Source organism: Anaerolineae bacterium (assembly GCA_035529315.1).
GTDB lineage: Bacteria > Desulfobacterota > Desulfobacteria > Desulfobacterales > ETH-SRB1 > Desulfaltia.
In genome coordinates, this window is sequence record DATKWZ010000039.1 from 1 (window position 1) to 52,113 (window position 52,113).

67 protein-coding genes and 2 riboswitches are annotated in these 52,113 nt (G+C 41.3%); of the genes, 63 read left to right on the forward strand and 4 right to left on the reverse strand.

Features of this window, described 5'->3' with window-relative positions; translation table 11 throughout:
• From tuf to rplQ, 31 genes are all read left to right on the forward strand, one after another.
• A partial coding sequence (gene tuf / locus VMW78_07430; GenBank protein ID HUV50831.1) for an elongation factor Tu occupies positions 1 to 141 on the forward strand: 141 nt, incomplete at its 5' end.
• Between the two features lie 10 nt (positions 142 to 151).
• Positions 152 to 460 carry a 30S ribosomal protein S10 gene (gene rpsJ, locus VMW78_07435; protein ID HUV50832.1) on the forward strand — a complete coding sequence of 103 codons (309 nt, stop codon included), beginning with the start codon at positions 152 to 154 and terminating at the stop codon, positions 458 to 460.
• A 20-nt stretch (positions 461 to 480) separates the two neighbouring features.
• A complete protein-coding gene (gene rplC / locus VMW78_07440; protein ID HUV50833.1) occupies positions 481 to 1,113 on the forward strand; it encodes a 50S ribosomal protein L3 in 633 nt (210 codons plus the stop codon).
• A gap of 56 nt (positions 1,114 to 1,169) precedes the next feature.
• Complete coding sequence (rplD, locus tag VMW78_07445) at positions 1,170 to 1,793, forward strand: 50S ribosomal protein L4 (protein HUV50834.1); 624 nt, start codon at positions 1,170 to 1,172, stop codon at positions 1,791 to 1,793.
• Positions 1,790 to 2,077 (forward strand): 50S ribosomal protein L23, encoded by a 288-nt coding sequence (locus VMW78_07450; GenBank protein HUV50835.1) that lies wholly within the window; start codon positions 1,790 to 1,792, stop codon positions 2,075 to 2,077. Before rplD ends, VMW78_07450 begins: the two co-directional genes overlap by 4 nt.
• A gap of 24 nt (positions 2,078 to 2,101) precedes the next feature.
• Positions 2,102 to 2,929, forward strand: coding sequence for a 50S ribosomal protein L2 (gene rplB, locus VMW78_07455; protein HUV50836.1), 828 nt, complete (start codon positions 2,102 to 2,104; stop codon positions 2,927 to 2,929).
• A 26-nt stretch (positions 2,930 to 2,955) separates the two neighbouring features.
• Positions 2,956 to 3,237, forward strand: a complete 282-nt coding sequence (rpsS, locus tag VMW78_07460; protein ID HUV50837.1) for a 30S ribosomal protein S19 — start codon at positions 2,956 to 2,958, stop codon at positions 3,235 to 3,237.
• A gap of 46 nt (positions 3,238 to 3,283) precedes the next feature.
• A complete protein-coding gene (gene rplV / locus VMW78_07465) occupies positions 3,284 to 3,631 on the forward strand; it encodes a 50S ribosomal protein L22 (GenBank protein ID HUV50838.1) in 348 nt (115 codons plus the stop codon).
• Positions 3,632 to 3,647: 16 nt separating this feature from the next.
• Positions 3,648 to 4,310: a 30S ribosomal protein S3 gene (rpsC, locus tag VMW78_07470; GenBank protein HUV50839.1), complete on the forward strand. Its 663-nt coding sequence runs from the start codon at positions 3,648 to 3,650 to the stop codon at positions 4,308 to 4,310.
• Positions 4,311 to 4,464: 154 nt separating this feature from the next.
• Entirely contained in the window at positions 4,465 to 4,878 is a 414-nt protein-coding gene (gene rplP / locus VMW78_07475) for a 50S ribosomal protein L16 (protein ID HUV50840.1), read from the forward strand.
• Positions 4,878 to 5,060, forward strand: coding sequence for a 50S ribosomal protein L29 (rpmC, locus tag VMW78_07480; GenBank protein ID HUV50841.1), 183 nt, complete (start codon positions 4,878 to 4,880; stop codon positions 5,058 to 5,060). Before rplP ends, rpmC begins: the two co-directional genes overlap by 1 nt.
• A gap of 26 nt (positions 5,061 to 5,086) precedes the next feature.
• Positions 5,087 to 5,344, forward strand: coding sequence for a 30S ribosomal protein S17 (gene rpsQ, locus VMW78_07485; GenBank protein ID HUV50842.1), 258 nt, complete (start codon positions 5,087 to 5,089; stop codon positions 5,342 to 5,344).
• Positions 5,345 to 5,362: 18 nt separating this feature from the next.
• Positions 5,363 to 5,731, forward strand: coding sequence for a 50S ribosomal protein L14 (gene rplN, locus VMW78_07490; protein HUV50843.1), 369 nt, complete (start codon positions 5,363 to 5,365; stop codon positions 5,729 to 5,731).
• A gap of 95 nt (positions 5,732 to 5,826) precedes the next feature.
• A complete protein-coding gene (rplX, locus tag VMW78_07495) occupies positions 5,827 to 6,156 on the forward strand; it encodes a 50S ribosomal protein L24 (GenBank protein ID HUV50844.1) in 330 nt (109 codons plus the stop codon).
• 19 nt (positions 6,157 to 6,175) lie between these two features.
• Positions 6,176 to 6,715 carry a 50S ribosomal protein L5 gene (rplE, locus tag VMW78_07500; GenBank protein ID HUV50845.1) on the forward strand — a complete coding sequence of 180 codons (540 nt, stop codon included), beginning with the start codon at positions 6,176 to 6,178 and terminating at the stop codon, positions 6,713 to 6,715.
• A 21-nt stretch (positions 6,716 to 6,736) separates the two neighbouring features.
• On the forward strand, positions 6,737 to 6,922 hold the full coding sequence (locus VMW78_07505) for a type Z 30S ribosomal protein S14 (protein HUV50846.1): 186 nt from the start codon (positions 6,737 to 6,739) through the stop codon (positions 6,920 to 6,922).
• A gap of 173 nt (positions 6,923 to 7,095) precedes the next feature.
• Positions 7,096 to 7,494 (forward strand): 30S ribosomal protein S8, encoded by a 399-nt coding sequence (rpsH, locus tag VMW78_07510; protein ID HUV50847.1) that lies wholly within the window; start codon positions 7,096 to 7,098, stop codon positions 7,492 to 7,494.
• 15 nt (positions 7,495 to 7,509) lie between these two features.
• Entirely contained in the window at positions 7,510 to 8,049 is a 540-nt protein-coding gene (gene rplF, locus VMW78_07515; protein ID HUV50848.1) for a 50S ribosomal protein L6, read from the forward strand.
• Positions 8,050 to 8,214: 165 nt separating this feature from the next.
• Entirely contained in the window at positions 8,215 to 8,592 is a 378-nt protein-coding gene (gene rplR / locus VMW78_07520; protein ID HUV50849.1) for a 50S ribosomal protein L18, read from the forward strand.
• 33 nt (positions 8,593 to 8,625) lie between these two features.
• Positions 8,626 to 9,120 carry a 30S ribosomal protein S5 gene (rpsE, locus tag VMW78_07525; protein ID HUV50850.1) on the forward strand — a complete coding sequence of 165 codons (495 nt, stop codon included), beginning with the start codon at positions 8,626 to 8,628 and terminating at the stop codon, positions 9,118 to 9,120.
• Positions 9,121 to 9,136: 16 nt separating this feature from the next.
• Positions 9,137 to 9,334, forward strand: coding sequence for a 50S ribosomal protein L30 (gene rpmD, locus VMW78_07530; GenBank protein HUV50851.1), 198 nt, complete (start codon positions 9,137 to 9,139; stop codon positions 9,332 to 9,334).
• Entirely contained in the window at positions 9,321 to 9,764 is a 444-nt protein-coding gene (gene rplO / locus VMW78_07535; protein HUV50852.1) for a 50S ribosomal protein L15, read from the forward strand. Before rpmD ends, rplO begins: the two co-directional genes overlap by 14 nt.
• Positions 9,764 to 11,080 (forward strand): preprotein translocase subunit SecY, encoded by a 1,317-nt coding sequence (secY, locus tag VMW78_07540; GenBank protein HUV50853.1) that lies wholly within the window; start codon positions 9,764 to 9,766, stop codon positions 11,078 to 11,080. Before rplO ends, secY begins: the two co-directional genes overlap by 1 nt.
• A 9-nt stretch (positions 11,081 to 11,089) precedes the next feature.
• Positions 11,090 to 11,878, forward strand: coding sequence for a type I methionyl aminopeptidase (gene map, locus VMW78_07545; GenBank protein ID HUV50854.1), 789 nt, complete (start codon positions 11,090 to 11,092; stop codon positions 11,876 to 11,878).
• Entirely contained in the window at positions 11,850 to 12,068 is a 219-nt protein-coding gene (gene infA / locus VMW78_07550) for a translation initiation factor IF-1 (GenBank protein HUV50855.1), read from the forward strand. Before map ends, infA begins: the two co-directional genes overlap by 29 nt.
• 88 nt (positions 12,069 to 12,156) lie before the next feature.
• On the forward strand, positions 12,157 to 12,270 hold the full coding sequence (gene rpmJ / locus VMW78_07555; protein ID HUV50856.1) for a 50S ribosomal protein L36: 114 nt from the start codon (positions 12,157 to 12,159) through the stop codon (positions 12,268 to 12,270).
• Between the two features lie 13 nt (positions 12,271 to 12,283).
• A complete protein-coding gene (rpsM, locus tag VMW78_07560; GenBank protein HUV50857.1) occupies positions 12,284 to 12,667 on the forward strand; it encodes a 30S ribosomal protein S13 in 384 nt (127 codons plus the stop codon).
• 49 nt (positions 12,668 to 12,716) lie between these two features.
• On the forward strand, positions 12,717 to 13,103 hold the full coding sequence (gene rpsK, locus VMW78_07565; protein ID HUV50858.1) for a 30S ribosomal protein S11: 387 nt from the start codon (positions 12,717 to 12,719) through the stop codon (positions 13,101 to 13,103).
• A 12-nt stretch (positions 13,104 to 13,115) separates the two neighbouring features.
• Positions 13,116 to 13,745 (forward strand): 30S ribosomal protein S4, encoded by a 630-nt coding sequence (rpsD, locus tag VMW78_07570; protein ID HUV50859.1) that lies wholly within the window; start codon positions 13,116 to 13,118, stop codon positions 13,743 to 13,745.
• A 66-nt stretch (positions 13,746 to 13,811) separates the two neighbouring features.
• A complete protein-coding gene (locus tag VMW78_07575) occupies positions 13,812 to 14,816 on the forward strand; it encodes a DNA-directed RNA polymerase subunit alpha (GenBank protein ID HUV50860.1) in 1,005 nt (334 codons plus the stop codon).
• Positions 14,817 to 14,826: 10 nt separating this feature from the next.
• Positions 14,827 to 15,360, forward strand: a complete 534-nt coding sequence (gene rplQ, locus VMW78_07580; GenBank protein HUV50861.1) for a 50S ribosomal protein L17 — start codon at positions 14,827 to 14,829, stop codon at positions 15,358 to 15,360.
• 52 nt (positions 15,361 to 15,412) lie between these two features.
• On the opposite strand, the gene VMW78_07585 is transcribed toward rplQ, so the two are convergent.
• Positions 15,413 to 16,423, reverse strand: a complete 1,011-nt coding sequence (locus VMW78_07585; protein ID HUV50862.1) for a ribonuclease Z — start codon at positions 16,421 to 16,423, stop codon at positions 15,413 to 15,415.
• Between the two features lie 3 nt (positions 16,424 to 16,426).
• The gene (locus tag VMW78_07590; protein HUV50863.1) at positions 16,427 to 16,849 is read right to left on the reverse strand and encodes a hypothetical protein; all 423 of its coding nucleotides are present in this window, start codon (positions 16,847 to 16,849) and stop codon (positions 16,427 to 16,429) included.
• 343 nt (positions 16,850 to 17,192) lie between these two features.
• Positions 17,193 to 17,402, forward strand: a riboswitch (cobalamin riboswitch).
• Positions 17,403 to 17,633: 231 nt separating this feature from the next.
• Between VMW78_07590 and cobO the strand changes: the two genes are divergently transcribed.
• The 26 genes from cobO to VMW78_07720 all read left to right on the forward strand — a co-directional run bounded on the left by cobO (position 17,634) and on the right by VMW78_07720 (position 45,338).
• A complete protein-coding gene (cobO, locus tag VMW78_07595) occupies positions 17,634 to 18,149 on the forward strand; it encodes a cob(I)yrinic acid a,c-diamide adenosyltransferase (GenBank protein HUV50864.1) in 516 nt (171 codons plus the stop codon).
• A gap of 57 nt (positions 18,150 to 18,206) precedes the next feature.
• The gene (locus tag VMW78_07600; protein HUV50865.1) at positions 18,207 to 19,181 is read left to right on the forward strand and encodes a sirohydrochlorin cobaltochelatase; all 975 of its coding nucleotides are present in this window, start codon (positions 18,207 to 18,209) and stop codon (positions 19,179 to 19,181) included.
• Between the two features lie 37 nt (positions 19,182 to 19,218).
• Positions 19,219 to 20,307 carry an iron ABC transporter permease gene (locus VMW78_07605; GenBank protein ID HUV50866.1) on the forward strand — a complete coding sequence of 363 codons (1,089 nt, stop codon included), beginning with the start codon at positions 19,219 to 19,221 and terminating at the stop codon, positions 20,305 to 20,307.
• 2 nt (positions 20,308 to 20,309) lie between these two features.
• Complete coding sequence (locus VMW78_07610; GenBank protein HUV50867.1) at positions 20,310 to 21,083, forward strand: ABC transporter ATP-binding protein; 774 nt, start codon at positions 20,310 to 20,312, stop codon at positions 21,081 to 21,083.
• A gap of 3 nt (positions 21,084 to 21,086) precedes the next feature.
• A complete protein-coding gene (locus VMW78_07615; GenBank protein ID HUV50868.1) occupies positions 21,087 to 22,097 on the forward strand; it encodes an ABC transporter substrate-binding protein in 1,011 nt (336 codons plus the stop codon).
• Positions 22,098 to 22,249: 152 nt separating this feature from the next.
• The gene (locus tag VMW78_07620) at positions 22,250 to 22,867 is read left to right on the forward strand and encodes a precorrin-8X methylmutase (GenBank protein HUV50869.1); all 618 of its coding nucleotides are present in this window, start codon (positions 22,250 to 22,252) and stop codon (positions 22,865 to 22,867) included.
• A gap of 10 nt (positions 22,868 to 22,877) precedes the next feature.
• The gene (gene cobI, locus VMW78_07625; GenBank protein ID HUV50870.1) at positions 22,878 to 23,615 is read left to right on the forward strand and encodes a precorrin-2 C(20)-methyltransferase; all 738 of its coding nucleotides are present in this window, start codon (positions 22,878 to 22,880) and stop codon (positions 23,613 to 23,615) included.
• Between the two features lie 130 nt (positions 23,616 to 23,745).
• Entirely contained in the window at positions 23,746 to 24,651 is a 906-nt protein-coding gene (locus VMW78_07630; protein HUV50871.1) for a nucleoside recognition protein, read from the forward strand.
• Positions 24,652 to 24,821: 170 nt separating this feature from the next.
• Entirely contained in the window at positions 24,822 to 25,931 is a 1,110-nt protein-coding gene (cbiD, locus tag VMW78_07635) for a cobalt-precorrin-5B (C(1))-methyltransferase CbiD (protein ID HUV50872.1), read from the forward strand.
• Positions 25,928 to 27,145, forward strand: coding sequence for a precorrin-6y C5,15-methyltransferase (decarboxylating) subunit CbiE (gene cbiE / locus VMW78_07640; protein ID HUV50873.1), 1,218 nt, complete (start codon positions 25,928 to 25,930; stop codon positions 27,143 to 27,145). The genes cbiD and cbiE overlap by 4 nt, the downstream gene beginning before the upstream one ends.
• 157 nt (positions 27,146 to 27,302) lie before the next feature.
• Positions 27,303 to 29,159: a precorrin-4 C(11)-methyltransferase gene (gene cobM / locus VMW78_07645; GenBank protein HUV50874.1), complete on the forward strand. Its 1,857-nt coding sequence runs from the start codon at positions 27,303 to 27,305 to the stop codon at positions 29,157 to 29,159.
• On the forward strand, positions 29,051 to 29,923 hold the full coding sequence (gene cobJ, locus VMW78_07650; GenBank protein ID HUV50875.1) for a precorrin-3B C(17)-methyltransferase: 873 nt from the start codon (positions 29,051 to 29,053) through the stop codon (positions 29,921 to 29,923). Before cobM ends, cobJ begins: the two co-directional genes overlap by 109 nt.
• Positions 29,920 to 30,870, forward strand: a complete 951-nt coding sequence (locus VMW78_07655; protein ID HUV50876.1) for an asparagine synthase-related protein — start codon at positions 29,920 to 29,922, stop codon at positions 30,868 to 30,870. The genes cobJ and VMW78_07655 overlap by 4 nt, the downstream gene beginning before the upstream one ends.
• A complete protein-coding gene (locus VMW78_07660; GenBank protein ID HUV50877.1) occupies positions 30,849 to 31,535 on the forward strand; it encodes a diphthine--ammonia ligase in 687 nt (228 codons plus the stop codon). Before VMW78_07655 ends, VMW78_07660 begins: the two co-directional genes overlap by 22 nt.
• Before the next feature lie 143 nt (positions 31,536 to 31,678).
• On the forward strand, positions 31,679 to 32,623 hold the full coding sequence (locus tag VMW78_07665; GenBank protein ID HUV50878.1) for a cobalamin biosynthesis protein: 945 nt from the start codon (positions 31,679 to 31,681) through the stop codon (positions 32,621 to 32,623).
• Entirely contained in the window at positions 32,551 to 33,699 is a 1,149-nt protein-coding gene (cobD, locus tag VMW78_07670) for a threonine-phosphate decarboxylase CobD (GenBank protein ID HUV50879.1), read from the forward strand. Before VMW78_07665 ends, cobD begins: the two co-directional genes overlap by 73 nt.
• Positions 33,700 to 33,722: 23 nt before the next feature.
• Positions 33,723 to 34,478, forward strand: a complete 756-nt coding sequence (gene thyX / locus VMW78_07675; protein ID HUV50880.1) for an FAD-dependent thymidylate synthase — start codon at positions 33,723 to 33,725, stop codon at positions 34,476 to 34,478.
• A gap of 170 nt (positions 34,479 to 34,648) precedes the next feature.
• Positions 34,649 to 34,836, forward strand: a riboswitch (cobalamin riboswitch).
• Positions 34,837 to 34,952: 116 nt separating this feature from the next.
• The gene (locus VMW78_07680) at positions 34,953 to 37,070 is read left to right on the forward strand and encodes a TonB-dependent receptor (protein ID HUV50881.1); all 2,118 of its coding nucleotides are present in this window, start codon (positions 34,953 to 34,955) and stop codon (positions 37,068 to 37,070) included.
• A 20-nt stretch (positions 37,071 to 37,090) separates the two neighbouring features.
• Positions 37,091 to 37,840 (forward strand): DUF2162 family putative transporter, encoded by a 750-nt coding sequence (locus tag VMW78_07685; protein HUV50882.1) that lies wholly within the window; start codon positions 37,091 to 37,093, stop codon positions 37,838 to 37,840.
• Complete coding sequence (locus VMW78_07690; GenBank protein HUV50883.1) at positions 37,837 to 38,487, forward strand: MotA/TolQ/ExbB proton channel family protein; 651 nt, start codon at positions 37,837 to 37,839, stop codon at positions 38,485 to 38,487. The genes VMW78_07685 and VMW78_07690 overlap by 4 nt, the downstream gene beginning before the upstream one ends.
• A complete protein-coding gene (locus tag VMW78_07695; GenBank protein ID HUV50884.1) occupies positions 38,468 to 38,812 on the forward strand; it encodes a DUF2149 domain-containing protein in 345 nt (114 codons plus the stop codon). The genes VMW78_07690 and VMW78_07695 overlap by 20 nt, the downstream gene beginning before the upstream one ends.
• On the forward strand, positions 38,796 to 42,737 hold the full coding sequence (locus VMW78_07700; GenBank protein ID HUV50885.1) for a cobaltochelatase subunit CobN: 3,942 nt from the start codon (positions 38,796 to 38,798) through the stop codon (positions 42,735 to 42,737). The genes VMW78_07695 and VMW78_07700 overlap by 17 nt, the downstream gene beginning before the upstream one ends.
• A gap of 1 nt (position 42,738) precedes the next feature.
• The gene (locus VMW78_07705) at positions 42,739 to 43,542 is read left to right on the forward strand and encodes a sirohydrochlorin cobaltochelatase (GenBank protein HUV50886.1); all 804 of its coding nucleotides are present in this window, start codon (positions 42,739 to 42,741) and stop codon (positions 43,540 to 43,542) included.
• Positions 43,543 to 43,603: 61 nt separating this feature from the next.
• On the forward strand, positions 43,604 to 44,236 hold the full coding sequence (locus VMW78_07710; protein HUV50887.1) for a MotA/TolQ/ExbB proton channel family protein: 633 nt from the start codon (positions 43,604 to 43,606) through the stop codon (positions 44,234 to 44,236).
• Entirely contained in the window at positions 44,233 to 44,643 is a 411-nt protein-coding gene (locus VMW78_07715; protein ID HUV50888.1) for a biopolymer transporter ExbD, read from the forward strand. Before VMW78_07710 ends, VMW78_07715 begins: the two co-directional genes overlap by 4 nt.
• Positions 44,640 to 45,338, forward strand: a complete 699-nt coding sequence (locus VMW78_07720; protein ID HUV50889.1) for an energy transducer TonB — start codon at positions 44,640 to 44,642, stop codon at positions 45,336 to 45,338. Before VMW78_07715 ends, VMW78_07720 begins: the two co-directional genes overlap by 4 nt.
• Here the strand turns inward: VMW78_07720 and VMW78_07725 are convergent.
• Together VMW78_07725 and VMW78_07730 are read right to left on the reverse strand one after the other, a co-directional pair.
• Complete coding sequence (locus tag VMW78_07725) at positions 45,326 to 46,684, reverse strand: glycerate kinase (protein HUV50890.1); 1,359 nt, start codon at positions 46,682 to 46,684, stop codon at positions 45,326 to 45,328. The two genes, VMW78_07720 and VMW78_07725, sit on opposite strands and share 13 nt — an antisense overlap.
• Before the next feature lie 246 nt (positions 46,685 to 46,930).
• Positions 46,931 to 48,163 (reverse strand): M48 family metallopeptidase, encoded by a 1,233-nt coding sequence (locus VMW78_07730; GenBank protein ID HUV50891.1) that lies wholly within the window; start codon positions 48,161 to 48,163, stop codon positions 46,931 to 46,933.
• Positions 48,164 to 48,404: 241 nt separating this feature from the next.
• On the opposite strand from VMW78_07730, the gene VMW78_07735 reads away from it, so the two are divergent.
• From VMW78_07735 to VMW78_07760, 6 genes are all read left to right on the forward strand, one after another.
• Entirely contained in the window at positions 48,405 to 48,686 is a 282-nt protein-coding gene (locus VMW78_07735) for a type II toxin-antitoxin system Phd/YefM family antitoxin (GenBank protein HUV50892.1), read from the forward strand.
• Entirely contained in the window at positions 48,683 to 49,015 is a 333-nt protein-coding gene (locus VMW78_07740; GenBank protein HUV50893.1) for a type II toxin-antitoxin system RelE/ParE family toxin, read from the forward strand. Before VMW78_07735 ends, VMW78_07740 begins: the two co-directional genes overlap by 4 nt.
• A 583-nt stretch (positions 49,016 to 49,598) precedes the next feature.
• Entirely contained in the window at positions 49,599 to 50,510 is a 912-nt protein-coding gene (locus VMW78_07745; GenBank protein ID HUV50894.1) for a P-loop NTPase, read from the forward strand.
• A 51-nt stretch (positions 50,511 to 50,561) separates the two neighbouring features.
• Positions 50,562 to 50,888 carry a hypothetical protein gene (locus VMW78_07750; GenBank protein HUV50895.1) on the forward strand — a complete coding sequence of 109 codons (327 nt, stop codon included), beginning with the start codon at positions 50,562 to 50,564 and terminating at the stop codon, positions 50,886 to 50,888.
• Between the two features lie 471 nt (positions 50,889 to 51,359).
• Positions 51,360 to 51,674 (forward strand): BON domain-containing protein, encoded by a 315-nt coding sequence (locus tag VMW78_07755; protein HUV50896.1) that lies wholly within the window; start codon positions 51,360 to 51,362, stop codon positions 51,672 to 51,674.
• Positions 51,675 to 51,926: 252 nt separating this feature from the next.
• A complete protein-coding gene (locus tag VMW78_07760; protein HUV50897.1) occupies positions 51,927 to 52,103 on the forward strand; it encodes a hypothetical protein in 177 nt (58 codons plus the stop codon).
• Positions 52,104 to 52,113: the final 10 nt, after the last annotated feature.

Below are 52,113 nucleotides of genomic sequence, written 5' to 3' on the forward strand. Positions count from 1 at the left end.
GAGATGGTTATGCCTGGAGACAATGTAACCATTACGGCTGATTTGATAACGCCGATAGCTATGGAGAAGGAGTTGAGGTTTGCGATAAGGGAAGGCGGTCGGACTGTCGGCGCCGGAGTGGTAAGTGAAATAATTGAATAAAGAGAAATAGATGATGAGCTCAAAAATAAGAATTAGACTCAAGGCATATGACAATAAACTTCTGGATCAGTCGACATTAGATATTGTTGATACTGCTAATAAAACAGGAGCAAAGGTAGTTGGACCTATCCCGCTACCGACAAGCATCAACAAATATTGTGTGTTGCGTTCTCCCCATATAGACAAGAAATCTCGAGAACAGTTTGAAATTAGAACACATAAACGGCTTTTAGATATTCTTGAGCCAACCCAGCAGACAGTGGATGCTTTAATGAAACTGGATCTTTCTCCCGGAGTTGATGTGGAGATAAAATTATAGCAGAGGTGACAGCGGGAACCATGTGTAAAGGATTAATAGGCAAAAAATTAGGAATGACAGGCCTTTTTTCTCTTGAAGGCAAATACTTCCCGGTAACGGTATTGCGGGTTGGCCCGTGTGTTGTAACCCAGGTTAAGACGGTTGCTACTGACGGATACAATGCTATTCAATTGGGTTTTGGCGAAAAAAAGAAATCTCGCACAAACAAGCCTATCAAAGGGCATCTCAAAAAAAGTGGAGATGGTTGTTTTAAGGTGCTTCGTGAATTTTCTGTGGATAATCCAGGAGATTACAAACCTGGCCAGACATTGGGGCCGGATATGTTTAAGGTGGGCGAACGGATTGATGTTACCGCCAATTCCAAAGGAAGAGGTTTCTCGGGCGTTATAAAGAGGCATGGATTCCATGGTGGAGGTGAAACCCATGGAAGTCACAGTCACAGGGTTACCGGTTCTATTGGAAATAGTGCATGGCCTTCAAGGGTTATTAAGGGGAGAAAAATGCCTGGTCACTACGGAAATGAACAAAATACAATCAAGAACTTGGAGATAGCTGACATAAGGCCTGATCAGAATCTTATATTTGTAAAGGGAGCTGTGCCGGGTTTTAGATCTGGATTAGTTTCAATAAAGAAACTGAAATTTGTAAAATAAAGGGCGTTTTGCAAAGGTCTCGCAGCAGAAAGGCTGCAGGAGGAAACAAGAGAGATATGGCTGTTGTTGATGTTCAAAATATAAATGGTGAAAAGGTTTCGCAGATGGATCTTGCAGACAGCATATTTAACGTGCCCTTGAAAGCAAGTATTTTGCATGAAGTTGTGACAATGCAGCTGGCACGCAGGCGTGCAGGATCAGCATCTGTAAAACGTCGTAGCGACGTTAAGGGCAGTGGAAGGAAGCTTTTTCGTCAGAAAGGCACAGGAAAGGCGCGTAGCGGAGATATCACATCTCCCTTGCTTAGAGGTGGAGGCGTTATTTTCGGTCCAGACCCTAAATCATATTATTACAGTGTTCCCAAAAAGGTTAGAAAGCTTGCTCTTAAAATGGCTTTAAGCAGTAAATTCCAGGTGAATGTCATGGTAGTACTTGACAGGTTTGAGCTTGAGAAGATTAAAACAAGGGAATTCATAGAGGTTTTAAACAGATTAAATGTGAAAAAGGCATTGATTGTAACTGATAAAAAGAATGAGAATCTGGAACTTTCCTCAAGGAACGTGCCTGGTGTGAAGGTATTAAGAGTCGAGGGGTTGAACGTATATGACATTCTCAAATACAAGAATTTAATCCTGGATGAGGCCTCTATAAAGGTTATTGAAAGGAGGCTGCTTGAATGATCCAGTATGATATTGTTAAACGTCCTTTAGATACGGAAAAAACCAATATTCAAAAAGAGAGTTTTCACCAGTTCTCATTTGAGGTGGGTCGAAGTGCGAACAGGATTGAGATCAGAAGGGCAATTGAAAAAATATTCAATGTCAAGGTAAGCGATGTCCGGACAATGCAGGTTAAAGGGAAAGTCAAAAAAAAAGGTCGGATTGTTGGGAAACGCAGGGACTGGAAGAAGGCGATTGTGACATTGATGCCTGGTGAACGTATTGATTTTTTTGAAGGGGCTTAGACAACTTGATAAGTGAGGCTTATAATGGCGGTTAAGAAAGTAAAACCAACATCTCCTGGACGACGAGCGCAGGTATATTCAACATTTGACGAGATTACCACTACGACACCTGAAAAAAGTCTGCTTAAGCCGCTCAAGCATTCAGGCGGGCGTAATGCAAATGGACGTATTACATGCAGACACCGCGGAGGCGGGCACATCAGGCATTACAGAATTATTGACTTTAAACGCGATAAGATGGAAATACCTGCAAGGGTGGCAACAATAGAATATGATCCTAACCGCAGCGCAAGGATTGCTCTTCTGCATTATGCAGATGGTGAAAAACGGTATATTCTGGCGCCGCTCGATCTTTCAGTCGGCGATACTGTTATGTCTGGACCAAAGGCTGATATTAAACCAGGCAATACTCTCCAATTGATAAATATTCCGCTCGGCACTCATGTTCATAACATTGAACTGCGTTTGGGGAAAGGCGGCCAGATCGTAAGAAGTGCCGGAACATTTGCGCAGTTAATGGCAAAGGAAGATAAATATGCCCTGATAAAACTTCCATCAGGCGAAGTTCGGATGGTTCTTTTGAAATGCAAAGCAACTATAGGGCGACTGGGCAATGTTGTTCATGAAAATATCTCTCTTGGCAAAGCAGGCCGCAATCGTTGGCTTGGAAGACGACCAAAGGTGCGGGGAGTTGCTATGAATCCTGTTGATCATCCAATGGGAGGCGGTGAGGGGAGATCATCAGGAGGACGGCATCCATGTAGCCCATGGGGCATGCCTGCAAAGGGTTATAAGACTCGTAATAAAAAGAAAAGTAATCGATATATTGTAAAAAAACGTTCAAGTAAATAAAACAGGTTGAAACGCCAGGAGAAATTATGCCACGCTCTTTAAAAAAAGGTCCGTATGTTGACCCCAAATTATTAAACAAGGTAATGGTAGCTCAGGAGACTCGAAGCACCAGAGTTATTAAAACATGGTCAAGGCGTTCGACGATTATTCCGGAGATGGTTAGTATTACTCTGGCAGTTCATAATGGAAGAAAATTTATTCCTGTTTTTATATCAGAGAACATGGTAGGGCATAAACTGGGAGAGTTTTCTCCAACACGGCTTTTTTATGGTCATGCCGGAGATAAGAGATCAAAATTAAAAAAATAAATTGTCTGATTTTTATTAATAGATTTAGGTTCGTGGAGAGAGGGTAATGGCTGTAAGAGAGGTAAAAGCTGTATTAAAATATGTACGCATTTCTTCACAGAAGGTTCGGAAGTTGATTGAAGCCGTCAAGGGAAAGCCGGTTAAGGCTGGTCTGGATATTCTTCAATTTATGCCGCAAAAGGCGGCGAATATAATTGGAAAAATTATCCGAAGCGCCGTAGCAAACGCCGATCAAAATCCGGATATTGATGTAGATTCGCTCGTTATTCGCAATATAATTGCAGATCAGGGTTCCACTTTGAAACGTTTTCAAGCAAGAGCACGTGGCAGAGGCACAAGAATATTGAAAAGGACCGCACATATTACTGTTATTTTAGCTGAAGAGTTAGCGTAAAAGAGGAGGTAAAAGCTTGGGCCAGAAAGTAAACCCGATAGGACTGAGGTTGGGGATCGTTAAAACCTGGGAATCAAAGTGGTATGCTGGAAAGAATTACTCCAATTATATTCTGGAAGATTATAATATCAGAAAGTTTATTAAAAAGAAGCTTTATCATGCAGGGATAAGCAGGATTGAAATCGAAAGGTCATCCGAGCGTGCAAAACTCCGAATCTATACCTCCCGACCAGGCGTTGTTATTGGAAAAAAAGGATCTGAAATAGCCCTGCTTAAGAAAAGTATTGAAAATATGCTTGGCCAAAATAGAATACCGAAGGAAATCCTTATAGATATTCAGGAGGTAAGAAAACCGGAGATCGATGCCCAGCTTCTTGCCGAGAATGTCGCTCTCCAGATTGAGAGAAGGGTTGCATTTAGACGTGCCATGAAGCGCGCGGTTTCATCGGCTATGAGGTTTGGCGCCAAAGGTGTGAAAATTATCTGTTCCGGGCGTCTGGGCGGGGCCGAGATGGCCAGAACCGAATGGTACAGAGAAGGCCGTGTGCCGTTACATACCTTAAGAGCAGATATTGATTACGGTTTTATTGAGGCTAATACATCATATGGACTTATTGGCGTAAAGGTCTTTATTTTTAAAGGCGAAATTTTGAAGAAGGACCTGATTAAAAGTCAATAGATGGATTTATCATATTCCAGGTGTTAAGTATTAGGCATTAGGTTAAATCAATTATTTGACTTCTCAGGCAGTTAACACCCTTTATCTTACATAAAATTGGTTTATTGTTTTTTTTGCGAAACCATTGGTTATTAGTATTTAGGAGAAATAAGTTATGCTGAGTCCAAAGAAGGTCAAATTTAGAAAACAGCAAAGGGGTAGAATGAGGGGCTTAGCCACACGTGGTTGCAATTTGGATTTTGGTGAATTTGGATTGCAGGCAATAGAATGCGGCGCAATCAGCGCAAAACAGATTGAGGCTGCCCGAATCGCCATGACACGGCATGTAAAAAGGGGCGGCAAGATGTGGATAAGGATATTTCCCGATAAGCCATTTACAAAAAAACCGGCTGAGGTAAGAATGGGAAAGGGAAAGGGCGCTCCTGAAGGTTGGAATGCAATAGTTCGTCCGGGAAGAATTCTTTACGAAATGCAAGGCGTCCCGAAGGATATGGCTAAGGAGGCGTTCCGACTTGCTTCACACAAGCTTTCGGTAAAGACAAAGTTTGTGGAAAGGAGCAACATATAATGAAAGCAGCTGAGATTAGAGGGCTGAGTCTTGAAGAGAGACAACGGAAACTGGTTGACCTTAAAGAGGAGTTGTTTAATCTGTATTTTCAGCATGAAATAGGTCAGCTCGAAAATCCTAAAAAGATGAAGCAGACCAAATGTGATATTGCAAGGATTAAAACCATAATAAAGGAAGCTTGAGGAAAATATAGATAAACATGGATACAATGAAAAAAAGAGGTAATAAAAGACAGGTGGCCGGGACTGTTGTGAGCAACAAGATGGATAAGACCGTAATTGTCCAGGTTGAGAGAATGATTAAATATCCACTTTATCATAAGTATATAAAGAGATGCTCCAGGTTTTCATCTCACGATGAAGGTAATGAATGCCAGATTGGTGATAAGGTGTTAATAACAGAGTCAAGGCCGATCAGCAGGACAAAAAAATGGCGCGTAAGCAAGATTCTTGAGAAAGTTGTATAATTAAGGGAATTCGCAAAAATGATTCAGACAGAGACGAGATTAACAGCAGCGGACAATTCGGGAGCTAAGATATTGTATTGCATAAAGGTTCTTGGAGGTTCCAGAAGACGGTATGCAAGTATTGGCGATATAATTGTTGTAAGTGTGAAGGAAGCAATCCCTAATGCAAAAGTTAAAAAAGGGGATGTATTAAAGGCTGTCGTGGTTCGAACTAAAAAAGAAATCAGAAGGCCGGATGGATCATATATCAGATTTGATAACAATTCAGCTGTGTTAATTAATGCGAATATGGAGCCTGTAGGCACACGTATTTTTGGTCCTGTTGCAAGAGAGCTAAGAGCTAAAAAGTTTATGAAAATCATTTCTCTGGCTCCAGAGGTTTTATAAAATGAATTAAGGGATTGAGGGATTGAGGGATTAAAATCAATAGAATACATTCAATTCCCAAATTCCTAAATTAGGAATTATATGAGAAACGGCTTATGATAAGAAATAAATGTCTTATAAAGAAGGGCGATAAGGTTAAAATTATTGCCGGCAAGGATAACGGCAAGATCGGAAAGATCCTTAAGATAATCAAAAAGGATAAACGGGTTCTTGTAGAGAAAGCGAATCTTGTAAAAAGGCATGTAAAGCCCAGCGCTCAGAACCGGCAGGGAGGGATTGTTGAGAGTGAGGCTCCATTAAGCCGTTCTAATGTCATGTTGATGTGCGGCAAGTGCATGTCGCCGGTACGTATCAAGATTAAGAGTCTCGAGGATGGGAAAAAGATTCGTGTTTGCATGAAATGTAATGAGATAATAGATTCTTAAGATCATGTCGGAGATAATAATGTCGCAGTTAAAACTTTTTTATGAAAAAAATGTCGTTCCGGGATTAATCGAAAGATTTAAATACAAAAGCATAATGCAGGTTCCTAAGATCAGCAAAATTGTGTTGAATTTAGGTCTTGGAGAAGCGATTCATAATATTAAACTGATTGATTCTTCTGCAAAAGAACTTAATCTGATCACAGGGCAACGTCCGGTTGTAACCCGCGCTAAAAAATCGATTGCAGCATTCAAGCTAAGGGAAGGGATGCCGATTGGCTGTATGGTGACGCTTCGTCGCAAACATATGTACGATTTTTATTGTAAGCTGGTAAATATTGCCCTCCCTCGTGTCCGTGACTTTAGAGGTCTTTCAGGAAAGGCGTTTGATGGGAAGGGGAACTATACTTTGGGGATAAAGGAACATATCATTTTTCCGGAGATAGATTACGATAAAATCGATAAGATCAAAGGCCTTAATATAACCATCGTTACCACGGCGCAGACTGATGAAGAGGGGAAAGAGCTTCTTAAACTTTTAGGCATGCCGTTTAGAGATTGATTTTTAAACAAGGAGGATGAATTGGCAAAAAAGGCTCTTAGAATTAAGGCACTTAAAGAACCTACGTTCAAGGTAAGGGCATACAACAGGTGCCCGATTTGCGGCAGGCCGAGGGCATTTTTGAGGAAATTTGGGATTTGTCGTATATGTTTTCGAAATCTTGCTTCAATTGGTATGCTTCCGGGAGTAACTAAATCCAGCTGGTAGGCTGGTAGTATATATAACTTAAGTTTGATGCAACAGTTCAGCGACCAAGATACAAAGACATGTAAATAGTGGAGTAGTCGAGTAGTTAACCAGGTGTGTTAGTGCCTTTGTGGCTGAACTATTACGAATCATCTAATATAATATAAAAATGGTATGTTACGGAGAAGAAGAAGATGTCAATGAGTGATCCAGTCGCTGATATGCTGACCCGAATCAGGAATGCTGAAAAGGCAAAATTCAATAGTGTTGATATCCCAGGGTCAAAGCTAAAAACAGAGTTGGCCATGGTCCTAAAGAATGAAGGATTTATCAGAAACTATAAATTTGTTAAGGATTCCAAGCAAGGTGTTTTGCGTGTATACCTTAAACGCGCTCAGGGTCAATCAAATGTGATTGTTGGGATTGAACGTGTCAGCAAGCCGGGCAGACGGGTTTATGTTAAGAGTAAAAATGTTAAGCCTGTATTAAACGGTATGGGCATAGCTATTTTATCCACATCCAGGGGAATAATGACAGACAAAGCAGCCAGGCATGAAAAGCTTGGAGGAGAAATTCTCTGCAATGTATGGTAGATGGAAGGGGTATAAATGTCTCGAGTAGGTAAAAAACTGATTCCGATACCTGATAATACAAAAATATTATTTAAAAACAGGGTGGTTACTGTACAGGGTAAAAACGGCACACTTGAAATGACGATAGATCCTCTCGTGAACCTGAAGATAGATAAAGGATCTGTAAGTGTAAGTGTCGAAAAGAATGACAGGATCAGCCGATCTTTACATGGTCTTACGCGCAGTCTTATAGCTAATATGGTCAGCGGGGTGAGCGAGGGCTTTGAACGCAGGCTGGAAATTAACGGCATTGGGTATCGTGCTGCAATGCAGGGTAATTCAATTGTTTTAAATCTTGGATATTCGCATCCAATTAATTTTGATCTGCCTGATGGTATTTCAGCATTAATTGAAAAAAATAATGTTATTAAACTTTTCGGTATTGACAAAGAGAAGCTTGGTCTTGTTTCTGCGGCAATTAGACGGTTAAGACCTCCTGAGCCATATAAAGGCAAGGGTATCAAATATGCAGAGGAACGAATTCAGAGGAAAGCCGGAAAGACAGGAACTAAATAAACATATTGAGGGATTAAGGAATTTAAGAATTAAAATCAATAGAATACCTTCAATCCCTAAATTCGCAATCCCTAAATTTATCGGATGTTTTTTCGGATTTTGTGTTTTATTGTTTTGACTTTTGTTCAGACAGTACTTCAATGGTAATGGTAAGGATATAAAAAAATGGGTTCGTTAAATATAAAAAAGCAGGCTCGTTTAAAGAGAAAGAAAAGGATCAGAAAGAATTTGTCTGGTTCTACGCAGCGACCGAGATTGAGTGTGTTTCGAAGTGCCAAGCATATTTATGCGCAGATAATCGATGATACAACCGGACATACCATTGCTGCCGCATCAACTGTTGAAAAGGAAGTAAAAGAGCATTCCGCGGCTGAATCAAGTAAAGGGAAAATTATTACGGCAACCTATGTTGGGAAACTTGTAGCAGAGCGTGCTGTTGAGAAAGGGATTAAGAGCGTGGTGTTTGACAGAAATGGTTTTCTGTTTCACGGGCGGGTTAAGGCTGTTTCTGAGGGTGCGCGTGAAGCTGGTTTGAATTTTTAGCCAATTTTATGAAGAATAGAGGGGGCAGATTCCTTGATTAAACAGGATACAGGCGAGAATCAATTAATTGACAAGGTAGTTCATATTAACCGTGTTGCAAAAGTCGTCAAAGGTGGCCGAAGGTTCAGTTTTAGCGCTATAGTCGTAGTTGGTGACGGTAAGGGAAGTGTCGGGGCTGGATTGGGAAAAGCAGGAGAGGTCCCTGAAGCGATTCGTAAAGGGGTAGAAAAGGCAAAAAGGAGCATGACCAAAGTGTCTTTGGTTAACAGCACAATCCCCTACGAAATTATCGGTAAATTTGGCGCGGGAAGGGTTTTATTAAAGCCTGCTTCCATGGGTACCGGAGTCATTGCGGGCGGCGCTGTCAGGGCTGTGCTTGAGGCCGTAGGAGTTCAAAATATTCTGACAAAGTGTTTGGGGTCAAACAACCCTCATAATCTGGTTAAAGCTACTATTGCCGGGCTTAAACAGCTTCAAAGCCGTGAGCAGGTGGCTTCAAGGCGCGGCATAAGTGTGCAAGACCTGTAATCTTAAGGAACGGTAAATGGCTGGCATATTGAAAGTAACTCTTGTTAAGAGCATGATTGGAAGACCGGAAAAGCACCGCAGAGTTTTGCGTGGAATGGGGCTGACAAAACTCAATAAAACCGTTGAGCTTAAAGATATGCCTTCGGTCCGTGGAATGATCAACAAGGTATCGCATCTGGTGAAAGCTGAGGATAAGATCAATGAAGCTAAATGAATTGTCGCCACCAAAGGGTTCACGGAAGCCACGAAAGCGTTTGGGGCGTGGTGTTGGATCAGGAACCGGGAAAACAGCTGGAAGAGGAACAAAGGGACAGAACAGTCGTTCTGGAGGAGGAGTGAGGCCCGGTTTTGAAGGTGGTCAGATGCCTATTCATCGACGTTTACCAAAGCGTGGTTTTATAAATATTTTTAGAAAAAATATTGCTACAGTTAATATACGTGATCTATCAAGATTTGAAACCGGCAGTGTAGTGGATGAAGCGGCCCTTATTGGTTGCGGACTTATTAAAGGCAGGAATGATGGGATTAAGCTTCTGGGCCAGGGCGATATAAAATATCCTCTAATAATCAGAGTTAACGATATAAGCAAAGGGGCCAGAGATAAAATCGAAGCTATCGGCGGGAAGATAGAGGTCCTAAAATAATGGTTGGTGGTGGTTTCCAGAATGTATTCAAAATACCCGAACTAAAGAAAAGGATCCTTTATACACTGGCCCTTTTGATTGTTTACCGTATCGGTGTTCATGTTCCAACTCCGGGTATAGACGGAGTCGCGCTTGCTTCATTTTTTGCAAAGGTTGAAGGGACTATATTTGGGATTTTTAATATGTTTTCCGGCGGAGCCTTAGAAAGGCTGTCGGTTTTTGCCCTTGGGATAATGCCGTATATCAGCGCATCCATTATCCTGCAGTTGTTGACCGTGGCAATACCGCATCTTGAGCGGTTAAAAAAAGAGGGTGAACATGGCCGTAAGAAGATTACACAGTATACAAGATACGGTACTGTTATATTAAGCATTATACAGGGCCTTGGCATCAGCGTCGGTCTTGAAAGTATGAGTTCGCCGGCCGGTGCTCCGGTAGTTATACACCCAGGCTGGGCGTTCAGGCTTATAACGATTATAACTCTGACAGCCGGGACGGCATTTATTATGTGGCTGGGCGAACAGATTACAGAGCGTGGTATCGGCAATGGTATTTCTCTTATAATATTTGCAGGTATTGTAGCCAATATCCCAAGTGCGATGGGGAATTCGTTCCGCCTTCTTTCAACAGGGGAAATGGGAGTATTTGCCATAGTAATACTGCTCGTGTTGATGATACTTGTTGTTGGATTCATTATATTTGTTGAGCAGGGACAGCGTCGAATACCGGTTCAATATGCCAAAAGGGTCGTCGGCAGGAAGATGTATGGCGGTCAAAGCACACACCTTCCTCTTAAAATTAATAGTTCAGGTGTAATACCGCCTATTTTTGCTTCTTCAATTATCATGTTCCCTGCCACTATAGCCAGTTTTATAGCAATTCCGTGGATACAGAGCATTGCTTCTTCAATCAGGCCGGGTAATGTTGCGTATGAATTGTTGTTTGTAAGCTTTATATTCTTTTTCTGTTACTTTTACACTGCCGTTACCTTTAATCCTGTTGATGTCGCCGATAATATGAAAAAACAGGGTGGTTATATTCCGGGCATCCGTCCGGGCAAGCGCACGGCGGATCATATTGACAGGGTTTTGACGCGGATTACTTTGGGAGGTGCAATATATGTTTCCGCAGTATGTGTACTTCCATCGATTTTGATATCTAAGTTTAATGTTCCTTTTTACTTTGGAGGCACTGCTCTTCTAATAGTTGTTGGAGTTGCGATTGATACTATTTCGCAAATGGAATCTCATATGCTATCCCGCCATTATGAAGGGTTTTTAAAAAAGGGCGGGGCAAAGATGAAGGGGCGGCTCTAAGGTGATGATATGGTGATTTTAAAATCACCCGAGGAAATTGAAAAGATATACTTAAGTAATCAAATTGTTGCGGAAATTCTTTCCGCGCTTGAATCAGAGGTCAGGCCGGGAGTTAATACACTTTATTTAAACGATCTTTCGGAAAGATTAACTCGGGAGAGAAACGCAATCCCGGCCTTTAAAGGATATAGAGGGTTCCCATATTCAATATGTGCTTCAGTAAATAATGTGGTTGTCCATGGATTTCCTTCCCAAAAACCGCTTTGCGAAGGGGATATAATAAGCCTTGATTTTGGTGTCGTTGTTGATGGGTATTACGGTGATGCTGCTATAACCGTGGGTGTTGGAAAGGTGTCGGATTCTTCCAGACGGCTTGCCCGGGTTACAGAAGAGTCTCTTTACAAAGGAATTGAAAAAGCGGTTCCAGGTGGCAGGCTTTCAGATATTTCACATGCAGTTCAATCGCATGTGGAGGCTGCAGGTTTTTCGGTTGTTCGTAAATTTGTCGGTCATGGTATTGGCAACAAACTACATGAAGAACCTCAGATACCCAATTTTGGAGAACCCGGAATGGGGATCCGCTTAAAAGCAGGTATGACTTTTGCCATAGAGCCTATGGTTAATGAAAAAGGTTATGATATTGAAATACTTGAAGATGGATGGACTGCTGTAACAAAAGACGGCTGCTTGTCGGCTCATTTTGAGCATACGATTGCAATTACGGAAGACGGTCCGGTTATCTTAAGTGAAATTGACAAGGGGTTAAGACATGCCAAAAGAAGAGGCCATAAAGGTTGAGGGGAAAGTGCTGGAGACGCTGCCTAATGCGATGTTTAAAGTCGAATTAGAGAATAAGCACCAGGTGCTGGCGCATATTTCCGGAAAAATGCGCATGCATTTTATCAAAATTTTGCCCGGTGACAAGGTTACTGTTGAACTTTCACCATATGACATTACTCGTGGCCGAATAACTTACAGAGCAAAATAGTCGGACACAGGCATTTTAACGCTAATTGGGCAAAAGAGGGTGTTTTAGAAAAGGCTCTTATTTGGCTTTAAGATAAAAGGAGTATAATATGAAGGTCAGAGCATCAGTGAAGAAAATGTGCAGCAAGTGTAAAATAGTCCGTAGAAAAAGGGTTGTAAGAGTAATCTGCGAAAATAAACGGCACAAACAAAGGCAAGGATAGAGGAGGAGTCGGTTTGGCAAGAATTGCGGGCGTAGACCTACCCAGGGATAAACGAATTGAGATTGGTTTAACATATATTTACGGTATTGGCAGAACCACATCAAGGCGTATACTGGATAAACTTGGCATTAGTTATGATATTAAGACGGATCAACTATCAGAATCCGATATCAATGATATTCGTAAAGTTATTGACAGCGAAGTCAAGGTAGAGGGTGAGCTTCGTACAGAAGTTTCGATGAATATTAAACGATTGATGGATTTTGGATCATATCGCGGACTTCGCCATCGCAAATCGCTTCCTGTGCGAGGGCAGAGGACAAGCACGAATGCACGTACCCGCAAGGGGCCGAGAAGATCGGCGGTTAAAAAGAAAGGTGCAGCCACAAAGAAGTAATGCTTAGATATAAAGTTCTTAATAACTCATAATTACAGGGATGTTATAAATGGCAAAAAGAATCGGTGCAAAAAGGAAAGAAAAGAAAAATATTCCAAATGGAGTGGTGCATATCCAGTCTACTTTTAATAATACAATTGTTACCATAACAGATCCAGCCGGTAATGTTGTGGCCTGGTCAAGCTCCGGAGTCCATGGATTTAAGGGCTCTCGAAAGAGCACCCCGTTTGCCGCACAAATGGCAGCGGAAGATGCTGTTAAAAAGGCGATGGAACAGGGAATGAAGACTGTGGAGGTATATGTCAAGGGTCCTGGGGCTGGTCGTGAATCGGCGCTTAGGTCATTGCAGACAGCTGGATTTAATGTCGTTATGATAAGAGATGTTACTCCTATTCCACATAATGGCTGTCGACCGCCGAAAAGGCGCAGGATATAAAAGGAGGATAATTTGGCACGATTTACGGGTTCGGTTTGTCGGCTTTGCCGTCGCGAAAATTTAAAGTTATTTCTTAAAGGGGATCGATGCTATTCTGATAAGTGTGCTTTTGATCGACGTAGTTATCCGCCTGGTCAGCATGGTCAGCGTCGTGGAAGAAAAAGCTCAGACTATGGTATACAGCTTCGTGAAAAGCAAAAGATAAAACGCATGTATGGTCTTTCTGAAAAACAATTCCACCTGTTTTTTGAAAAGGCTGAGCGACAAAAAGGCATTACAGGCATAAATCTGCTTACATTACTGGAACGCCGGTTTGATAATGTTGTTTATCGCTTGGGTTTTGTGAACTCACGCTCTCAGGGTCGTCACTTTGTAAGACATAATCATTTTCTAGTTAATGATAAAAAGGTTAATATACCATCATTCTTTCTAAAAATTGGCGATGTAATTAAAACCCGGGAAAAAAGCCATAAAATGCAGGCAATAGTTAATTCACTGGATGCTGTGGTTCGTAGAGGCGTTCCTCAATGGCTTGACCTGGAAAAGGAAGAGATGAAAGGAACGGTAAGGGCATTTCCGGTGCGTGAAGACCTTACTATGCCTATGCAGGAGCAGCTTGTAGTTGAACTTTATTCCAAGTAACAGACAAAACGAGCGGATTCAAAGCTCTCAAAAATTGGAGTTATAACAATGTCATTAAATGAACTAATGTTTATGAACTGGCGAGAAATGATAAGGCCGGAGAAGGTGCAGGTGACCACCAGCATGCCTTCATACGGCAAGTTTGTTTGTGAACCTCTGGAAAGAGGATTTGGAATAACGATCGGGAATTCTTTAAGGCGTATAATACTTTCTTCCTTATATGGCGTGGCTATTGTATCTGTCAAATTCGATGATGTTATGCATGAGTTTAGTGCTATTCCAGGTGTACTTGAAGATGTATCCGAAATTATTCTTAACTTAAAAGGTGTGCGCTTAAAACTTGCTGATGCTGAACCGAAAACAATACGTATTGATGCTGAAGAAGAGGGCGAAGTCAAGGCCGGCGATATTATCAGCGATGACGGAAGGTGTGAGGTTCTTAATCCGGAGTTGCATATTGCAACGCTTTCTAAAAAAGCAAAGTTAAAAATGACCATGATTGTTAAGGTCGGCAAGGGATATGCCTTGTCTGAAGCAAATAAGGATGAAAATGCGCCAACAGGCACAATACCTATAGATTCTATATTTTCACCTATTAAACGGGTAAACTATATTGTAGGTAATGCCCGTGTTGGCCAGAGGACCGACTATGACAAGCTGACATTAGAGGTATGGACCGATGGAAGCGTTCTCCCGGAAGACGCTGTTGCATATGCATCCAAAATATTAAAAGAGCAAATGGAAGTCTTTATAAATTTTGACGAGGAGCTTGAACCGGAGCAGGGGAAAAAATCGGAAGAAATACAAATATCTCAGTTTAATGAAAATCTTTATAGAAGTGTTGAAGAGCTTGAGCTTTCCGTTAGAAGTGCCAATTGCCTTAAAAATGCCGGAATACATAAGATATATCAGCTGGTTGTTAAGACCGAGGGAGAGATGCTTAAAACCAAAAACTTTGGAAGAAAGTCGTTAAATGAGATTAAGGAAGTTTTAAATGAAATGAGCCTTTCTCTTGGGATGAAGCTTAATGGATTTGTGGCTCCTGAGGAAGACGCAGAGGAAGAGGAGTAAAGGGGACCCTATGAGACATCGAAAGGCTGGTTTAAAATTAAACAGAACAAGCAGTCACAGGAATGCCATGTTTAGAAATATGGTCACCTCGCTTTTTAAGCATGAGCGAATCCTCACTACAGATGTTAAGGCAAAGGGCTTGAGGCAATGGTCAGACCATTTGATTACTCTGGCCAAACGTGGAGATTTACATGCCAGACGTCAGGCTCTTTCGATTATAAGAGAAACGAATATTGTTCATAAACTGTTTGATGAAGCTGCTGAGCGATTCGGCTCTATATCTGGAGGCTATACCAGAATTATTAAGATGGGAAGACGTTCCGGAGATGCCGCTCCTGTGTCTATAATTGAACTTGTAGGCGTTGAAAAGAGCAAAGAGAAGAAAACCAAGGACAAAAAGGTGGCCGGAGCAGAAGAGAAGAAAACCAAGGACAAAAAGGTGGCTGGAGCAGAAGAGAAGAAAACGGTAGAGAAAAAACAGGCTGTTGATAAAAAAGCCCAATTAGATAAACCGGAAGAAAGCGTAGAAAAAAAAGAGGATTAAAGGATTAAAGGATTAAGGATTAGAGGTTTGTATGCAGATAATCCTTATCCCTTTAATCCTTAATCCTTTTATAAGCAGCCAGTGCTTCTTTCTGAAAAAGGTCTTCCATGCCTGAGTACCTTGGTGAAAAATGGAAAAGCGTGAATTGTTTTACCTTGGCCATGCCCGCTATCATTCCGGCATTCCCGGCTGTGAGATGAAATTTTTTTTTGGCAATATCTTTGTCTTTTTCGAGAAAAGCAGCTTCAATAAAAAGGTGGTCCGTATCTTTCGCAAATTCCACCGCTTTTTCAATATTGGGTTTGCAATATAACATATCGGTAATATAGGTAATTTTCTGGCCGGGAGTTATTATTGCAATCCGATTTGTAAGATCCCCTAATATAAATTCCTTTTTTCTTATATTTTCCCGCCCCGATTTAACCTCAAATTTTGAATCAGGATCTTGACGATTAAAGAGCGCCTGTTTAAATTCTTTAAGCCATGGGCCGATTTCAAGCCCGAGATCGATTAGCCTTTCTTTTATTATATTAACGTGAAACCTTTCCTTAATTGTAAACCCAAGGCACGGAATTTTATGATTAAGCACTACTGCAGAGAAGGTCAGCGCAGGTTCTTTGAATAGGATACCGTTAAACGGTTGTTTTACAGCCTTTCCAGAAGCTGTAAATCTATTTTTACACCGGTACTCTCTGGTTATAAGCTGGTCGGCATGTACTTCGGTAATATGCAGAGAGAATCGATTGTTGAAGTTTTCTACAAGGTTCCATGAATATCCTGCAAGTTTCCCCCCAACATTTTTTAAAAAGCCTTTGGGGCCGTACATGTAAAGTTTTTTTTCACGTCCCAGAAACAGGCGCAGCAGCCTGTCAAAGCCCACAAAATGATCCATATGGGTATGAGATATAAAAACATGACTAATTTTGAGAAGATCCTTTGCTGAAAGAGAATAAATATCGCCCAGATCGAAAATTACTGCACGTTTCTCAAAAAAAAGGGGTATAAAAAGGCCGGGGTCCTCAAACGGGCCATTTATTAGCCTGGGATGAAATAATGAGTGCATTGTTTATCGGGAAAGAAATTTTGCAACCTGACTGTTTATACAGATATATATATCTTCGTCGGAACCGAAAACATCAACCACATCCTTGTGCTTTAAAAGCTGTTCTATAACAAAGGCTGTAGTATAAATGCTTACAATATTAGGATCCCGTGTGATGTGTCTGAATGGCGCTATCTGAAAGTCAACATCAAAATCTTCAGATCTGGTTAACTTATTGAGACATTGCACTATCTGTTCTTCGAGGGCATTTTTATTGGTGGTTTCAACGAGATTCTTTTCAATAAGTTTTGTCGCAATTGCATTGGAAAGAGGTTCAGCACAGTCTTTTACACTTCTTATTGCCTTTCTGCGCTCAAATTCCTTTGATGATTCTATCTTTGATAAGATGGTAGTTTCGCGGCTGCTTGGCCGGAATATTTTAGCCATTGATTAATCCTTTTTATGTGGTCTCAGTTTGCCATTTTTATTTGGCATGATAATGGCAACATCGGCCGATTGCAAGGAAAATGTTTAACAAGTTTGTAAAAAGTCCAACTTCTATGTTGCGCTGCATTCCCTATAATCAGCGGCTAATCTCTCAAAGGGGATTTTTGCAAGGCAGCTTTCATCAATCATGCAAATTCTTTGAGTCTATTGATAAAATCAGAATTTTAGTGGGGTTGAATATAGAATATAAGATAATCACACTTAAAGTTTGATTGCAGATAATTTGTTACATAAGGTTAAAATATTACAAAAATCCTTGATTCTATAATATAAATAATTTAAAAAGATAAAATATAGTTTAGGTGCTCATGTTGAGTTTAATAGGGAACCCTGTGTAAATCAGGGACGGGCCCGCCGCTGTAACTCCGCCCTTTTTTTCGAAAAGGGAACCTTTTTAGCATTTGCTTTAAACCACTGTTCACGTTGTGTGGAATGGGAAGGTCGCTAAAAAGGCGGGGGAGTCAGAAGACCTGCCTAAGCTACAGTCTTTCAGGCAATTATTTCACAAGGCTAAAAGGAAAAATCCGAGTAAGTCGTGCTGAGTTGTACGTCGCCGAGGATTTTGACTGACAACTCAGTGAAATTATTTATCTGAAAGTCTATATGGGCTTTATTTTCGAGGACGGAAAACAGGCCATGGTAGATCCAAAGGAAAAAAGGGATATCCCCGGATCGATTTAATATCGGTTCGGGGATTTTTTTTATAAATTGTTTGGAGGAAGTGATGAAGGGATACATCCAGGTTTACACGGGCAATGGTAAGGGCAAAACAACCGCGGCTTTCGGACTTGCCCTGCGTGCAGCCGGCGCCGGCTTGAAAGTATATATCGCCCAGTTCGTCAAGGGGATGAAGTGCAGTGAGCTCAACAGCCTGGCAAAGCTGTCGGAGTTTGTTACAATAAAACAATACGGCAGGGACCGCTTCATTTTTAGAGAACCGGAGAAAGAAGATATTCAAGCCGCCCGGGAAGGGCTCAAAGAGGTCAAAGAGATTATGTGCTCCGGCAAGTATCAGATGATTATTCTTGATGAGGCCAATATTGCCACCTGTTATAATCTTTTTTCCGTAGAGGATCTACTGGACTTTATCCAGGCAAAGCCGGAAGATGTTGAACTGGTTATTACCGGAAGGACGGCAGACCCGCGGATTATTGAAAAGGCTGATCTGGTGACGGAGATGAAGGAAATTAAGCATTACTATCAGAATGGCGTGCCGGCAAGGGATGGGATTGAAAGATAACATAATATCCAATTATGTGAGTCGTAAATAACCATTAAAACCAAGAAGGATATAATTATGAAGAGGTTGAATTTGATTGTTGTTTTGTTTGTTTTGTCTCTGACATTGGTTGTTTCTTCTTTTGCCATGGGGCCGAAGAAGGATAAAAAGGCTATTGTTCTGGCCCAATTCGGCACAAGTTATCCTGCTGCGCTGGCAGCGATTACAAATACTCAAAACCAGGTTCAAAAAGCCTTTCCCGATATAACGGTGAAGATGGCCTTTACCTCTTACATTATCAGGGATATCTGGCATGAAAGGCAGAATGACAGGGAATTCCTGGAGAAAAATAAAGATATCCCCAGAGAAATTCTGTATATTAAAGGGCCCCTTGCGACAATAGCCGACCTGCAGGATGAGGGATATGATACGATCATTGTGCAGCCTACTCATGTTTTTGAAGGTGAAGAGTATCTTGATTTGAAATCGTGTGTGGATGGTCTGGATGCTATCTTCGCGATCAGAACCAGGCATAAGCCTTTTAAAAAGCTAGTTCTGGGAAGGCCGCTGCTTGGAAAAAAAGGAGAAAAATATCCCTATCATGAGGATCTGAAAACCGCCGCAAAAGCGGTCAGCCGTGATATGGCTCTGGCTGAAAAAAATAATGCGGCCCTGGTTTACATGGGACACGGGAACAAATATTTATCTACCGGAGCATACATGGAATTTCAGGAAACTTTAAGAAAAATGTACCCGGATATTTCCATATACACAGGTGTGGTTGAGGGGTTCCCATCCCCTGAATATGTTGTTTCGGAATTGGTTAAAGATGGGATAAGAAAGGTTGTATTAATGCCTTTAATGATTGTTGCGGGTGACCATGCGAGAAATGACATGGCCGGAGATGAAGATGATTCATGGAAGACTATCATCGAGTCAAAGGGAATCAAAGTCATCCCGGTGATTCAGGGGATGGGTGAAAACCCTGAGGTCGCGAAGATCTTTATTCAGCACATAAAAGATGTAGCTTTAGACAATCAAATCGGGTTGTAGATTAAGGCGTTGTTGATATACAGGCTAACACTATAAGATGACAATAAAAATACAGGAAAAACCATACAGCTTCAAAAACAGGCTTCAAGAGGCAATCATGACCCAGATATTGCTATTGAGCATGGTTTTGTGCGGGTTAATTGTGATTTCCGCGTGCATGGGATACATCCATCTTTCCTTTATTGATGTGGTGAAAATTATTTTTGCTAAAATATCCGGGCAGGCAAGTCTTCTTAAAGGAATGGATGAAATTTTCCCTGTAGTTGTGATGGATGTGCGTTTGCCACGCATATTAACAGCCGCAGTCGTAGGAGGCGGACTTGCAGTATCAGGGGCTGTTTTTCAAGGCATCCTGCTTAATCCTCTGGCTGATCCATACACACTGGGGGTATCTGCAGGCGCAGCCTTCGGAGCTTCTCTGGCATTTTTATTTAATATAGTACTTTTTGATCAAATTGGACTGGGCGCCTGCTGTGTACCTGTTTTTGCTTTCACAGGCGCTGCCGGAACCTTGTTTTTCGTTATCTATCTTTCATCCGGCAGCGGAGGTTTATCATCCAACAACCTGATCCTCTCCGGAATAATAGTTGCCGCTATTTTGTCGGCTGGAATAAGTTTTTTAAAGTATGTGGCTGACGAGCAGGTTTCAATAATTATTTTCTGGCTTATGGGAAGTTTTGCTTCAAGGACATGGGCGGATGTTTTTATGACATCTTCATTTCTGTGTCTCGGGTTTTTAATCATTATTTTTTATGCAAGAGATCTTAATTTAATGTCTCTCGGCAATAGAACAGCTTCTTCCCTGGGCGTGGACACCGGAAGGTTGACCCTTATTCTTCTTGTTACTGCATCACTGATAACTGCTATCTGTGTATCCGTATCGGGAATTATAGGATTTGTAGGGCTTCTGGTTCCTCATATGGTGAGGTTTTTAACCGGTCCGGATAACCGAAAACTGATTCCGGTTTCAATGCTGGCCGGAGCCATACTGTTGTTGTGCGCCGATACCGTAACCAGGGCCATCCTTCCCAGCGAAATACCAATAGGTGTGCTCACGGCATTGATAGGCGGCCCTTTTTTCTGCTATATTTTTCGAAAACGGCAGGTGGCAGAGGCAGATAGTTGAACATGGCAATTCAAATTAAAAATCTGTCGTTTTTTTATAAAGAGAGAAGGGTAATAGACGACCTTACTATCGAGATCAAAACCGGGAAATTTTACGGAATAATAGGACCAAATGGTTGTGGAAAGACCACCTTTGTCGATCTTATTACAAAACACAAGAAACCTGTGTCCGGAAACATTACTTATAAAGGGAAGGATCTTTCTTTATATTCAAAAAAAGAATTATCAATGGAAATAGCTCTGGTACCTCAGAATTTTTATATAAACTTTCCGTTTACAGTTGAAGAAATTGTTATGATGGGGCGATATCCATATGTTCCCAGGTTTTCTGCTCCGTCTCAGGATGATTACAAGGTTGTATATGACATTATGGAAAAAACCGGAATTTATAAATTCAAGGATCGCTTTATTACGGAACTCAGCTCAGGAGAGAGGCAGCGGATAGTTTTTGTCAGGGCGCTTGCCCAGGACACGCCGGTTCTGATTTTAGATGAGGCGACCTCAAACCTGGATGTTAATTATTCCTTAAACCTTCTCAATATTGCAGCACAAAGGGTTAGTAAAGAGAAAAGGACCGTGATCGCAGTGCTGCAGGATATTAATCTTGCGGCGATCTACTGCGACTATCTGTTATTTATAAAACAGGGGAGTATTGTTGCCCATGGAAATACCGATGAAATTTTAAACAGGGATACGCTTCAATCTGTTTTTAATGTAGATGCAAAGGTATATTTTGAACCCTATTCCGATTCCATGCAGGTTGTTTTTAAAAAATAAACCATGATTGTTTCATATTTTAACTATATAAAAATACTGACTATTATTTTATTTTGTTTGCCTTCCGGAGTTTATGCTCATGACCATACAAAATCTTTTGGTGCTGCAGGTGAAAGGATTGTAGTTGATCAAAACAGCAGGAGGATCTTGGTTGAAAAGAGGTTCTCGCGCATTATTTCTCTTTACGGCGCACATACTGAAAATCTCTTTGCATTGGGGCTGAATAAAGAGATAATCGGGGTTTCCAGACATGAAGTTTTTCCTCCTGAAGCTATGAAAAAGGCTGTTTTCTCATATCATGATGACCCTGAAAAATTTTTAGCAGCCGATCCTGATCTGGTTTTGATAAGACCAATGATTGATCGCGGATATCCTGACCTTGTGGCAAGGCTTGAAAAAAGCGGTATTACGGTTGTATCTTTACAGCCCGGTACAATTGATGATTTGTTCAATTACTGGATGGCGCTTGGCATTCTTACAGGAAAGCAGGAAGAAGCGTCAGAGATGATCAGGGGTTTTAAGGAAAGTATATCTGTTTTTAAATCATTAACAAAGACTGTCGCAAGAAAAAAAAAGGTCTATTTTGAGGCTATAAACAGCAAAATGAAGACTTTTTCGCCGGATTCAATGACAATCTTTGCGCTTGAAACAGCAGGGGGGGTAAACATCGCCAATGATGCAAAATCGGTAAGAGGCACAAATATAGCTGCTTACGGAAAGGAGCGCATATTGTCTAAAGCTTGTGAAATAGATGTTTATCTTGCACAATCAGGCGCTATGAACCGCCCTGTAATATCTCTTATTAAAAAAGAACCGGGCTTTAAAGCAATAAAGGCGATAAAGGAAAATAAAATATATATTATCGATGAGATGATTGTATCGCGACCGACTTTAAGGCTTCTTAAAGGAATATATGGGATCGGCAAAATCCTTTATCCTGATATTTTCAGTGAAGATGTATTGAATGGGGTTCAAGGTTCAAGGTTCAGGGTTCAGGGTTCAGAATATCGGTAGCCTCAACACTCAATATTGAAGATTCCCCGCCGCAAGCAGCGGGGAATCTTCGACCGTAAGGATGTTTGCTATTTTTGGATTCGCTCGCTAACCCCGCCGCAAGCAGCGAGGAATGCGCTCGCTTTTGCGGTTCAATGATAGGTGACTTTTACATGAAACCGGAAGAAATTGAAGAATTAAGTTTTAAGATAATTGATGATGAGGCTGGCAGGCATAACTTTCCACCTGACCAGTGGTCTGTTGTGCGAAGGATGATACATACATCTGCTGATTTTGAATATATGAAATCTGTTTGCTTTCATAAACATGCCATAGCCAGGGGGCTGGAGGCTATAAAAAACGGAAAAAATATTATCACGGATACCAACATGGGGAAAGCAGGAATCCGTAAAAGCGATATAAGCTGTTTCAAGGTTACGGTAAAATGTTTTATAACCGATCCAAAAGTATGTCGGATCGCATCAAAAACCGGAACTACCAAGGCGAAAGCAGCAGTTGACGCAGCCATACCGGACATGGAAGATGGCATTTATGTGATTGGAAATGCTCCCACAGCCCTTTTGCGGCTTATTGAACTCGTGAAAGAAAAAAAGGCAAAACCGGCTCTGATTATAGGGCTTCCGGTGGGGTTTGTAAACGCTGCGGAATCAAAAGCTAATCTCATCGAAATGGGCTATCCCTATATTTCTAATATTGGAAGAAAGGGCGGTTCAAACATTGCCGCAAGCGTGGTAAATGCATTGGCAAAACTGGCTTTATTAAATAATTGACGAGGATATAATGAACAAAATAAAAACAGGAACCTTGTACGGCATAGGAGTCGGGCCGGGTGATCCGGAACTTATCACAATAAAGGCTTCTAAAATATTAAATAAGGTGGATGTGGTTTTTGCGGCAGCATCTACAAAAAACAGTTACAGTCTGGCGGTGAGCATCGCCGGACCTCATATTCCTGAAACAACTTTAGTGAAAAAGCTCTCTTTTCCAATGACCATAAATAAAAAAGAGACTGAAAGGGCATGTAAAGATAATGCCATGACAATTATAAAAGAGCTTGAACTCGGGAAAGATGTTGCTTTTCTAAGTTTAGGAGATTGTATGACCTATTCCACTTATGGTTATATATTAAAACATATCAGAAAAACAGCTTCCCACGTGAATATAAAAACCATACCAGGTATAACTTCATACCAGGCAGCGGCTTCCTGTCTGAATGTTCCGCTGGTAGAAGGGGAAGAATCACTTCTAATTGTTTCCGGAGCCAGAGGTGGGGACCATTTGCGGGAGCTTTCAGTCAAGCCGGAATCTGTTGTTTTTCTCAAAGCATACCGAAATATTAAGGATATAGATTCTGCGCTTAATGAATCCGGGTTATATAATTACAGCGTGGGAGTATTAAACTGCGGGCATCCTGAAGAAGAAATTGTAACAGATATCAAAGAGCTTAGTAAAAGACAGGCGAATTACTGGACACTTATTATTGCAAAACAGAAAAAAAATGACTCAACAAAAAGCTAAACCAAAATTTTGGTCTCTAACTGTCTCTTTGACGATTTCTGCTCTAATACTGATTTTTGGAATATATATAACTGATAATTTAAGCTTTCAAAAGGTTATATCTAGGCTTTTATGGCCGCTTTTTCGTCTTATGCTTTTTATCTGCGCGGGCCTTGTGGCAGGCCAGGTAATTGAAGCTTCGGGCTGGACAAAAACCCTTGCCGCATTAGCCAGGCCTTTTTTTAAATTCAGCAATCTTGGCGATAGGTGCAGCGCTGCTTTTACAACCGCTTTTTTTTCAGGCGTTGCTGCAAATGCAATGCTTCTGGACTTTTATAAAGAAGGGAAAATATGTCGAAGGCAGCTTTTTCTATCCAATTTCGTCAATCAGTTTCCGGCTTATTTTCTTCATCTCCCAACAACAATTTTTATTGTTTTACCACTTACAGGCCTGGCCGGAGCTTTCTATTTCATTATAACCTTTGCTGCTACACTTTTTAGAACAGCGCTCTTTCTGATTTACGGGCACATAAGACCGTCTGTGCAAGAGTGCGATTTAAAAAAAGAAGAAAAAGAACTTCCCATGCAGCACAATAAAAGGCAGGGGGAAATAGTAAAGAGTATAAAAAAGAGGCTGCCGGGTCGCATTATAAATATTGCTGTTTATGTAATACCTGTCTATGTTCTTGTTTTTGTTTTAAATGAGATGGGTATTTTTAATACGCTGCGTGAATGGCTCGCGGGCTATTTTGTCACAACCTTTATGCCTGTTGAAGCCCTTTCAATTGTGATTTTAAGTTTTGCCGCTGAATTTACTTCAGGATTTGCGGCAGCAGGGGCGCTTCTTGATGCCGGAGTAATTACAATAAAACAGACTGTTTTAGCCCTGTTAATAGGAAATATAATTGCATTTCCGGTTCGTGCTCTGCGTCATCAGTTGCCAAGGTATATCGGAATTTTTTCTCCGAAAATGGGGACTCAATTATTGATTATGGGCCAGGGCTTTCGGATTGTGAGCCTTGTTATTATTGGCACAATTTACTATTATTTAGGGTAAATCCGATTTTTTACGAATTCAGTATAGATGATGAATTCATAAAAAATCGAAAAGTTCTCTTTTCCGTCATTCCGGCGAAAGCCGGAATCCAGTAAATTCAATGCGTTCTGGATGCCGGATCAAGTCCGGCATGACGATTTCGAGACTTTTTACGAGATTGTCATATATCAATGGCTACAAAAAAAAAGCTAAAAACTGGTTTTACAACCGGCGCTGCTGCTGCTGCTGCTGCAAAGGGGGCTCTTTTACTGATTTTAACCGGCGAAAAACCTTGTAGTGTTCAAATAGAGCTTTTAACCGGAGACAATATCATTATTCCCGTATTTACCTGTATATCCCAGGGAGAAAATAAGGCAAAATGTACGGTAATAAAAGATGCGGGGGATGATCCTGATATAACGCATAAGGCGGAAATTGGAGCGACTGTTACATTGCTGGACAATGGAAATCATGGAAGTGTATCTATAACAGGGGGAAAGGGTGTCGGCATGGTCACAAAGCCGGGTCTTGAAATCGAACCCGGAGAACCTGCAATAAATACGGGCCCCAGAAAAATGATTACGCAGGCTGTTGCGGGGCTATTAAAAAAATACAATAAAAATAAACTTGTAAAAGTCGAAATCTTTGTGCCTGAAGGGGAAAAACTGGCTGAAAAGACTTTGAATGCAAGGCTGGGCATCCTTGGCGGGATTTCTATTCTTGGAACAACAGGTGTAGAGAGGCCCATGTCTCATGATGCCTATGTTGCGACGATAAGGTTGTCCCTGTCTGTTGCAAAGGCTTTTGGCCTAAAAAGTGTGGTGCTTACAACCGGCCGTCGCAGCGAAAGATTTGCCCAGGCTTTGTTTGAGAATCTTCCTGAAGAGGCTTTTATACAGATAGGTGATTTTTTCAAGATCTCTCTTGAGGATGCATCAAAAAACGGTTTTAAAAAAATCATTCTTGCTGCTTTTTTTGGAAAGGCGGTAAAGATGGCACAAGGGGTGCCCCACACTCATGCTGCCAGATCAAGTTTGAGTATGAAGAAGCTTTCAGACTGGTCATTTGAAATCACAAAAAAACGGGAATTTGCGGAAAAGATATTATCTGCAAATACAGCAAGGCACGCGTTTGATTTTATTATCAATGAACACCCTCAAATTATTTCCTGCGTAGGAAGAAAAATGGTTAAAGCTGCCAGGATGTTTGCGGGTTCTGATATTGATATACAGGGTATTATCTTTGATTTCAGCGGGGATGTTGTATTTGATTCAGATGTCATGGGGTTAAAACAAACATGAAACAGGTATCTATAATCGGAATGGGGCTTACTCCCGAAGATCTTACCGCAAAGCACCTGAAACTGATAAAAGATGCCGATGTCCTGGTAGGAGGAAAACGGCATCTTGAGTATTTTAATGATCATGCGGCAGATAAAAAGGAGATCAACAAAGATATTAAAGAGGTTATCCGTTATATAAAAACCAGGATGCGCAAAAAAAATGTTGTAGTGCTTGCATCAGGTGATCCGCTGTTTTTTGGTATCGGTTCCTTGCTGATCAAGTCCATAGGGGCTGACAATGTTGTAATATATCCAAATATTTCTACTGTTGCTGCGGCTTTTTCCAGAATAAAGGAGCCATGGAATGATATCTCAGTCGTAAGCTTGCATGGCAGGAATAGTGAAAGAGAACTTTTCAGCAGACTTGACAAAAATGAAAGCATAGCTGTTTACACGGATTCACAAAAAAATCCCGCATGGCTTGCAAGGCGTTTGCTTGAAAAGGGGATTAAAGGCATAAAAATGTGTATTTTTGAGCAGCTTGGAACTGAATCTGAATGTTTTGACTGGTATGAACCAGGCCAGGCTGCGGATATGAATTTTTCACAGCCCAACCTGATTATATTAAAACAACATCCTTTTCAGCCTGAAGGAAATAAGGATCTTCACCTTGGCATGCCGGATAACCGGTATGAATATCAGAAAGGTCTTATTACAAAATCAGAGGTTCGCGCTATTACAATTTCCAGACTTTGTCTTTTAAATGATCATATATTGTGGGATCTGGGAGCAGGTTCCGGTTCTATTTCGATCGAAGCATCTCTTTTTATAAAAAAGGGGAAGATATTTTCGGTTGAGCAGAATTTGAGCAGGATCAACAATATAAAGGCTAATAAAAAACAATATAAAGTAAAAAACCTGGAGATTGTCCAGGCTGTTCTTCCAGACGGTCTTGAGAATTTACCTGAGCCTGACCGGATATTTATCGGTGGTGGAGGCAGGGACCTGGTGAAAATCATAGATACAGCTTCAGAGTATCTAAAGCCAGGCGGAGTTATGGTTATAAATACCATTATCCTGTCGAATGTTGAAGCTGCTCTTAAGACACTTAAAAGCAGGGGATTTAAAACAGATATTGTTTTAGTCCAGATTCATCGGGGACAGGATATGCCATGGGGAGAGCGGCTTGAAGCGTTGAATCCTGTATGGATAATTTCCGCAAGAACATATTAAAAAGATGATGTTCATCTTTTTTAAGGTATTCTGCCAATTTATAAACTGGTGGAGCGAAGCGATTTCATCATTCGATGTTCAACGTTCGATGTTCGACGTTCATCTTTTTTTTGTGTCTTTGCGCCTTTGCGTGAGATATTTCTTATAAAAGTAGAATATGAAAACTAAATCACCTATTAAAAATCAAGATGAACGTGTCCGGCATCCTGTAATATTTGCAGGGGCAGGGCCTGGTGATCCCGAATTGATAACGGTTAAGGGACAACGCGCGCTTGCTGATGCCGATCTTGTCATTTATGCGGGTTCTCTTGTGCCTGAGGCTGTATTAAAGTGGACAAAACCGGAAACAAGGGTTTTAAACAGCGCTTCCATGCATCTTGAAGAGATTATAGATGAAATTGAAAAAGCGTATAAAAAAGGAAAACATGTAGTTCGCCTTCATGCTGGAGACCCGAGTCTTTATGGCGCCATATTTGAACAGATGGCAAAGCTGGATAAAAAATCTATTCCCTGTAAGGTTATTCCCGGAGTAACTGCTGCATTTGCCGCTGCCGCAGCCATGGGAATAGAATATACTCTGCCTGAACTTTCACAGACACTTATTTTAACCCGTATGGCCGGTCGAACACCTGTGCCTGAAAATGAAGCACTGGAATTACTTGCAGAGCATAAAGCTTCCATGGCGATTTACCTTAGCATATCCATGGTTGATAAAGTGGCGAGGGTTCTTGAAAAAGCATATGGAAAACATGCTGCATGCGCGGTTGTTTATCGTGTCAGTCAGCCTGAAGAAAAGATTATTTTTACAAGCCCCGGAGAGTTGCCGGAAATAGTGAGAAAAGAGAAGATAACAAGACAGGCTCTTATTATCATCGGAAAAGCGCTGGATATCGGCAAACACAAAGAAAAATATAAATCAAAATTATATGACAAGAATTTTTCACACGGGTTTAGAAAGAAAAAAAATAACAGGATCGCCTTGTGGGCCATTACGCCCAAAGGCGTACTGATTGCCCGGAAAATCGCAGAGAATCTGCCTGATGCAAGATTGCACCTTTCTGCTGATCTGAACATAAATGATATTTCGGCTTCTTGTTTTGAAAGACTATCCGATGCTGTATCCAGTAACTTTCATGCATACACAGGACATGTTTTTATAATGTCAACCGGAATTGTAGTCAGGCTTATTGCTTCCTGTATCAGGAACAAGACAACGGATCCCGCAGTTGTGGTACTTGATGAAATCGGCAGGCATGCTATAAGTCTTGTTTCCGGTCATCTGGGCGGGGCCAATTCCCTTGCGATAAAGGTTGCCGGGTTAATAGGGGCTGAACCCGTAATAACCACGGCTACCGATGTGAACCAGGCGCCTGCTATTGATGTGCTGGCAAAACAGCACAATCTTTTTATAGAAAACCCGGAAGCCATAAAAAATATAAACATGGCCTTTATTACCGGGAAAAAGTTTTATCTCCACGATCCATACAAACTTCTTTGTGACAGTATCAGCCCTGCACATATTCTTAAGGATTTTAAGAAAGGACAAATTACGGAAAATGAAGATATCCCCGGTGTGTTTATAGATGACGTGCTGGCCGATCTTTCAAAAAAGATGCTGATATTAAGACCTGGATCACTTGTCGCAGGAATCGGATGCAACAGAAACACAAGCATGAAGGAGATTAAAGAATTTCTTAAAGAAGTACTTGAAGAATCGAAACTTGCCATAGCCAGTGTGATACGTATGGCAACGATTAGTTTAAAAGCTGATGAACCCGGGCTTATAGCCCTTGCAGAAGAACTCAAGCTTCCCATTAGTTTTTACGACAAGGAAGAGTTAAACAAGGCAGACGGCATTAAATCACCATCCGACATGGTGGAAAAACATACAGGAGTAAAAAGCGTATGCGAAGCAGCAGCAATTCTTGCGTCAAAAAACGGGAAACTGATTGTGCCAAAACATTCGACCAGAAATGTCACAGTGGCCATCGCCAGAATACCCTTTATATCGTAGGGATAGGCCCGGGAAGTTATGAGCATTTATCCAAACGGGCAACCGATGTTCTTGAATCCGTGGATACTGTTGCAGGATATACCACCTATATAGAGCTGATCCGCCCTTTTATTAAAGACAAGAATGTAATCAGCACGCAAATGACCAAAGAGGTTGAACGTGTGAGAGCCGCCATTGATGTTGCTCTTGCAGGAAGATCATGCGCAATTGTTTCAAGCGGTGATCCAGGGATTTATGCAATGGCCGGGCTTGTTTTTGAGATATGCAAAAAGGATAATATCCGGGTAATACCTCCTTTTGCAAGGGGGATGGCATTAAATGAAAAGTCCGCGTTAACAGTCGAAGTTGTTCCGGGAATACCCGCGCTCTGCGCCGGCGCCTCCCTTCTTGGAGCGCCATTAAGCCATGATTTCGCGGCCATAAGCTTAAGCGATCTTTTGACCCCCTGGGAACTCATTGAAAAACGTATTGAAGCTGCTGCAAGCGCGGATTTTGTAATTGTTTTGTATAACCCTAAAAGTAAACGAAGAAACAGGCAGCTCGAGACAGCACAGAAGATTATATTAAAATACAGGGATAAAAAGACCCCTGCCGGAATTGTTGTAAGCGCCATGAGAAAAGATGAAATGGTAACGATTGTTCCCCTTGAAGATCTTCACAAGGCAGACGTAAACATGCAGACAATAATCTTTATCGGAAACAGCACATCGTTTACTTACCTGGATTTTATGGTTACACCAAGAGGGTATAAAGATAAGATATGAAGAAGGATGAGAAATTTCTTTTTCATGAACTGAAAACAAGATTCGCTGAAGCGGTCAGCAGAAATAGGGGAGACGGGATACTTTTTTCCGGCGGGCTTGATTCCGCGCTTGTGGCTGCCTATTCAACAAACTGTAAGGCCATCTCGGTCGGGCTTGAGTCATATGGAGAAGATCGGTATTATGCCGGAGAAGTGGCAAAGTATCTCAAGCTGGACCATTACCACAAGACCGTTAAAATTGAAGAGACCCTTGCCGCCATACCAAAAGTCATAAAGACACTCAAAAGTTTTGATCCGGCTATTCCAAACGATATAACAGCCTGCCTGGGAATCAAACACGCGAAGGATACAGGCATAAAGAGCTTGATGACAGGCGATGGAAGTGATGAACTTTTTTTAGGGTATAATTTCATGCTGAATAAAAAAGATTTAAGAAAATACCTGGATCGAATGTATCGTACAATGCGATTTAGTTCCAATAAAATAGGGGAAAACCTGAAGATTAACATAAAACAGCCATTTCTGGATAAAGAGTTCATGGATTTCAGCCAAGGTATTGATGCTGACCTTAAGATCAGAAGAGAAAACGGAAAAACCTGGGGAAAGTGGATACTGAGAAAGGCATTTGAAGATGTGTTGCCGCAGGAAATATTATGGCAGAGCAAGAGACCTCTTGAGGTTGGCTCAGGTATGACAAAGCTAAGAAATATTATTGAATCAATGGTGACTGATGAGGATTTTGAGACCGGCAAAAAAAGTTTTCCAATAACATTCCGGAACAAGGAACATTTCTATTATTACCGTATCTACCGGGAGGTGGTTGGAGAAATACCTGGTCCTCAAAAAGATGAAAAAACATGTAAGAGCTGCGGCGCTGGAATGGATCAAAGCGCTTTTCACTGTAGAGTCTGCGGGGATGTTATAGAATGGAAGAAAACAAGAAACTAAACGCTTTTATTTCCTGGAGCGGAGGAAAGGACGCGGCTCTTTCTTATTACAGGGCGATGAAAGATTTTCACATAACCCATCTTTTGAATATGGTTGCTGAAGACGGTCTAATATCCCGATCCCACGGTATCAGGACGGAAATATTAAGGTTGCAGGCCGAGGCAATGGGTATTACGATAGTTCAGCCGAGAAGCTCCTGGGAAACATACGAGGCTGAATTTAAAAGGGCCCTGTCCGGCTTGAAGGATAAAGGGGTTAAAGCAGGCATCTTCGGGGATATCGATTTTGAAGGACACAGGGAATGGGTGGAAAGGGTCAGCAGAGAATCGGACATGGATGTTGCCTTGCCCCTGTGGGGAGAAAAGAACAGAAAAAAGATCATAGAGGAGCTGATAGAAAGCAGGTTTAAAGCCGTTGTTGTGGCTACCGGAAAAGATTTGCTGGGTCCGGAATGGCTGGGGCGCATGATTGATCATGATTTTGTCAAAGATATCTCGAAAATCAAGGGGGTTGATATCTCCGGTGAAAACGGGGAATATCATACTTTCGTGGTATCCGGGCCGATATTTAAGAAAAGGATCAACATCATAAAATCTGAAAAAATTACCCGGGACAAGCGCTGCTTTCTTGACATATCGGAGTGTGAATTAGTAGAAAACTTGTAATTAGTTAGCCACGGATTCACACAGATGAACACAGATAGGTTTAAATACAAAGAAATTATAGAACATCAATCGGTGATGATCAGCGTAGATCTGTGGCTGAATATTTATGAAAAGTTAACAATAGAAAAAAGAGTAATTCCATAATGACAGCGGCGGTTTTTCTTGGAGCATATATCGTTGATATAATAATCGGCGATCCTCGCTGGTTTCCTCATCCAGTGGTTATCATCGGCAAGTTTGTGAGGTTTTTAGAGGATAAGATTCGCGGCACTTCACTTATTGATAAAAGAAAGGGCGGAATAATTCTTTGGTTTGCCGTTGTTATCCCTGTTTATTTAATCACCTGGGGGGCGGTGGAAGGATGTCTCTTTATAAACCCCTTGTTCGGCACAATTATAACGGTTCTGCTTGCATCCTTTACTTTGGCGACCAGGTCTCTTTATGATGAAAGCAAAATTGTTTTAAATGCCTTGAACCGTGGAAACATGGAACAGGCAAGAAAGAACCTCTCCATGATCGTTGGGAGAGATACAAGAGACCTTGATGAAAAAGAGATCTTCCGGGCTGTTATCGAAACAATATCGGAAAACCTGTCCGACGGGATTATTGCTCCCATGTTCTACCTTGCCATAGGCGGCGTTCCCCTTGCCATGGCCTATAAGGCAATCAATACACTTGATTCAATGGTAGGATATAAAAATGCCGATTACAGGGATATTGGTTGGTTTTCCGCTAAAATGGATGATATGTGGAACTGGATACCGGCAAGACTCTCCGGGTTTTTTATTGTGATTGCCTCATTTGTTCTGATATACAACTGGAGGGATTCCTGGAAAATTATGAGAAGGGACGGCAGAAACCACTCAAGCCCAAACAGCGGCATGCCGGAGGCAGCGGCAGCCGGAGCCCTGAATATACAGTTGGGAGGAAAGATTCAGTATTTTGGAAAAATTTCTCACAAACCAACGATCGGCAACAGGATAAAAGAAATAGATAAAGATGATGTAAAAAAGGCATGGTTTATCATGCTCTCATCATCCCTCTTGATGACCGTTGTCTGTGTGACGACACTATGGATGATACAGTAATAAAAAGAGATCATGGCGGCAATGTTAGTGAGATTTCAAGAATCTGCGGAATCGATGAAGATAAAATCATCGACTTCAGCGCCAATATAAATCCGCTTGGATATCCGCCAGGGTTAAAAGAAACGATAATTAAAGAATTTGATTCCATATTAAATTATCCTGATATTGATTCATTTGATCTTGTTTCAAAGTTGTCGGAATACCATGGCATTAGTCGGGATTATATCCTTGCGGGGAACGGTTCCACCGAATTTATATACTGGATACCGATCCTGTTTAAACCTGAAAAAGCCCTTATTGTTACACCTGCCTTCAGTGAATACGAAAAGGGCCTTAAGATGGTCGGCACAAAAGTTTCATACTTCCAGACAGATGAAAAAGAAGATTTTTCCGTTGATATTGCCCGGCTTTGCAAACGTTTAAGAGATGGTTTTGATATCGTCTATTTTTGCAACCCCGCAAACCCTACCGGAGCTTTTATGTCAAAGGAAAATCTTTGCGGCATTATAGCTTGTGCGCAGGAAGCGGGAACATTATTTGTAATTGATGAGGCTTTTATAGATTTTGCAGAGCAGGGGTCTGTAAAAAAAGAGGTTTTAAGGTTTTCCAATCTGATAGTCTTAAGATCGATGACGAAATTTTTTGCTATCCCGGGCCTGCGGATAGGCTATGTGATTGCTTCCACGCCATGTATCGCAAAAATCAGGGAAACCAGACCACCGTGGGCGGTTAATTCGCCTGGACAAAAAGCTGCTGCTGTTGCCCTTTCAGACAGGGGTTATATCATGGATACGAGGCAATATATAACAGATGAAAGAGAGTTTTTAATGGCCTCGCTAAGTGAAATCCCAGGCCTTAAGATTTATAAAAGTGTGGCGAACTTTCTTCTCGTGTTCATGGATAACAGAATCAGCTTAAATTCCAGGGAGCTTAGAGACAGCCTGGCAAAAAACGGGGTGCTGATAAGGGATTGCAGTACATTTCAGGGCATGGGAGACCGTTATTTTCGTGTGGCTGTTAAAAAACATGAGCAGAATATAATTCTTGTCAAAAACTTGAAACAGGTCGCAAAATAAGGAGCTATGATTATATGAAAAAGATTGAAGCAAGAGTACAATTGATCCGTTATACCGGCGCTCCGGAGGAGCTGATAGCTTCTGCTGCCAAGCTCTGTTACGCAGAAGACACGGAAACAATTTTTGACCAGAAACCGGAGCAGGCAAAGAAGTTTGTTGGAATGTTGCGTAATATGGGACATATGAGTCCGATTGAGCATGCTGTTTTTACGTTTTATATCGAGGGAGTATCACGGGCAATGACCCACCAGCTTGTCCGGCACAGACTGGCCAGCTATTCGCAGCGGAGCCAGCGATACGTGACACACGGTGGTTTTGATTATATCATTCCGCCGCAGCTTAAAGGAAAGAAGGTTAAAGATAAAGGCGCAGATGTGGATGCTGAAAGGTATTTTGAGGAGACAATGGAATACCTGGCTGAGCGTTATGTTAAGCTCAATGAGGCCTTGGGAGATAAGGGGGAATCAAGTAATGAGGATGCCCGCTATATTCTTCCAAATGCCTGTGAGACCAAAATTCTGATGACCATGAACGCCAGAGAGCTCCTGCATTTTTTTGGAGAGAGGCTCTGCATGCGCGCTCAGTGGGAAATCCGCGGCGTTGCCGACCAGATGCTGATGCTTGTGAGAGAGGTATGTCCAAGTGTTTTTGATGGGGTGGGCCCAAAATGCATACGTCTTGGGAAATGCCCTGAAAAAAAGATGACATGCGGGGAGTTTGAAAAAATAAAACAACGCTATGCAAAATTAGAGGGATCGGGGACAATAAGGAAAAAATAATCAATAATTAATTGTTAAGTTAGTGCTTATGACCCCTGAACCCGATCTCCTATTGATTGGATGATTGGAGAAAAATAATGCTGGAAATATTCATTAAAGGAGGACCTGTGATTTATTCACTTTTGGCCTGTTCGATTCTTGTTTTTTGACATATTCAGGGAAAAGTGTAGCTTTAAAAATTGGTTTTAGGTGCCTTTAAGGCATAAAAGGAAATCCCGTGAAAATCGGGAGCGAGCCCGTCGCTGTAATCGGGGACGAAAACCGCAAAATGTCACTGTCCAGTTTAAGCTGGATGGGAAGGCGCGGTAAGTAGTGTGATCCGAGAGTCAGAAGACCTACCTGAAACATTGTTTGGCAACCTCGCGGACAAGGGGGGGGCTATTCATTAAAAATCTGAGGATAAAAAAGGGATATCCCCGGATCGATTAATTTCGATTCGGGGATTTTTTTTGTGAGGGAAGAAAGGAGGTTTCTTTGAAACGTTTTATTTTGTTTACGGCTGTTTTTTTCTGTGGTTTTTTGCTGGTTCTTTCATCGGTAAACAGAGCATCGGCCCAAAATGGAGATAAAGAGGTCTATAAGCTGGAAGAGGTTGTTGTAACCGCCACCCATAAAATGAAGATGCTGGATACACCGATGAGTATTTCCATTATAACAGCCGGGGAACTGGAAGAAATGGGCGCGAAAAATATTGCTGAAGCCCTCAGAAAACTACCCGGTGTTATAGATGTAAGTGCTAAAGACGATGCCGTAGCCATACGCGGCATTCAGTCCTCCATGGCTGGAGGACCTGTAATACTTATTGATGGAGTTTCCCAGAAGATAGGTGATTACAGGTTTGATCAGTTCAGTTTTATACCTGTCTCACAGGTCGAGCGGATTGAGGTCCTTCGTTCTGCCGGAATCACCTATGGCCCTGGTTCCGCACGGGGTGTTATCAATGTCATTACCAAAAAAAGCAAAAAAGCCAAGCCAATTAACCTTGATATTTCAGGAAGTTACGGTTCGTGGAACACTCATAATGAATATGCAGGATCATCCGGCAAGGTGAATCAATGGGATTATTTTGTAAATGCCGCAAATTACAGCACTGACGGGTATAAAGAGGAAAAGCAAAACAGAACCTCCGGCCTTTTGAAATTTGGCTGCAACCTGTCTGAACAAACCCGTCTTGGCATCAGCGGCAATATTCTAAAAAATCAACATGATACTGCATATGGTCTCTGGAAATATGATTATCAGCTGCAAAATTATCGGAGAGATATTCATTTCCCAAAAAGCGAAACAGACCAGAAGCTGATCTGGCATAATAAAACAGACCAGGATGTATCAATCTATGCCCTTGAGTTTTCCCATAAAGATTCTGAACTTTTTATGGATTCAGTACTCTCTTATACGAATTATAAGGAAACATATATAGATAATCATGACCTTTTTACCTCGCCAAGCACTTCGCGTGGCGAAATCGATGATAAAGACCAGGACACATATACCTTCACAGTGTCAGGAGGCTATAATTTTGAGTTTGGAGATGTCGGTTATACTCCGACTATTGGTTTAAACGTAGAAAATATCGAATTTTGCCAGCGCAGAACATACCCTTTGGATCCAACCATAAGTACTGCCGCATATGATTTTGATATTTATGAACAACAATACGGCCTGTTTTGGGATAATGACTTTCTTTTTGGGAAAAAATGGGGCTTGAAAATCGGGGCACGTGTGGATGAGGCAGAACTTAAATTTGAAGACAGAGTCCCGAATAAGGTTGACGTGGACGAGACTATGTATAGCTGGTCCGTGGCCCCTTCCTGCCACTTCAACGACAAGGCTAACGTATATGTTTCTGCAGGAAAAAATTACTGGTTCCCGACACCGAGGTATTATGCCTGGGCAGCGGAAAAAGGCGGTAATGAGAATCGGCCGGAAGACCTGAAGCCTGAAGAGTCCCTGACATATGAAATCGGATACAAACATATGATCCACAGGGTTTTTAATATCAATCTCACCGGATTTTTTACAGAATATAAAGATAAATTTGCCGGTTATTACGAAGGCTCAATCTGGAAAGGGATGAAAAATACAGGTGAAGCGGAAATAAAAGGGGTTGAACTGGAAGCAGGTGGACGAGTGCTCCCCTGGTTCGGTTATCGTTTTTCCGGAACCTATCTCAATGCTGAATGGACAAAGGGAGAAATGCGTGTTTATGACCATCCGTCAAATACGCTGGTTTTAAAGAATATTGAGGGATATGATATCATCCACATTCCCCAATACACGTATGTGGCCGGACTGGATTTTTATCCTCTGGAATGGCTTAAATGCAGTATGGATATCAATTATTATGGGTCATATTACGTGGATTATCTAAACCGGATTAAATACCCATCAAAGGCTACTGTTGACGCCAACATGTCTTACAGTTTGAAAAATTGGAAGTTTTGGCTGCTCGGCAAAAACATCTTTGATGAAGAGATTGAAAATGTTCAGAACTCAACGGGCAAACTTACGGCGGCTAATGGTGAACCCAAGAACGCCTACTATGTCAAGGACGGAGCATATTTTGAAGCGGGCGTGAGTTATCATTTTTAGGAAAGGGGAGGTCAATTTCAATGTTAAAACAACTATGGATAACCGGTATTCTGATCGCCTTTTCTGTTTTTGGGATAAAAGTGGGCTTGGGTCTGGGGGCTCAGATATACAACAGGACCGTGCCCCCTGGTAAAAAAGTCATTTTTCTTGTTGGATGCTTTTTTATCTATCTGATCCTTTTCTTTTGCCTGTATTATGTGATTACCCGTTTTAATTTATTAAATTATCTGGATCGGTTTGTAAATATGCTTCAATACGGCATGCTGCTTCATTTAGCAGTGGCTCTGGGGCTTCTTCTCTGGGGAGGCATGCTCCTTCAAAACCCTGCCGAAAATAAGCATCTTCCCCTTCGGGCCAGCTTGCTCCTGATTTTGCCCTGCCCGGTATGCGCAACGGTGATCCTGCTCAACCTCACCTTTGCCTATTCGCTTTTTACCTTATCACCGCTTTTAACCACGTTAACCCTTTTTGCCCTTTTCAGCAGCATAATTTTTGTTACATCTGCTATTATTTTCCCGTTTCGCCATAAAATCGGTTCCGGGAATTCTTTTCTGGGCTTATCCATGGCTTTAGTTGCCCTTTACTTTCTTTTTACAGTTATCATCGCACCGATTTACCCGGAAATAAAGGCTGCGTTTACCATGGCCACTTCCAACAGCCCGGTAAGTCAGGTAGACCTTTTTTACACGGCTATTTTAGGAGTGATTGTCTTTATTCTTGGATGTGCCGGATTCATAAAGACTTACATTGCAAAAGGAGGAATTAAGTGAATATCTTTCCCGCGTTTCAAACTATCCTGTACACAATTTCAACCGCCCTGCTCTATCCGGTGGTGATCATGCTCATTTTTCTGTGTCTTTGGCTGATTGTGTATGCTGGAGGATTTCTGGCTGAACTGGTAAAACGGAAACGTTTTCGTTCCGATAAGCACCTGGCGAATTTTTTGGAGGATATTAAAAAAGCAGAACGTTTACCTCCTGAACTATCCGAAAATCTACCTCTTCACGTTACAAGCTATGCAAATGAACTAAACAATATTGTCCATGGTGGTATTCTGTTCCGTGATGAAAAAGTTGAAGATCTGAATCAACGGAAGGAACATTCACTTACAAGGGAGGTTGATAAGATACGTCTTATCGTACGCATAGGGCCGAGTCTGGGTCTTATGGGAACATTGATTCCTATGGGCACCGGCCTGGCCGGATTAACTCAGGGGAATATGGCCCAGCTTTCATCCAGCCTTATTCTGGCCTTTACTACAACTGTTGTGGGCTTGGCTCTTGGAATTACGGCCCATTTATTTTCAGTTGTCAAAGAACGCTGGGTTATCGAAGATATGCGCTACATAAACCTGATAACAGAAGCTATGACTAAAAATATTAAGGACTATCCGGATAATGAAATACCTGAAAAATAGCCGCCTGGGACGTTTGGGAAAAGCAAAACAGGAAGATCCTTTGCTCGGTGTAGCGAATCTTTTTGACGTGGCGCTTGTCTTTATTGTGGCGCTCCTTCTTTCCCTCATGGCAACTTACCAGATTTTGGATTTCTTCTCTGAAACGAGCGAAATAACTATTATAAAGAAGAATGAAGACGGACAAATGGAAATTATTACCAAAAAAGGCAAAGAGATTAAGGTGGAAAAAGTAACCGACAGGAAAATCGGCGGAGAAGAAGGAACCAAACTAGGGACGGCTTATCAACTAAAGAATGGGAGGATGATTTATGTGCCGGAAGAGTGAGCTTATAAATCAGAGGTTGGAAGTCAGAGGCCTGAAGCGAAAAAACAGGCTGCTATGGACATGTATAATTGTCCTCTGTCTATGTATTTCGCTATCTTTTCAGGCGATTGCGCAGGACAAAGAGAAAATTACCCTGCTTGTAGGCGCATCCAATTCCTGCAAGGTAAGCGATGCTATTTCCGATGTAGTTAAAATCCCTGAAGCAGCCGGTAGTTATGACTTTTATTTTTATACCAATAAGGATTTAGAAGAGGGAAAGATCGACCCAAAGATTATTGCCCAATCCAGGATTCTCGTTGTTGATGATATGCATCGAAAATTGGCGGATTATTCCCTGAAAAATGCGGATTTCGAAAAAACAAAGGTTTACGGCCTCTGCGGCGCAGCAAAAGAACCGGGAAAAATCATCTCTGACCCCAAAGTAAAACAATATTATAATCCTGCAACAAGCAAAAATATCAGGAATCTCCTCCTTTTTCTTCTTAATCGTGATTGCGGTCTTGATATTAACTACGAAGAACCAAAGACTTTGCCTGAAACAGGTATCTTTCATCCGGAAAGTGATAGAATCTTTACGAGATTTGAAGAATATCTTTCCTGGTATAAAGAAAAAGGGTTCTATAAAAAAGATGGTTTCTGGGTAGGAATACCTGATTTATCTTCTTATGCTTTTCCTGGGGAAACAGGAGAAATCGTAAGTTCCCTTATTCGCGATCTGGAAAAATATAATATTAATGTCCTTCCTGTTTATTCCCGTCCATCACATCTTGCCCTAAAAAAATTCTTTTTTGATGAAAATGGAAACAGCCGGGTTGATATCATCTGCGCCTTTTCCTTTAAGTTCTCATCCGTTGATAATGAGAATACAATAAACAATTTAATGAAATTGGGAGTTCCCCTTTTAAACGTCATTAGAATACCATATCAAACTATTCCCGAATGGAAAGAATCCACCCAGGGTCTGGGACCGATGGTAATTTCGTATGCAATATGCTTCCCTGAATTTAATGGACTGATAGAACCTTCTGTTTTAGGTGGAAAACTGGATCTGAAAGATGAACGCACCGGCAAAGAGGCTTACGTGCATAAGCCTATCGCAGAAAACATTGAATTTTTCGTTAAACGAATAAAAGCCTGGAGGAACCTTCAGACAAAAGCAAACAAAGACAAGAAGATTGCTATTATTTATTACAACCATACCCCAGGCAAGCAGAATGTAGGGGCAACTTATCTTAATGTCTTTAGAAGTTTAGAGGTTCTTTTAAAAAGAATGAAAGAAGATGGTTATGCCATTAATGGAGAGCTTCCTTCAGAAGAAGACATTAAAAATCTTGTTTTAAAAAGCGGTCGTAATATCGGCTCCTGGGCTCCAGGGGAACTCGATGAATTGGTCGGGACCAAAAGGGTTGTCCGGCTACCTGTCTCTGAATATTTGCAATGGTGTAAAGAGATAAATGGGGACTACAGGAAGAAATTAGAAGCCGAATGGAACAATGTAGAAGATTCAAAAATTATGATTAAGAATAAAGAGATTATTATTCCTTGCATAGACTTAGGCAATGTCATCCTTCTTCCCCAGCCATCAAGGGGTTGGTGTGACGACCCGATAAAACTATATCATTCCACCCAGCTCTGGCCTCATCATCAATACACTGCCTTTTATCTCTGGCTGAAAAAGAAGTTTGGAGCAGATGCCATTATTCATCTCGGCACACACGGCACCCATGAATGGCTTCCCGGTAAACAGGCCGGCTTAAGCCAATCCTGCCCTCCCGAAGTTCTTATCCAGGACATGCCTAATCTTTATCCCTATATCATGGATGACACAGGAGAAGGAATACAGGCTAAACGCCGAGGAAGAGGAGTAATTATTGATTATCTTATTCCGGCAATGAAAAAGGCAGGGGCTTACGAAGAATATGGTGATTTAGCCGGCCTTATTGGTGAATATAACGATGCTCTTACTAAAGACAAGACCTTAGCCGGGGAAAAATTGAAGAGGATTGAAGTACTGGTGACAAAATTAGGCATTGATAAAGACCTTCTTCTCAAGGAGATAGACGAAGAGGCGGTTGAGGAAATTGAACACTATCTTATTGAACTGCAGGAAAATAATATTCCCTACGGACTTCACACGTTTGGAATTTCGCCTGAAGGCGAGGCAATGGCGGAGTTTGGCCGGATAATTAAAGAAAGAAATAAAGACCTTGCTTTGAACGAAATTAAGAAAAAACTGGGTCTCTGCTCTTTAGAGATAGAGAGACTCATTGCCGGTCTTGAGGGGAAATATATTCCTCCAGGTGAAGGCAACGATCCTTTGAGAAATCCCGAGGCTATCCCTACAGGGAAAAACTTTTACGGTTTTGACCCGAAAAAGGTCCCTTCAAGGGACGCTTACAGCTTAGGGAAAAAGATGGCCGAGGGTATGATAGAAAAATATCTTAAGGAGAAAGGAGAGTATCCGGACAAAATCGGACTCATCCTCTGGAGCATAGAGTTGCAGCGGAATGAAGGGACGCAGGTAGGGACAGCTCTTTACCTTTTAGGGATGAAGCCTGTCTGGGATAAAAATGATAAAGTAATCGGGGTTGAGCCTATCCCTGGAGCTATACTTAAGCGGCCCAGGATAGATATTCATATTCAGGCTTCCGGACTTTTTAGAGACTGCTTTCCCAATGTTATTTTGCTTCTGGATGAGGCTGTGCGTCAGGCTTCCCAGCTCAAGGATGTGGAGAATTTTATCGCCGGACATAGCTTGAAGATAAAAGACTATCTTCTGAACAAAGGATATAACGAAGAAGAGGCGGAAAACTTAAGCAAAATAAGAGTTTTTGCTCCCAAACCAGGCAGCTATGGAACAACGGTGGAGGACCTTATTTCAAGCAGTGGATTATGGGAAAGCGATGATGAAGTTGCCGATGTCTTTATCAATTTTGTTTCTTTTGGATATGGCAAAGGTGTTTGGGGAAAACCCCTTAAATCTGCGTATAATAAAAATCTGGGGGATATTAAGATTACAATGCACACCAGGTCCAGTAACCTTTTCAGGAATATGGACACCGATGATGTGTTTGCATGTTTAGGAGGCCTTTCCCTGGCTGTAAAAAAGATAAGCGGCGAATATCCTGATGTTCTCATTTCCAGGCAGGAAGACAGAAAAAATCCCCATATAGAGGATATTGAAAAAGCCCTGGGAGAAGAGCTGCGCGCCCGTTATTTAAATCCTGAATGGATCGAAGGGATGAAAAAAGAAGGGTATGCAGGAGCCCGGGAGATGGATAAATTTGTGGAACATCTGTGGGGTTTTCAGGTCACAACTCCTTTTGCTGTTGATAAGACCAAGTGGGAACAGGTCTATGAGGTCTACATAAAAGATAAATACGGCCTTGACTTAAAAGAGTTTTTTGACAAAAACAACCCATGGGCCCTGCAATCCATATCGGCCCGGATGCTGGAAGCCGATCGTAAAAAATACTGGAAGGCCCCTGAAGAGATGAAGAAAAAACTGGCCCGAACCTATGCCATGAACGTAATCGAAAAAGGCGTTGCCTGCTGCGAGCATACATGCAACAATCCGATGCTCCAGCAGTTCGTTGCCAATATCATTTCATTATATGGCCTGCTTACCCCCCAGCAGTTAGACCAGTTCAAAACGGTAATTGCAAAAGCAACCGGCATGACCCAGGAAGAAAATGAAGCTAAGAGCAAAAAGACCAGGGAGAGTTTGAAAAAGACTATCGAGGAAATTCAAAAGGAAGAGAGCGTAAAAGCCAAAACAAAAGGGAAAAAGATTGAAGGTTTTGAGATGGTTGAAGAAAAACCGGAAGATACAAAAATAACCGCCTCCGGTTCGTCATGGGTAGTTATGGCCATTGTCATTGGCCTCCTGAGCCTTTTGGTCATCGGGTGGAGAAGAAAAATATAAAATGGATACATCGAAAACACCCATTGTTTTAACCGCCTTCGGCACCACCACAAGGGCGATGGATACCTATAATTATATGGACAAGATTATCAGAGAAAGATTTTCTAATCATAAAATAGAATGGGCCTATTCATCAAGGATGGTCAGGGATTTCAGCAAAAAAAGAGAAAAAATCTATTTAAAGAGCCCTCAGCAGGTTTTGTCCGATCTTGTCGCTGAAGGTTATCCCTGGGCCGTTGTCCAGTCGATTCATCTTGTCTGCGGAAATGAGTTTGATCGTCTTGTTGAAGAAATTCAGCATGTACCGATTCGTACGTCAGTAGGACTTCCCCTTCTGCACAGTCCCAAAGATTATGATAGAGTAGCTGCCGGCATCGTTGATTTGCTGCCGGAATTGAAAGAAGAATGTGTCATCATTGTAGGTCATGGAACCGATCATCCTATGTGGGCGGCCTATATTGCTTTTGAACACAAGCTTCAGGTGCGGTATGGTCCTGACATCCATGTCGGGATGATCGAAAATGAAGACTCCTGCGAGCGGATTGTTCAGGCGGTTAGGGAAAGCGGGAAAAGGAAAGCTCTTTTAATACCTTTTATGCTTGTGGCCGGCGTCCATTTCAAGGAGGATCTTGTTGGAAACGGCGAAGATTCATGGAAAAACAGGATTGAAAGGGAGGGGATTGAGGTGCGAGCCATTGATAAGGGACTTGGTTTTCATCGGCCGATTGTCGAGATTTTTATGGATCATATCAAGGATGCCCTCGATGCCATTCCAAACACAGCCTCCTCAAGTTTCGCATCCTGAATTTACTGTAAATTACTTTCTATAAATCCCTGAACCATGGACACTATTGATTGGAGGAATAATGCTGGAGATATTCATTAAGGGCGGGCCGGTAATGTATCCGCTTTTAGCCTGTTCGATTCTTGTTCTTACTGTAATAATAGAAAGGTCTTTATTCTGGATAAGTGTAAATATGCATCGCGATTATTCTATTATAGATGAGGTCCTTGAACTATGCAGAGCAGGAGATTGGGAGTCGGTGAGAATAAAGACAAAAGGATCAAAGGATTTTATTATCAAAATACTTGTAACAGGCATTGTTCACAGAGAATTTTCAATGACCAAGGCCATGGAGTCGGCGGCAGCAGAAGAGATCAGGAGGTTGCGTCGATATATGGGCGTGCTGGATACCATGATTACCGTTGCGCCTCTGCTCGGTATTTTCGGAACAGTTATCGGTATTATAATGTCATTCGAGGCGCTGGGCTCAGCCGGAATAGAACATCCTCAGGCTGTTACCGCAGGAATAGCGCAGGCTCTTATAACCACAGCAACCGGACTTGGGATAGCTATTCTGTCTGTATTTCCATATAATTTTTTCAATTCCCGTATTGAGAAGGCTGCCCTTAACATAGAAAAATACGCTACAAGCCTTGAAATAGTCTATGAGAAATTAATCCAGCCTTCCACAACACAAAAGGAGAATAATGCATGAAGCTCAACCTGAACGCACACAAAAGTGTACGTATTGAAATGCTTCCTTTGATTGACGTTGTTTTCCTTCTTCTAGTGTTTTTTATATATGCGATGCTTTCAATGGCTGTGCATCGCGGATTGCCGATTTTGCTGCCTGATTCTTCCACGGCAGAAATCGAAAAAAAGTCGGCATTATCCGTAACGGTGAAAACAGATGCAACGATTTATGTTGATGAAAAACTGATTTCCATTGAGAACCTGGCTGCTTTTTTAAAGAAAAAGGCTGAAATTGATAAGGATACCGGTATTCTCCTTTTTGTTGAAAAGACCCTTTCATATCAGAAATTATTCCGAGTTTTAGACCAGATAAGAATAGCGGGCCTGAACCGGATTTCTCTTCAAGCGGAGGCTGAACAGCAGCCGTGAAACGAATTCTGATTGCTGTAATAATGGCTGTTGGAATACATGGGCTTCTTCTGGGGGTAGAGTTTAACCGTATAAGAGGTGTATCCCTGGAAAGACCGAAATCCAGTATTGTGACTATGACACTGGTTTCCAGGCAGCCGGGAAAGGCGGAATCTAAACCGGTTATTAACGAGCGAGCGTCTGTCGATAGAAATAAAAACAAGGCAGAAAAAAAAAGGCTTTTAGCTAAACCGGAAAAGAAAAAACATGTTATACGATCATCAAACGCAGCAAATATTTATGATAAAAAGAAGAAAACAGAACCCGGAATAATTTCAAAAAAAGATAATTTTACCCGTGAACCAGCGAGGGGCATTTTAAAGGATAGAAGTTCTACTGAGGCAAAGCAGAGTTTCTCAGGCAGTCAGGGATTTAACTCTGTGAAAAAAGCCATTCCAATATATGATAAAAATCCTTTGCCGGAATATCCATTAATTGCCAGGAGAAGAGGCTTTCAGGGCACAGCAGTTCTTGAGGTTATGGTCGACCGAAACGGAAGGGTAGGGGATTTAAGGATTTTTAAGTCCAGTGGTTATAAAGTGTTAGACAGTGCTGCGGAGGAATCTGTCAGGGAGTGGATATTTAAGCCCGCGATAAAAGGGGATGAAAAAGTTGAAATGTGGGTCAGAGTCCCTGTATGCTTTCAGTTGAAATGAGAAATGCCGGCCAGAATTATCCTTAAATCCATAACATTTGTGTTTGTCGGGCCGGTTATCAGCAGGTCCCCAAGTTTTTGAAAAAAATGATAAGAGTCGTTGTCTGCCAGAAAATAGCCGGGATTAAGCCCCATGGCCATGGCTCTTGATAAGGTATTTGTATCAGCTATTGCTCCTGCGGCATCTGTGGGTCCGTCTGTGCCGTCTGTGCCTCCGCTCAGAATGACAATATTTTTTGTGGCGGCAATATCAATAGCCGCGGCCAGCGCGAATTCCTGATTTCTTCCCCCAAGCCCTTTCCCCTTGACAGTTACTGTGGTTTCTCCGCCTGAAATAATGCACGCGGGCGACTTTATTGGATTGCCTGTTTTAATAATTTCTCTAACTATGGTGCTGTGAACATGCGCTACATGGGTTGTGTCACCTTCGATCATCGAGGAAAGAATGATGGTGTTATAGCCAAGGGTTTCAGATTTTTTCTTTGCCGCTGATATGGCTTCAATATTGCTGCCTATAATTATATTCTGTGCTTTTTCAAAGACCGGATCGCCCGGCTTCGGTGTTTCCGGGACCCTGCCCGAAATTCCGTTCTTTATATGTCTTACAACAGATATGGGTAATTTTTTCTGAATTTTATATTTTTCAATAATTTTCATGCAATCGTCGAAACCGCTTGAATCCGGGACGGTGGGCCCTGATGCGATAACATCCAGATTATCACCGACAACATCTGAAAGTATCAGCGATACGAGCGAAGCAGGGTAGGCAGCTTGAGCCAGCCTTCCCCCTTTTATCATGGAGATATGCTTTCTTAACGCATTAATTTCGTGTATAGACGCTCCGCAGGAAAGAAGTATTTTTATTGTATCCTGTTTGTCTTTTAATGTGATGCCCGGCAAGGGAAGGGGAAGCAGGGCGGAACCGCCGCCTGAAATAAGACATAAAACCAGGTCATCCCTGCCTGCATTGTTTGCAAGATCAATAATAGCTTCTGCGCCCTGTTGCCCGTTTTTATCCGGAACAGGGTGTCCTGCCTCTATCAGTTTGATTCGGCCAAGTTTGCCTGTGTGCCCATATTTGACATTGACGATCCCTTTTGTAAACCTGTCTCCAAGAATGTTTTCTATCTCTGCAGCCATGGGGGCTGTTGCTTTTCCAGCCCCGATTACAAAGATATTTTTATATTTGGAAAGATCGTAACGCAAATCAGCGATAAAAAGATGGTTGTTTTCAAGCCTGCAATATCTCTTTACAGCAGCGCCCGGCTCGACAGCCTGCAGGCCCGAATAAAAGATTTCTTCAGCATCTTTTCTCATCTGAGTAATATTTTTTATTTTAGAGTTCATAATATATGAAAAAGATTAACGTCCAACATCGAACATTGAACATCGAACGTCGAATAATGATGTCGCTCCGCTCTTCAAATTATTCTAAAATCGAATAAAAAACCAATACAAATATTTAAACGACTATTTCTGTTTCTTTTCAGCCGTTTTGATACTCGTAACGAAAATCTTAATTAATTCCTCTGTTTCTTCATCTTTTTTCATTCGACGTTCGATGTTGGACGTTCGATGTTCGATGTTCATTTTCTAAATTTTTAAAATAGTTTTTATCCGCTTTAAAACAGGCGGATGAGAATAGTTTAGAAACACATAAAAAGGGTGCGGCATTAGATTAGAGAGATTGCTGACCGAGAGCTTTTTAAGAGCATCGGCCATAGAGACAGGGTTTCCGGTTGTTTTGGCGGCAAACCTGTCGGCTTCATACTCGTTTTTGCGTGAATGCATATGTTTAAAGATCCCGATAAAAAAGTCGATTGGTGAATACAGCATACCAAAGAAAATCAGCCCCGTATATACAGATATCTTATCCATGTAAAAAGCGTCAAAAAGCTCCTGAAAGGAAACAAACAAAGACAGGAGAAAAAGCATCAGCCCTGCCTGCAATATCCCGATAATAATGGCCTGGAAAATATGCTTTTTCTTGTAATGTCCCATTTCATGGGCAAGCACCGCCACCAGTTCATTTACAGTTAAACTGTCTATTATCGTGTCAAAGAGAGCAATCCGTTTATTTTTGCCAAAACCTGTAAAAAAAGCATTTGATTTGCTTGAACGTCGCGAACCATCCATGACAAAGATGTTTTTGAGCGGAAAATCTATAGAATGCGCGTAAGCCATTATACTGTTCTTGAGCTCCCCATCTTTCAGCGGATTGAACTTATTAAACAGAGGCATAATCCATGAAGGCGCTATAAACTGCAGTATCAGCATAAAAAGGGTGACACCTATCCAGCAATACCACCATGCATTGGCTCCGGCATATTCAAAAAAGATCAGTATCCCGGCCAGAAGCGGCCCCCCAAGCAGTATCGAAAGTATCAATCCCTTGATTATATCCAGGAAAAACGTGAGCCAGGTGGTTTTATTGAAACCAAAACGCTCCTCAATTACAAAGGTTGAGTAAATACTTAAAGGCAGAGACAAAATAGCTTTGATAAACAGCAGGATACCTATGTATATCAGGCCGGTGGTAATAGATCCATAGTCCAACGATCGCGCCCATTGATCCAGAAAGGGAAACCCCTTTCCGAACCAGAATATGAGAAGCACGGTGATATCAAACACGGATGCAATCCATCCGAAATGGGTGTTTGCCCGCAGATATTTTTGGGATTTTTTATAACGATCTTTATCATACAGGCCATGAAATGCTTCAGGAACTTCAGCCCGCAATTCTTTAAGGTTTAAACAATCAGCCCAGAAGTGCAGTATGAATTCGCTAACAATGGCAACAAGAATGATTACAGCGATAAAGTTCATATTAACGGTAATAGGAAAAAACAATTGGCTGGGTCAACAGAAAAATCAAAATCGTTTTGTGAAAAGCCCTTGGCTATGCAATTCCAATTATTAACAATCAATAATTGAACCGCATATTACACACCGACAGCCACGGAGCTGTTACAATATCAACCGATGGGCAGTCTCTTGAAGTTTTGCCCTGAAATAATTCTTGACAACCGATCTTTATTTAGTATCATATTCGGACTGGAGGTGAAAAATGCATATTACAACTGATATAAAACCGGTTACATACCTAAAATCAAAAGCAGCCGATTTGTTAAATCAAATAAACGATACCCATCGCCCTGTTATTATAACCCAAAACGGTGAACCGCGCGCTGTTCTTCAAGACCCTGAAAGTTATGAGAATATGCGCAATGCAATCGGAATATTAAAGGCTCTTTCCCAGGGCGAATCAGATATTAAAAATGGAAAAATTAAATCTCAAGAGGAAGTATTCAAAGGAATAGAAAGCTCACTGAAAGATAAGCTTAAATGAATCGAAGTTATGAAATTGCATGGGCGCGTGTCGCAGAAAACGATTTAAAAGAGATAATTGATTATATCGCAATCGATAGCCCGGCCAATGCATTAAAAATTTTCCAAAGAATCAAAAAAAAAGCATCAGGTCTATATACTATGCCTGAAAGATGCCGAATAGTTCCTGAGCTTAAGGACCAGGGTATTTTGCAGTATCGAGAATTAATTGTACCACCCTGGAGAATTATTTTTAGAATAGCAGAAATAAAAATTTACGTTTTATCTGTTCTGGATTCAAGACGAAACATCGAGGATGTTCTGTTTAAAAGACTAATTAATATTAAATAACATAGCTGCGAACAAAGCCTTTCACACGAGTATGCCTGCTTCTGTTGCTGCCCGGAAAAGAATGCGAGACATCTTATATTATAACATTCGTTGCTAATATGATAGGAAACTTATATTATTAAAGGTTAGGCTACTTATGGCAAAAAAGACAAAGGATAGAGTGGTAACTCATCGAAAAGATAACAAATTGAATTGACTTGGATGTTTACATAATATACACTGCTTCAGATTAATTCCGGTCTGTTTTTTGAACCTCAAACAGGAGGATCACGTGGCCAGCCATAGTATTACAAAAAAAAATAAAGCCCCATTTCTTCAGCTACATGAAGGATGGGGCTTTTTGTTTCACAAATAGCAAACTTCCTTACGGTCGAAGCTCCCCGCTGCTTGGCGGGGAAGCTTCAAACTATGATTAAGGTTATGAATAGATCAAGATTGCAGTTTTATCTGAACTGACCGGGCTTAACTCAGAATTCACACAAGAGAAACAAATCAGGAAATTTATTGCAGACAATAGTGGGTTTTTATTTTTTTTAAAGCTAATTTTAGATTTGACTTACTTATTTTTGTTTAGGAAATGACTATGACAAAACAAAAAAAGGCTGAGAACACAAAAAAAATCTGGGCTATCGGCGGAGGAAAAGGTGGTATCGGGAAATCACTTTTTACAGTCAACATGGGAGTTGGCCTTGCAAACATGGGGAAGAAAGTGATTGTACTCGATTCCGATCTTGGGGGGGCCAACCTGCATACCCTGCTCGGAATAAAATTTGTTAAATATAATCTCAATGACTACATAAATAAAACCTGTGAATTAGAACAAACGATTCTTCCCACTTCGATTAATAACCTTTGGTTGATTAGTGGGGCAAATGGTATTCTGGGATCAGCAAATCCCAGTTATTTTCAAAAAATGAAAACGATCCAATGCTTTAATCAGCTTGAAGCTGACTACATCCTGGTTGATCTCGGAGCTGGCTCATCCTACAATGTTCTGGATTTTTTAAACTCGGCAGATGAGAAAATTGTAATTTTCAGTCCGGAACCCACAAGCATTCAAAATGTATATGGGTTTTTAAAGAGTGCTATCTATAGAAAACTGATCAGAACGTTTAAAGAGAATAAGCCTGTAATGGATACAATTAAAAAGGCAATTGATCCTAAAAATGAAAGAAAAGTGTCCACCATGAATGAGCTTTCCAAAAGAGTTTATGAGATTGATCAAGACGGGCACAATATTTTTATACAAACCGTAAAGAATTATCGTCCCAATACGATAATCAATATGCTGAAGAATAAGGGAGAACAAAATATAGCTCTTGGTTTGAATCTGACGGCCAAAAAATTTCTTAACCTGGATATGAATTATCTGGGATGTTTAGAATCTGATGACATTGTTTCAGAATCGGTAAAAGCCATGACACCATTTATGAAAATGAACCCGGATGCTAGTGTGAGCAATTCCATAAATAAAATTATCCAGAAGCTTGTTTAAAGTCAGTGTAATGCTGGAATAGTGTATGAAAGAAGCAGTACAGGAGAAATCATGAAAGTATATTGCATGGAATGCAAGCAACCCATTGAAGTCAATACTTCTCAAATAATCGATTCCTATATCCCTCCGGATCTTTGTAAATGTGATAATTGCAATCAGGAAAATGAGACTGACTTAGGTGAAAAAAAAGGTAAGGTCTATTATGATAGGCCAAAGATTTCCTATAGAGAACTCCGGGAAAAAGAACAGGAAGAAATAAGTAGACATAGATGGTTTATGAACGAAAAAAAGGGATATGATGTTGGAAAGGACGATTCCGAAGCTGACTGGAGAAAAAATTATGAAAATGATTTTTTAACACAATGGAATTATAGATAAAAAAACAAATGGGGTCAGGTCTACTATTGACCCATGAAAGACAATACGAGACGCAAACCTTAATAACAGAAGAGTTTTGAAGCTTAAAAAATACGACAGAAAAATTAAAAGACAGATGGGAAAAATACCCGACAGCACCAATAAGGGTCAAGGGCAGACTTTACCCCATTTCGTGTTCAAACAGGAGGATCACGTGACCCATCATAATATTACAAAAAAATAAAGCCCCATTTATTCAGTAATATGAAGGATGGTGCTTTTTGTTTATGCAGGCCAGGACCTGAAATCATGAACTAAAAAAAAAGATTTAGCTGTTCTATTATTGACGATACAAACTTATAAGCTGAGGAGCATCACATAAACCGCGCTTTTTTTATTGCGTAACACCCCCTGATACTATAAATTAAATTAGCTATTCAAGGTGTCAACAAATTTAGGCCCCATCCAAACTAACAAAAAGGAGTAATCGCTATGAAAAAGAGAAATATCGTTATTCACTGTTTAGTGCTTCTTATGCTTATCGCCACCTTTTCGGCCTGTGCATCGACACGCACACAGTCAAGCGCAGGGGAATACATCGACGATTCAGTCATCACGACCAAGGTGAAATCTCTGATTGCAGCGGATGATTTTCTGAAATCATTTCAGATCAGTATCGAAACCTACAAGGGCACCGTTCAACTGAGCGGCTTCGTTGGTTCTCAAAAGGCCGTCGATAAAGCGGATGAAATCGTAAAGAGCGTCAAAGGGGTTACATCCGTAAAGAATAATCTGATCGTGAAATAGGCGAAGTCGGAATCTTCGCGTTCGCGTATCAGGGTATTCCCTTCATGACCAGAGAAAAGGTCGTAGATATCGGGCCCATCCACATGACGGCTGAGAAGACGAGGACACTTCCGCTTCCGCCGATCGTGGGTGGCATTTCCCTCGTGGGCGGCATCGTGTTGCTGGTCGTAGGAAAAAGATGCTTTAGGATGTGATCTTAAATCATTCAGAGAATCTTTAAGGATACCGGAAAAAGATAAGGTGTCCAGAGATTTGATGATATATTTTTTGTGGCAAACAGGACGTTTTACAAACCAGAAGATATCAGGACTGTTCGGTCTGTCGTACGCATCCGTTAGCAGACGAGTTGCTATTTTCAGAGAAAAACTTCGTGTCGATAAAACCTTTAAAAAGGAATATGATAGAATAAGTGCGTTAATCAAGATGTGACCCCAAAGTT

What these genes read in the sequence shown, in the direction of transcription:
- map (HUV50854.1), top strand. Translation starts at nt 11,090, where the DNA reads ATGGTGATTTTAAAATCACCCGAGGAAATTGAAAAGATATACTTAAGT.
- VMW78_07630 (HUV50871.1), top strand. Translation starts at nt 23,746, where the DNA reads ATGCTTTTTATCTGCGCGGGCCTTGTGGCAGGCCAGGTAATTGAAGCT.
- rpsH (HUV50847.1), top strand. Translation starts at nt 7,096, where the DNA reads ATGTCAATGAGTGATCCAGTCGCTGATATGCTGACCCGAATCAGGAAT.
- rplN (HUV50843.1), top strand. Translation starts at nt 5,363, where the DNA reads ATGATTCAGACAGAGACGAGATTAACAGCAGCGGACAATTCGGGAGCT.
- VMW78_07620 (HUV50869.1), top strand. Translation starts at nt 22,250, where the DNA reads ATGAAACCGGAAGAAATTGAAGAATTAAGTTTTAAGATAATTGATGAT.
- rpsS (HUV50837.1), top strand. Translation starts at nt 2,956, where the DNA reads ATGCCACGCTCTTTAAAAAAAGGTCCGTATGTTGACCCCAAATTATTA.
- VMW78_07605 (HUV50866.1), top strand. Translation starts at nt 19,219, where the DNA reads ATGACAATAAAAATACAGGAAAAACCATACAGCTTCAAAAACAGGCTT.
- VMW78_07710 (HUV50887.1), top strand. Translation starts at nt 43,604, where the DNA reads ATGCTGGAGATATTCATTAAGGGCGGGCCGGTAATGTATCCGCTTTTA.
- rpsK (HUV50858.1), top strand. Translation starts at nt 12,717, where the DNA reads ATGGCAAAAAGAATCGGTGCAAAAAGGAAAGAAAAGAAAAATATTCCA.
- VMW78_07705 (HUV50886.1), top strand. Translation starts at nt 42,739, where the DNA reads ATGGATACATCGAAAACACCCATTGTTTTAACCGCCTTCGGCACCACC.
- VMW78_07755 (HUV50896.1), top strand. Translation starts at nt 51,360, where the DNA reads ATGAAAAAGAGAAATATCGTTATTCACTGTTTAGTGCTTCTTATGCTT.
- rpsQ (HUV50842.1), top strand. Translation starts at nt 5,087, where the DNA reads ATGAAAAAAAGAGGTAATAAAAGACAGGTGGCCGGGACTGTTGTGAGC.
- cobO (HUV50864.1), top strand. Translation starts at nt 17,634, where the DNA reads ATGAAGGGATACATCCAGGTTTACACGGGCAATGGTAAGGGCAAAACA.
- VMW78_07685 (HUV50882.1), top strand. Translation starts at nt 37,091, where the DNA reads ATGTTAAAACAACTATGGATAACCGGTATTCTGATCGCCTTTTCTGTT.
- rplP (HUV50840.1), top strand. Translation starts at nt 4,465, where the DNA reads ATGCTGAGTCCAAAGAAGGTCAAATTTAGAAAACAGCAAAGGGGTAGA.
- VMW78_07730 (HUV50891.1), bottom strand. Translation starts at nt 48,163, where the DNA reads ATGAACTTTATCGCTGTAATCATTCTTGTTGCCATTGTTAGCGAATTC.
- cobD (HUV50879.1), top strand. Translation starts at nt 32,551, where the DNA reads ATGGTTTATCATGCTCTCATCATCCCTCTTGATGACCGTTGTCTGTGT.
- rplX (HUV50844.1), top strand. Translation starts at nt 5,827, where the DNA reads ATGATAAGAAATAAATGTCTTATAAAGAAGGGCGATAAGGTTAAAATT.
- rpsJ (HUV50832.1), top strand. Translation starts at nt 152, where the DNA reads ATGATGAGCTCAAAAATAAGAATTAGACTCAAGGCATATGACAATAAA.
- VMW78_07695 (HUV50884.1), top strand. Translation starts at nt 38,468, where the DNA reads ATGAAATACCTGAAAAATAGCCGCCTGGGACGTTTGGGAAAAGCAAAA.
- rplQ (HUV50861.1), top strand. Translation starts at nt 14,827, where the DNA reads ATGAGACATCGAAAGGCTGGTTTAAAATTAAACAGAACAAGCAGTCAC.
- VMW78_07600 (HUV50865.1), top strand. Translation starts at nt 18,207, where the DNA reads ATGAAGAGGTTGAATTTGATTGTTGTTTTGTTTGTTTTGTCTCTGACA.
- rplE (HUV50845.1), top strand. Translation starts at nt 6,176, where the DNA reads ATGTCGCAGTTAAAACTTTTTTATGAAAAAAATGTCGTTCCGGGATTA.
- rplF (HUV50848.1), top strand. Translation starts at nt 7,510, where the DNA reads ATGTCTCGAGTAGGTAAAAAACTGATTCCGATACCTGATAATACAAAA.
- rpmD (HUV50851.1), top strand. Translation starts at nt 9,137, where the DNA reads ATGGCTGGCATATTGAAAGTAACTCTTGTTAAGAGCATGATTGGAAGA.
- VMW78_07590 (HUV50863.1), bottom strand. Translation starts at nt 16,849, where the DNA reads ATGGCTAAAATATTCCGGCCAAGCAGCCGCGAAACTACCATCTTATCA.
- VMW78_07665 (HUV50878.1), top strand. Translation starts at nt 31,679, where the DNA reads ATGACAGCGGCGGTTTTTCTTGGAGCATATATCGTTGATATAATAATC.
- rplO (HUV50852.1), top strand. Translation starts at nt 9,321, where the DNA reads ATGAAGCTAAATGAATTGTCGCCACCAAAGGGTTCACGGAAGCCACGA.
- VMW78_07615 (HUV50868.1), top strand. Translation starts at nt 21,087, where the DNA reads ATGATTGTTTCATATTTTAACTATATAAAAATACTGACTATTATTTTA.
- VMW78_07745 (HUV50894.1), top strand. Translation starts at nt 49,599, where the DNA reads ATGACAAAACAAAAAAAGGCTGAGAACACAAAAAAAATCTGGGCTATC.
- cobJ (HUV50875.1), top strand. Translation starts at nt 29,051, where the DNA reads ATGCGAAGCAGCAGCAATTCTTGCGTCAAAAAACGGGAAACTGATTGT.
- rplV (HUV50838.1), top strand. Translation starts at nt 3,284, where the DNA reads ATGGCTGTAAGAGAGGTAAAAGCTGTATTAAAATATGTACGCATTTCT.
- VMW78_07575 (HUV50860.1), top strand. Translation starts at nt 13,812, where the DNA reads ATGTTTATGAACTGGCGAGAAATGATAAGGCCGGAGAAGGTGCAGGTG.
- VMW78_07740 (HUV50893.1), top strand. Translation starts at nt 48,683, where the DNA reads ATGAATCGAAGTTATGAAATTGCATGGGCGCGTGTCGCAGAAAACGAT.
- cobI (HUV50870.1), top strand. Translation starts at nt 22,878, where the DNA reads ATGAACAAAATAAAAACAGGAACCTTGTACGGCATAGGAGTCGGGCCG.
- VMW78_07660 (HUV50877.1), top strand. Translation starts at nt 30,849, where the DNA reads ATGGAAGAAAACAAGAAACTAAACGCTTTTATTTCCTGGAGCGGAGGA.
- VMW78_07715 (HUV50888.1), top strand. Translation starts at nt 44,233, where the DNA reads ATGAAGCTCAACCTGAACGCACACAAAAGTGTACGTATTGAAATGCTT.
- secY (HUV50853.1), top strand. Translation starts at nt 9,764, where the DNA reads ATGGTTGGTGGTGGTTTCCAGAATGTATTCAAAATACCCGAACTAAAG.
- VMW78_07700 (HUV50885.1), top strand. Translation starts at nt 38,796, where the DNA reads ATGTGCCGGAAGAGTGAGCTTATAAATCAGAGGTTGGAAGTCAGAGGC.
- cobM (HUV50874.1), top strand. Translation starts at nt 27,303, where the DNA reads ATGAAAACTAAATCACCTATTAAAAATCAAGATGAACGTGTCCGGCAT.
- cbiE (HUV50873.1), top strand. Translation starts at nt 25,928, where the DNA reads ATGAAACAGGTATCTATAATCGGAATGGGGCTTACTCCCGAAGATCTT.
- VMW78_07610 (HUV50867.1), top strand. Translation starts at nt 20,310, where the DNA reads ATGGCAATTCAAATTAAAAATCTGTCGTTTTTTTATAAAGAGAGAAGG.
- rplR (HUV50849.1), top strand. Translation starts at nt 8,215, where the DNA reads ATGGGTTCGTTAAATATAAAAAAGCAGGCTCGTTTAAAGAGAAAGAAA.
- rplB (HUV50836.1), top strand. Translation starts at nt 2,102, where the DNA reads ATGGCGGTTAAGAAAGTAAAACCAACATCTCCTGGACGACGAGCGCAG.
- VMW78_07725 (HUV50890.1), bottom strand. Translation starts at nt 46,684, where the DNA reads ATGAACTCTAAAATAAAAAATATTACTCAGATGAGAAAAGATGCTGAA.
- cbiD (HUV50872.1), top strand. Translation starts at nt 24,822, where the DNA reads ATGGCTACAAAAAAAAAGCTAAAAACTGGTTTTACAACCGGCGCTGCT.
- VMW78_07735 (HUV50892.1), top strand. Translation starts at nt 48,405, where the DNA reads ATGCATATTACAACTGATATAAAACCGGTTACATACCTAAAATCAAAA.
- VMW78_07750 (HUV50895.1), top strand. Translation starts at nt 50,562, where the DNA reads ATGAAAGTATATTGCATGGAATGCAAGCAACCCATTGAAGTCAATACT.
- infA (HUV50855.1), top strand. Translation starts at nt 11,850, where the DNA reads ATGCCAAAAGAAGAGGCCATAAAGGTTGAGGGGAAAGTGCTGGAGACG.
- rpmJ (HUV50856.1), top strand. Translation starts at nt 12,157, where the DNA reads ATGAAGGTCAGAGCATCAGTGAAGAAAATGTGCAGCAAGTGTAAAATA.
- rpmC (HUV50841.1), top strand. Translation starts at nt 4,878, where the DNA reads ATGAAAGCAGCTGAGATTAGAGGGCTGAGTCTTGAAGAGAGACAACGG.
- rplD (HUV50834.1), top strand. Translation starts at nt 1,170, where the DNA reads ATGGCTGTTGTTGATGTTCAAAATATAAATGGTGAAAAGGTTTCGCAG.
- VMW78_07655 (HUV50876.1), top strand. Translation starts at nt 29,920, where the DNA reads ATGAAGAAGGATGAGAAATTTCTTTTTCATGAACTGAAAACAAGATTC.
- rplC (HUV50833.1), top strand. Translation starts at nt 481, where the DNA reads ATGTGTAAAGGATTAATAGGCAAAAAATTAGGAATGACAGGCCTTTTT.
- VMW78_07585 (HUV50862.1), bottom strand. Translation starts at nt 16,423, where the DNA reads ATGCACTCATTATTTCATCCCAGGCTAATAAATGGCCCGTTTGAGGAC.
- VMW78_07450 (HUV50835.1), top strand. Translation starts at nt 1,790, where the DNA reads ATGATCCAGTATGATATTGTTAAACGTCCTTTAGATACGGAAAAAACC.